The 57671-nt window shown below is 36.4% G+C and carries 53 protein-coding genes and 1 riboswitch (1 of these 54 running past the window's edge); of the genes, 12 read left to right on the top strand and 41 right to left on the bottom strand.

Annotation, left to right across the window (positions count from 1 at the left end; translation table 11 throughout):
- Both CBF30_RS00260 and CBF30_RS00255 read right to left on the bottom strand, forming a co-directional pair.
- A protein-coding gene (locus CBF30_RS00260) for a Gfo/Idh/MocA family protein (protein WP_126821619.1) crosses the window boundary here: on the bottom strand, positions 1-918 show its 5' portion. The gene continues 60 nt to the left of window position 1, outside the view; the window shows 918 of its 978 coding nt (coding positions 1-918); it begins with the start codon at positions 916-918; its stop codon lies off the left edge, out of view.
- A gap of 191 nt (positions 919-1109) precedes the next feature.
- Complete coding sequence (locus CBF30_RS00255) at positions 1110-2294, bottom strand: NupC/NupG family nucleoside CNT transporter (RefSeq protein ID WP_126821618.1); 1185 nt, start codon at positions 2292-2294, stop codon at positions 1110-1112.
- A 265-nt stretch (positions 2295-2559) separates the two neighbouring features.
- Here CBF30_RS00255 and CBF30_RS00250 point away from each other — a divergent pair, with 265 nt between their 5' ends.
- The gene (locus CBF30_RS00250; RefSeq protein ID WP_126821617.1) at positions 2560-3294 is read left to right on the top strand and encodes a cyclase family protein; all 735 of its coding nucleotides are present in this window, start codon (positions 2560-2562) and stop codon (positions 3292-3294) included.
- Between the two features lie 74 nt (positions 3295-3368).
- Here CBF30_RS00250 and CBF30_RS00245 read toward each other — a convergent pair whose 3' ends face one another.
- A complete protein-coding gene (locus tag CBF30_RS00245; RefSeq protein ID WP_148112251.1) occupies positions 3369-3731 on the bottom strand; it encodes a hypothetical protein in 363 nt (120 codons plus the stop codon).
- A 309-nt stretch (positions 3732-4040) separates the two neighbouring features.
- Here CBF30_RS00245 and CBF30_RS00240 point away from each other — a divergent pair, with 309 nt between their 5' ends.
- Positions 4041-4697: a Crp/Fnr family transcriptional regulator gene (locus tag CBF30_RS00240; protein WP_126821615.1), complete on the top strand. Its 657-nt coding sequence runs from the start codon at positions 4041-4043 to the stop codon at positions 4695-4697.
- A gap of 179 nt (positions 4698-4876) precedes the next feature.
- On the opposite strand, the gene arcC is transcribed toward CBF30_RS00240, so the two are convergent.
- The 4 genes from arcC to ptcA are packed head-to-tail and all read right to left on the bottom strand — an operon-like array spanning position 4877 to position 9363.
- On the bottom strand, positions 4877-5809 hold the full coding sequence (gene arcC, locus CBF30_RS00235) for a carbamate kinase (RefSeq protein WP_126821614.1): 933 nt from the start codon (positions 5807-5809) through the stop codon (positions 4877-4879).
- A gap of 15 nt (positions 5810-5824) precedes the next feature.
- Complete coding sequence (aguA, locus tag CBF30_RS00230; RefSeq protein ID WP_126821613.1) at positions 5825-6925, bottom strand: agmatine deiminase; 1101 nt, start codon at positions 6923-6925, stop codon at positions 5825-5827.
- A gap of 12 nt (positions 6926-6937) precedes the next feature.
- Positions 6938-8290: an APC family permease gene (locus CBF30_RS00225; RefSeq protein ID WP_126821612.1), complete on the bottom strand. Its 1353-nt coding sequence runs from the start codon at positions 8288-8290 to the stop codon at positions 6938-6940.
- A 50-nt stretch (positions 8291-8340) separates the two neighbouring features.
- On the bottom strand, positions 8341-9363 hold the full coding sequence (gene ptcA / locus CBF30_RS00220; protein ID WP_126821611.1) for a putrescine carbamoyltransferase: 1023 nt from the start codon (positions 9361-9363) through the stop codon (positions 8341-8343).
- A gap of 330 nt (positions 9364-9693) precedes the next feature.
- Between ptcA and CBF30_RS00215 the strand changes: the two genes are divergently transcribed.
- From CBF30_RS00215 to CBF30_RS00205, 3 genes are all read left to right on the top strand, one after another.
- Positions 9694-10668, top strand: coding sequence for a helix-turn-helix domain-containing protein (locus tag CBF30_RS00215; RefSeq protein WP_126821610.1), 975 nt, complete (start codon positions 9694-9696; stop codon positions 10666-10668).
- 83 nt (positions 10669-10751) lie between these two features.
- Positions 10752-10796: riboswitch (PreQ1 riboswitch) on the top strand.
- A 26-nt stretch (positions 10797-10822) separates the two neighbouring features.
- Positions 10823-11818, top strand: a complete 996-nt coding sequence (locus tag CBF30_RS00210; RefSeq protein ID WP_126821609.1) for a nucleoside hydrolase — start codon at positions 10823-10825, stop codon at positions 11816-11818.
- Complete coding sequence (locus tag CBF30_RS00205) at positions 11811-12347, top strand: ECF transporter S component (RefSeq protein WP_126821608.1); 537 nt, start codon at positions 11811-11813, stop codon at positions 12345-12347. The genes CBF30_RS00210 and CBF30_RS00205 overlap by 8 nt, the downstream gene beginning before the upstream one ends.
- Positions 12348-12426: 79 nt before the next feature.
- On the opposite strand, the gene CBF30_RS00200 is transcribed toward CBF30_RS00205, so the two are convergent.
- The 10 genes from CBF30_RS00200 to CBF30_RS00155 all read right to left on the bottom strand — a co-directional run bounded on the left by CBF30_RS00200 (position 12427) and on the right by CBF30_RS00155 (position 22168).
- A complete protein-coding gene (locus CBF30_RS00200) occupies positions 12427-13563 on the bottom strand; it encodes a family 20 glycosylhydrolase (protein ID WP_126821607.1) in 1137 nt (378 codons plus the stop codon).
- 141 nt (positions 13564-13704) lie between these two features.
- Entirely contained in the window at positions 13705-14016 is a 312-nt protein-coding gene (locus CBF30_RS00195; protein WP_126821606.1) for an RNHCP domain-containing protein, read from the bottom strand.
- A gap of 672 nt (positions 14017-14688) precedes the next feature.
- Positions 14689-15747, bottom strand: coding sequence for an NAD(P)/FAD-dependent oxidoreductase (locus CBF30_RS00190; RefSeq protein WP_126821605.1), 1059 nt, complete (start codon positions 15745-15747; stop codon positions 14689-14691).
- A gap of 12 nt (positions 15748-15759) precedes the next feature.
- Positions 15760-16518 (bottom strand): ABC transporter ATP-binding protein, encoded by a 759-nt coding sequence (locus tag CBF30_RS00185; RefSeq protein ID WP_126821604.1) that lies wholly within the window; start codon positions 16516-16518, stop codon positions 15760-15762.
- Positions 16519-16522: 4 nt separating this feature from the next.
- Positions 16523-17623 carry a FecCD family ABC transporter permease gene (locus CBF30_RS00180; RefSeq protein ID WP_126821603.1) on the bottom strand — a complete coding sequence of 367 codons (1101 nt, stop codon included), beginning with the start codon at positions 17621-17623 and terminating at the stop codon, positions 16523-16525.
- A 22-nt stretch (positions 17624-17645) separates the two neighbouring features.
- On the bottom strand, positions 17646-18668 hold the full coding sequence (locus CBF30_RS00175; protein WP_126821602.1) for an ABC transporter substrate-binding protein: 1023 nt from the start codon (positions 18666-18668) through the stop codon (positions 17646-17648).
- 172 nt (positions 18669-18840) lie between these two features.
- Positions 18841-19437 carry a response regulator transcription factor gene (locus CBF30_RS00170; protein WP_126821601.1) on the bottom strand — a complete coding sequence of 199 codons (597 nt, stop codon included), beginning with the start codon at positions 19435-19437 and terminating at the stop codon, positions 18841-18843.
- A complete protein-coding gene (locus CBF30_RS00165; RefSeq protein ID WP_126821600.1) occupies positions 19434-20552 on the bottom strand; it encodes a sensor histidine kinase in 1119 nt (372 codons plus the stop codon). Before CBF30_RS00165 ends, CBF30_RS00170 begins: the two co-directional genes overlap by 4 nt.
- Positions 20545-21300, bottom strand: coding sequence for an ABC transporter permease (locus tag CBF30_RS00160; RefSeq protein WP_126821599.1), 756 nt, complete (start codon positions 21298-21300; stop codon positions 20545-20547). The genes CBF30_RS00165 and CBF30_RS00160 overlap by 8 nt, the downstream gene beginning before the upstream one ends.
- Positions 21293-22168: an ABC transporter ATP-binding protein gene (locus CBF30_RS00155; RefSeq protein WP_126821598.1), complete on the bottom strand. Its 876-nt coding sequence runs from the start codon at positions 22166-22168 to the stop codon at positions 21293-21295. Before CBF30_RS00155 ends, CBF30_RS00160 begins: the two co-directional genes overlap by 8 nt.
- A gap of 198 nt (positions 22169-22366) precedes the next feature.
- On the opposite strand from CBF30_RS00155, the gene guaD reads away from it, so the two are divergent.
- Both guaD and CBF30_RS00145 read left to right on the top strand, forming a co-directional pair.
- A complete protein-coding gene (gene guaD, locus CBF30_RS00150) occupies positions 22367-23737 on the top strand; it encodes a guanine deaminase (protein WP_126821597.1) in 1371 nt (456 codons plus the stop codon).
- Positions 23738-23754: 17 nt separating this feature from the next.
- The gene (locus tag CBF30_RS00145) at positions 23755-25089 is read left to right on the top strand and encodes a uracil-xanthine permease family protein (protein ID WP_126821596.1); all 1335 of its coding nucleotides are present in this window, start codon (positions 23755-23757) and stop codon (positions 25087-25089) included.
- A gap of 39 nt (positions 25090-25128) precedes the next feature.
- On the opposite strand, the gene CBF30_RS00140 is transcribed toward CBF30_RS00145, so the two are convergent.
- The 3 genes from CBF30_RS00140 to CBF30_RS00130 all read right to left on the bottom strand — a co-directional run bounded on the left by CBF30_RS00140 (position 25129) and on the right by CBF30_RS00130 (position 29456).
- Entirely contained in the window at positions 25129-25542 is a 414-nt protein-coding gene (locus tag CBF30_RS00140; RefSeq protein ID WP_126821595.1) for an Ohr family peroxiredoxin, read from the bottom strand.
- 218 nt (positions 25543-25760) lie between these two features.
- Positions 25761-26792, bottom strand: a complete 1032-nt coding sequence (add, locus tag CBF30_RS00135) for an adenosine deaminase (protein ID WP_390221165.1) — start codon at positions 26790-26792, stop codon at positions 25761-25763.
- A gap of 249 nt (positions 26793-27041) precedes the next feature.
- Positions 27042-29456, bottom strand: a complete 2415-nt coding sequence (locus tag CBF30_RS00130; protein ID WP_126821594.1) for an LPXTG cell wall anchor domain-containing protein — start codon at positions 29454-29456, stop codon at positions 27042-27044.
- A gap of 371 nt (positions 29457-29827) precedes the next feature.
- On the opposite strand from CBF30_RS00130, the gene CBF30_RS00125 reads away from it, so the two are divergent.
- The 4 genes from CBF30_RS00125 to CBF30_RS00110 all read left to right on the top strand — a co-directional run bounded on the left by CBF30_RS00125 (position 29828) and on the right by CBF30_RS00110 (position 33917).
- On the top strand, positions 29828-32041 hold the full coding sequence (locus CBF30_RS00125) for a glycosyltransferase family 2 protein (RefSeq protein ID WP_170168894.1): 2214 nt from the start codon (positions 29828-29830) through the stop codon (positions 32039-32041).
- 399 nt (positions 32042-32440) lie between these two features.
- The gene (locus CBF30_RS00120; protein ID WP_170168893.1) at positions 32441-32875 is read left to right on the top strand and encodes a MarR family winged helix-turn-helix transcriptional regulator; all 435 of its coding nucleotides are present in this window, start codon (positions 32441-32443) and stop codon (positions 32873-32875) included.
- 17 nt (positions 32876-32892) lie between these two features.
- The gene (locus tag CBF30_RS00115) at positions 32893-33528 is read left to right on the top strand and encodes a nitroreductase family protein (protein WP_126821591.1); all 636 of its coding nucleotides are present in this window, start codon (positions 32893-32895) and stop codon (positions 33526-33528) included.
- A 23-nt stretch (positions 33529-33551) separates the two neighbouring features.
- Complete coding sequence (locus CBF30_RS00110) at positions 33552-33917, top strand: DUF1304 domain-containing protein (protein WP_126821590.1); 366 nt, start codon at positions 33552-33554, stop codon at positions 33915-33917.
- Positions 33918-33990: 73 nt separating this feature from the next.
- Here the strand turns inward: CBF30_RS00110 and CBF30_RS00105 are convergent, their stop codons facing one another.
- The 5 genes from CBF30_RS00105 to CBF30_RS00085 all read right to left on the bottom strand — a co-directional run bounded on the left by CBF30_RS00105 (position 33991) and on the right by CBF30_RS00085 (position 40820).
- Positions 33991-34332, bottom strand: coding sequence for a hypothetical protein (locus CBF30_RS00105; protein WP_126821589.1), 342 nt, complete (start codon positions 34330-34332; stop codon positions 33991-33993).
- Positions 34333-34441: 109 nt separating this feature from the next.
- On the bottom strand, positions 34442-37396 hold the full coding sequence (locus CBF30_RS00100) for a YhgE/Pip domain-containing protein (protein WP_126821588.1): 2955 nt from the start codon (positions 37394-37396) through the stop codon (positions 34442-34444).
- Positions 37383-37868, bottom strand: a complete 486-nt coding sequence (locus CBF30_RS00095; protein WP_170168892.1) for an Rrf2 family transcriptional regulator — start codon at positions 37866-37868, stop codon at positions 37383-37385. The genes CBF30_RS00100 and CBF30_RS00095 overlap by 14 nt, the downstream gene beginning before the upstream one ends.
- A gap of 179 nt (positions 37869-38047) precedes the next feature.
- A complete protein-coding gene (locus tag CBF30_RS00090; protein ID WP_126821586.1) occupies positions 38048-39412 on the bottom strand; it encodes an amino acid permease in 1365 nt (454 codons plus the stop codon).
- Positions 39413-39428: 16 nt separating this feature from the next.
- The gene (locus CBF30_RS00085; protein WP_126821585.1) at positions 39429-40820 is read right to left on the bottom strand and encodes an amino acid permease; all 1392 of its coding nucleotides are present in this window, start codon (positions 40818-40820) and stop codon (positions 39429-39431) included.
- A gap of 846 nt (positions 40821-41666) precedes the next feature.
- Here CBF30_RS00085 and CBF30_RS00080 point away from each other — a divergent pair.
- Positions 41667-43628 carry a S9 family peptidase gene (locus tag CBF30_RS00080; protein ID WP_126821584.1) on the top strand — a complete coding sequence of 654 codons (1962 nt, stop codon included), beginning with the start codon at positions 41667-41669 and terminating at the stop codon, positions 43626-43628.
- 107 nt (positions 43629-43735) lie between these two features.
- Here the strand turns inward: CBF30_RS00080 and efp are convergent, their stop codons facing one another.
- The 16 genes from efp to CBF30_RS00005 all read right to left on the bottom strand — a co-directional run.
- On the bottom strand, positions 43736-44299 hold the full coding sequence (gene efp, locus CBF30_RS00075; protein WP_126821583.1) for an elongation factor P: 564 nt from the start codon (positions 44297-44299) through the stop codon (positions 43736-43738).
- Between the two features lie 527 nt (positions 44300-44826).
- On the bottom strand, positions 44827-46491 hold the full coding sequence (locus CBF30_RS00070) for a glycoside hydrolase family 13 protein (protein ID WP_126821582.1): 1665 nt from the start codon (positions 46489-46491) through the stop codon (positions 44827-44829).
- A 612-nt stretch (positions 46492-47103) separates the two neighbouring features.
- Complete coding sequence (locus CBF30_RS00065) at positions 47104-48042, bottom strand: metal ABC transporter substrate-binding protein (RefSeq protein ID WP_126823690.1); 939 nt, start codon at positions 48040-48042, stop codon at positions 47104-47106.
- A 9-nt stretch (positions 48043-48051) separates the two neighbouring features.
- The gene (locus tag CBF30_RS00060; RefSeq protein WP_126821581.1) at positions 48052-48882 is read right to left on the bottom strand and encodes a metal ABC transporter permease; all 831 of its coding nucleotides are present in this window, start codon (positions 48880-48882) and stop codon (positions 48052-48054) included.
- The gene (locus CBF30_RS00055) at positions 48879-49604 is read right to left on the bottom strand and encodes a metal ABC transporter ATP-binding protein (RefSeq protein WP_126821580.1); all 726 of its coding nucleotides are present in this window, start codon (positions 49602-49604) and stop codon (positions 48879-48881) included. Before CBF30_RS00055 ends, CBF30_RS00060 begins: the two co-directional genes overlap by 4 nt.
- 128 nt (positions 49605-49732) lie before the next feature.
- Complete coding sequence (locus tag CBF30_RS00050) at positions 49733-50440, bottom strand: EAL domain-containing protein (protein WP_126821579.1); 708 nt, start codon at positions 50438-50440, stop codon at positions 49733-49735.
- A 702-nt stretch (positions 50441-51142) separates the two neighbouring features.
- Complete coding sequence (locus tag CBF30_RS00045) at positions 51143-51445, bottom strand: carboxymuconolactone decarboxylase family protein (RefSeq protein ID WP_126821578.1); 303 nt, start codon at positions 51443-51445, stop codon at positions 51143-51145.
- A 16-nt stretch (positions 51446-51461) separates the two neighbouring features.
- Complete coding sequence (locus CBF30_RS00040) at positions 51462-52085, bottom strand: DNA alkylation repair protein (protein ID WP_126821577.1); 624 nt, start codon at positions 52083-52085, stop codon at positions 51462-51464.
- A gap of 14 nt (positions 52086-52099) precedes the next feature.
- Positions 52100-52648, bottom strand: coding sequence for a PadR family transcriptional regulator (locus tag CBF30_RS00035; RefSeq protein ID WP_126821576.1), 549 nt, complete (start codon positions 52646-52648; stop codon positions 52100-52102).
- A gap of 100 nt (positions 52649-52748) precedes the next feature.
- On the bottom strand, positions 52749-53378 hold the full coding sequence (locus CBF30_RS00030) for a DJ-1/PfpI family protein (protein WP_126821575.1): 630 nt from the start codon (positions 53376-53378) through the stop codon (positions 52749-52751).
- Between the two features lie 52 nt (positions 53379-53430).
- Entirely contained in the window at positions 53431-54366 is a 936-nt protein-coding gene (locus tag CBF30_RS00025) for a helix-turn-helix transcriptional regulator (RefSeq protein ID WP_126821574.1), read from the bottom strand.
- A 30-nt stretch (positions 54367-54396) separates the two neighbouring features.
- Positions 54397-54558, bottom strand: a complete 162-nt coding sequence (locus CBF30_RS11760) for a hypothetical protein (RefSeq protein ID WP_170168891.1) — start codon at positions 54556-54558, stop codon at positions 54397-54399.
- A gap of 87 nt (positions 54559-54645) precedes the next feature.
- A complete protein-coding gene (locus CBF30_RS00020) occupies positions 54646-55101 on the bottom strand; it encodes a DUF441 domain-containing protein (protein WP_126821573.1) in 456 nt (151 codons plus the stop codon).
- A 69-nt stretch (positions 55102-55170) separates the two neighbouring features.
- A complete protein-coding gene (locus CBF30_RS00015) occupies positions 55171-55755 on the bottom strand; it encodes an NAD(P)H-dependent oxidoreductase (protein ID WP_126821572.1) in 585 nt (194 codons plus the stop codon).
- An 81-nt stretch (positions 55756-55836) separates the two neighbouring features.
- Complete coding sequence (locus CBF30_RS00010; protein ID WP_126821571.1) at positions 55837-56685, bottom strand: helix-turn-helix domain-containing protein; 849 nt, start codon at positions 56683-56685, stop codon at positions 55837-55839.
- Between the two features lie 198 nt (positions 56686-56883).
- A partial coding sequence (locus CBF30_RS00005) for an LPXTG cell wall anchor domain-containing protein (RefSeq protein WP_148112250.1) occupies positions 56884-57671 on the bottom strand: 788 nt, incomplete at its 5' end.

Genomic DNA, 57671 nt, shown 5'->3' with positions numbered 1-57671 from the left:
CAGCACATCCAATGTGTAGCTCAAAGAATGCTCATATTCCCCCTGTTCCACTAGTTCCTGCATATCTTTTACTTCATACTCTAACGCACGATGCGTCTCCCCGACTTCAATGATTTCTTTTTTTCCGTTTTTTGTAAAAGTCACACTAGCTGATTCTGCTCGAGGATAGTTTAGCACTTCAACATAGCCCTTTGTACCGGAAATTAACGCTCTTTTAGGTTGCTTGGCTTGCATTGTAAGAGTGATCACTGCCATTTCTTGTTGAAAGTTTTTCATCGTAATGATTGATTGCTCATCAACGCCTGTTTCAAAATAATTCACCATTGTGGCTAGATTCACTGGCTGACTTGACATAAAGTAACGACTAAATGCCAGTGCATAGACCCCTATATCTAGAAGCGCTCCTCCTGCAAGCGATTTATTAAAAAAACGATTTTCAAGATTATATTCTTTATGGCTCCCAAAATTAATTTGAAGCATTTTGACCTGTCCAATCAAGCCTTCCTCTATTTTTTTTTGTAACAACTTAAATAGCGGCATATGATAAATAGTCATAGCTTCCATGACAACAAGCTTCTTCTTTTTCGCAAGATCTGAAACTTCTTTTGCCTGTTTGGCGTTCACAGTTAGAACCTTTTCACAAAGTACATGTTTTCCAGCCTCTAGTGCTTTTTTTATATAAAAATAATGAGAATTATGAGGTGTGGCTATATAGATAATGTCAATTTTAGGATCCTCCATTATTTCTTCTACCGACTCAAAAGCATTTTTGACCCCATTTTCACGGCAAAAATTTTGAGCTTTTTCTAAGGTAGTACTTAACACACCATACACTTCGCCATTGACTTTTTGTATCGCTTGTGTCATTTCTTTAGCAATTGTTCCTGCACCAATCATTGCCCAACAATATTTTTTCATTTTTATCTTCCTTTCATTCCAAACTGGAACAGTGTTATTTAGATAAAATTAGCCGCTATTCACTTCATCTATGCTCTTATTAAAAGTTTACCACTTTCGCTTTTATTGTTCTAGTTTGAGTCATTACAAAAAAGAGAAACCTGCGACATAACTTTTGAGTTATGCCCCTGATTCCTCTTTTCTTAAAACTTCTATCTAAATACGATTCCGACAACTGCAGCCGAAAGCAAGCTGACTAAAGTTGCCCCCCAAAGCAAACGCAAACCAAATTTTGCTACTACTTTCCCTTGCGCCTTATCTAGACCATTCACTGCACCTGAAATAATCCCAATTGAAGAAAAGTTAGCGAAAGATACTAAAAAGACTGAAACAATGGCTGTTGTTTTTGCAGTGAAAGCAAAATGTCCATTATGTAGGGTTGTCATTGCCACAAACTCATTGGATACCATTTTGGTTGCCATAATGCTTCCCGCATCCACTGACTGATCCAATGGAATTCCCATTAAAATGGCAAATGGAGCGAATACATACCCTAACAATTCCTGGAATGAAATCCCCAAGATACTTGTAAAAATCCCATTAATCATTGCAATCAAGGCTACAAATCCAATCAACATCGCAGCGACCGTAATCGCCACGTTAAACCCATCCATAATATACTCTCCAACCATTTCAAAAAACGATTGCTTATGTTCTTCCACCACTTCAAGAATATCTTCTTCCTCATCTAATTCATAAGGATTGATAATAGAAGTAATAATAAACCCACCAAACAAATTCAAGACAATCGCTGTCACGACATATTTAGGCTCTAAGAGTTGCATATAAGCGCCCACGATTGACATCGAAACAGTTGACATTGCCGATGCACACAATGTATAAAGACGTTTTTCAGTCAATGCTCCCAATTGCTTTTTCACTGAGATAAATACTTCTGATTGTCCTAATATAATAGAGGCCACAGCGTTATAGGATTCCAACTTTCCCATACCGTTAATTTTGCTCAAAACAAGGCCTATGTATTTAATAATAAAAGGCAAAATACGAAAATATTGCAAAATACCAATCAAAACCGAAATAAATACAATAGGCATTAGTACACTGATAAAAAAGGTCGTTGCTCCTTTATTTACCAAGCCACCAAATACAAATTCTACTCCTTCATTTGCATAGGACAAAATTTTGCCAAAACCATCTGCAATCCAAGTGATCAGATGATTGCCCACTGTCGTATTCAGCAAAATGTACCCCAAAACAAATTCAACTACTAGCAGTTTTATAACTGGGACAATTTTGATTAATTTTCGATTACTACTCGTAAAATATGCTAGTCCTAAAAAAATAATGATTCCTAAAATCCCCATAACAATACTCATAAATTCCTCCTAAAAATATTTTTCCAAATAAAAATAATTCGAAAAAAGTTTGTAAATTTTCTGTAAATAAATTCTCACTTTGCCCATTCTACCACAAAAAACTTCTGTGTTAAAAATTTTTTCTAGAAAACAGCAAAAATAAGTAATGAAATTTGGCCCTATCTTTTTAAAATTGCCAGATTAAAGAAAACATAAGTGAAAAATTCAGAATTTTCCCGCATTTTGTTTGTTTTTTTGTTAAAATAAATAAAAAGGAGGCATAATAATGGAACTAACAACGATTTTCCAAGAATTGAAGAAACACAGATGGGTTAATCTAAGTCATGGGATTCATGAGAATATCCCACACTTTTCTGCTTTCAAACCGTTAAAAGAGAAAACACTTTTCACACTAGAACAAGATGGCTTCTTTGCCAAGGAGTATACCCTTGCAACTCAGTATGGAACACACATAGATGCACCAATCCATTTTGCAAAACAAAAAAGATACCTGCAAGAGTTAGACCTAAAAGAGCTCTTATTGCCACTTTATGTCATCCATAAAGAAAAAGAAGTTCAAGCTAATCCTGATTACGAAGTGAGCTTACAAGATATTTTAGATTTTGAAGCCACTCACGGAACGCTGCCTGAAGATGCTTTTGTCGCTTTTTCAAGCGGTTGGTCCAAACGCTGGGATAGTAAAGAAAATTTTTATAATCTCGATGCTGATGACAATGCACATACACCAGGCTGGAGTTTGGAAGCCTTAAACTATCTATGTGAAACAAGAAATATTACGGCAATTGGTCATGAAACACTTGATACAGATAGTTCGAAGCAGTTTCGGAAGAACAATGCTTTACTTGCAGAGCTTTATATTTTAAGTCAAGATAAGTATCAAGTAGAAGTATTAAAAAACCTAGACATCCTTCCTGCAACAGGTGCCTATATTTCGATTAGTTTCCCTAATATTTTAGATGCACCTGGGTTTCCTGTTCGCGCGATTGCATATTTACCTTAAACAAAGAGGATTAGCTATCAATCTGCTAATCCTCCTTGTTAATTAAATTTATAGAGTCTCCTACAAGTGTGATGCTAAAAAGAAATATTCATCACTTTATATACATTTTCCATTTTTTGTTTTTTTAGTTCTTTTTGGAAATTTTCACTACTCATATTGGATTTTTCCACTTTTTGACTATCACTTGCACTATAATAGAATGAATGTTTTGCTTGTGGAACTAAAATTCTTGCTACGTATTGATTGTTTTGGTCTTTATATACTTCCAAATCAATATCGTCCAAAGCAATTTTTTTATCTGGATTCAATTGTTTATTAACATCTGCTAAGACTTGATTAGCAATTGTTTGTGCTTTTTCATCTGCTTGCTTTTTGCCACAACCACTAAATAAGCTTACCACACCAACGATCATCATTACCCACATCATTTTTTTCATGATTTCCATCCCACTTTCTCTTGATCCCTACTGCTAATTAAAAGCAGTTACTTTAAAACCATAACTTTTTTAAAAGAGGTGATTTAGAATAAATAAGATAATTAAAAGTATTTATTGTCTCTTTTAGAAAAAACCAAAACTGGCATTCATAGTTTTAAAGTAGCCACATTCATAAATGTTATGAACAAGTGTAGTATAAAAAAAAAAAACATTCCTTACTTCCACGATTGATAGTACCAAATGTTAACAAAATGTTTTATAATTATTAGATACTAACATTCTTACATTGATAACTAAGGAGACCCACTTATGGATACTGAATTTTTGGTTTCATTTTTACAACAAAAAAATACATGTCTAATCGAAAAGAAAAGACATACCTATTTAACCTATCATGGATTAAAAGATCAGTATGTTTATGTATTAAACGAAGGTATTATTAAAACAAGTATCATTTTAAAAGATGGGCGAGAATTTAATATTTCATATATTGCAGAACCAGATATCATTTCACTGTTGCATGATGAGGTTTCACAGTTTACGTCTTCACCTTTTAATGTCCGAATCGAATCAGAAGTGGCAACTTTTTACCGAATTCCCCGTGTCATGTTTTGGGAATCTGTCAATCAAACACCAGAACTACAGACCTATGTCAAAAATTACTATCGTAAAAAACTGTCTGAAAGTCTGTACAGACAAAAAAATATGATTATGAATAATAAAAAAGGAGCTGTCTGTGCTTTTTTATATAGCTTAATTGAAATCTTTGGCAAACCTAGTCCGGATGGTCTTTTGCTTGACTTTTCGATAACCAACGAAGATATTGCCGGATTTTGTGGCATTTCTACACGAAATAGTGTCAACCGCATTATCCATAATCTAAAAGAAGAAAAAGTTATCAAAATTGTCAAACAAAGGATTCTTATTTTAAATCCTGCTTACCTGTATGATTTTATTAATCAATAAAAAAGCCTGAAAACATAACTCAAACGTTACGTTTCAGACTCTTGGTAGCCAAATCAACGCTGAAAACAAAAGCAAGGGCTTCTCAAATAAGCGGATTGTCAAAAAAATGGAAGAAAGATTCTTGCGAAGTTCTTATTTCTCGAAGTTAACTATCACTATCCCCCCCTTATCAACTGACTCTAATCACAAATCACTGTCCCACTTGCACCCGACATTGCAAGTGGGGCTTTTTCAAGTGACGCGATGACTGCTTTTCTTCCTTTTTTACTTTTAGCAAAAGCAAGGGCCGCCTTGACTTTGGGTAGCATACTCCCTGGAGCAAAATGCCCTTCTCTCATATATTTTTCTCCCTGCTGAGCGTTCATTTCTACTATCTCTGTTTGATCCTTTGTACCGTAATTGAGCAATACTCTATCTACAGCAGTTAAAATAAAGAAGTAATCAGCTTCTACTAATTCTGCTAATTTGGCCGACGCAAAGTCTTTATCAATCACTGCTTCAACCCCACAATACGTTTGAGAACTTTTTTTGATAACAGGTATTCCTCCGCCTCCACAAGCAATGACAATAAACTCATTGTCTAGCAAATTGAGTATAGAATCTTTTTCTACAATATCAAGTGGCAGTGGCGAAGCGACATATTTACGAAAGCCTCGACCTGCATCCTCTTTCATCACCAAGTGTTTATCTTTTGCCATCAACCGATGTGCTTGTTCCTTTGAATAAAAATTGCCAATTGGTTTGGACGGAGTGCTAAACGCTTCGTCTGCTGCGTCGACTTCAACCTGAGTGATAACAGTTGCAACATGCCAAGGCATTCCCCTACGATGCAACTCTTCTAAAATTCCTTTTTGCAAATGATACCCGATGTATCCTTGACTCATAGCAGTACATTCAGGAAGAAAATAGGCTGTACTTTCCCCATCTGCTGATGCATTCAGCTTCTTTTCAATATAGCCAACTTGTGGTCCATTTCCATGACTTAAAATAATTTCATGACCTTGACTGATTAAATCTACCAGTGAAGGAACGGCCTCTGCAATTTTTTTCTCTTGTTCTTGTGGCGTATTGCCAAGTGCATTTCCTCCTAAAGCAATCACGATTCGTGCCATTTTACCCCTCTTTTCTTACTCTTTACTTGGTTGTTGTTGCGTAATACAGTGAATGTTTCCTCCACCATAAACGATTTCAACTGTATCCACTCCAATAACGGTTTTTTCTGGGAAAAACCCTTTTATTTGTTCTAATGCGAGTGCATCATTTTCATCCCCGTATTGAGGAACAACCACACCGTCATTAGTGATTAAAAAATTCATATAAGAAGCAATACAGACATCACCCTCTTCACGCGGTTGTGTTCCTTCTACTGAATCAATTGCAAAACTTTTTTGAATCGTAATAGTTTCTTGGGGACAACACAGCTTTTGAACTTTGAGCCTTCGTCCTTTAGCATCGACCATTTGACATAAAGCTTTATAAGACGATTGCGCTACCTCATAAAAAGGACTTTCCTGATCTTCCGTATAGATACACGCCACTTCACCGGGTCTAACAAAACAAGCAACATCATCGATATGTCCATTCGTTTCCTCAGGATCAATGCCCTCAGCTAACCACAGAACCTTTTGACAGTTTAGATACTCACAAAGCTTTGCTTCAATCTCTTTTTTATTCAGCTTAGGATTTCGTCCTTCACTAAGCAAGCACATCTCTGTAGTCAAAACCGTTCCTTCTCCATCTACATGAAAAGAGCCCCCCTCTAAAACAAAGTCTTCGGTACGATAAGAATCAATCGTTTCAAGCTCACAAACTTTTTGGGCAATTAAATCATCCTGATCCCAAGGGAAATATAAACCATCGAACAGTCCTCCCCAAGCGTTGAACGTCCAGTCGCATGCTCTTATCTCACCTGTTTGATTTTTGACAAATGTGGGACCACAATCACGCATCCATGCATCATTATTACTCATTTCCACAACACGAATGTCTGCTTTTAACATCATGCGACAATGGGGATATTGCGCTTTTGAAACCAGCATCGTAACTGGAGTAAACTGGCTAATTGCCTTTGCAACATTGGCAAAAGCAACTTGAGCTGGTTTTGCACCATTGCGCCAGTTATCTGGTCTCTCTGGCCAAATCATCCAAACTTTTTCTTGTTTTGAATACTCAGCGGGCATAAAATACCCATCTTGTTTTGGGGTTGTCTGCATTATTCTTTGGGCCATTTTTATTCCTCCTCAATCTTTTTTTAATAAGATAAATCCTTCGCCAATCAAAACACAAATAATGGTTCCAATCGTAACGGGTAGCTTTTCTTTCAACGTAGCTGTATCAAACTGTAATGGCAACGCGGTAAAAATTAGTGCGATAATCAACATAATCATGGGGACAATGACTAATATCTTTAGCCACCAATCCTTGCCTACAACACGAAACGGTCGATAAACATCTGATTCTTTTTTTCTCAGTGTGTAAAAAGCAGGTAACACCGGTAAATATGATAATAAAAATGTAACCAAGTTTAATGAAAAAAATGACCAGAACAAGTCTTTATTTGGTAACAAAGGCGAAAGAACCACTACTATTGTTGCAACAATTCCATTCATCATGGCCGCTCCAGTGGGCATTTGATTCTTTGCACTTCTTTTTCCAAAAAAACGAGGCATATCGTTATTTTCAGCTGCGTAGCAGGCCGTATTGTTGACCCCCATCGACCATGAAATCATATTTCCAAAAAGAGTAAGTAAAAAGAGGAAAGCCGAAATTTTTATGAATATTCCTGTTTTTGAATGGAGTAATAATTGAAGACTATCAATCAACCCACTGCTTACACTGATATTTTCTGTTGGAATCGCAACGCCAATACCAAAGGCGGAGAAGATGTAGATTCCAGCGATGACAAGTCCTCCAATGATAATCGCTTGTGGAATTTGTTTTTTAGGATTTTCCATTTCCTCAGAGAATGTACAAATCACTTCAAATCCGAGCAAATTAAAAATAATGACTGAGATAAAAGACAAACTTCTTAGGTCAAAAGTTGGTAATAATGTTTTAATCGTATACTCGTTTGCCATGCCCTGGGTAACTGCGACATAAATTCCCAAAATCCCCACAGAAACAGCCAAAAAGATTTTGATTACTGCTGCCCCATTTAAAATCCAAAGATTGTCAGAGATTGGATAAAAGCTAATCCAAATCACAACCCATATAAACAGTAATGACAATAAAAGATTACTAATTGCGCCTCCTGTGTAACCAGTCACAAGTTTAATTAGTTCTGGACACATGACTGCAAGTGAAGCAAGCCACAGTGGGTAATTAATCCAGTAATACCAAGATACTCTAGCACCCCACTTGTGACCGTATGCTTTGGTCACCCAATCATAAATCCCGCCATCACTAGGATAAGTCGTTCCAAGTTCTGAGGATATTAACCCATAAGGAACTAAAAATGTTACAAGTAAAAAAATCCACCAAAAAAACTGAGAAGGACCAATTGCAGCAACTGGCGCTGCCGCCTCTGCTACAAAAACAACACAAATAACGGATAATATCGCACTAAATAAACTGAATTTTTTCTTGCTTTTCATTTTGCAGGCTTCCTTTCTTCAACAAAATGTTTTTGTTGTAACATAAGCCATTATAATGGTTTGTTAAGTAAGACTTCCAAAGCCGCTTTTGCATGTGCTTGCTCTTTTAAAGCCGCCTGATTTTGAACAATACTTTTCTCGTTTAAATAAACAAGCAAACCGCGAATAGAGGTTAACCGGTTTTCAGCTTCGTCAAACACTAGGGAATATTCTGCATCAATCACTTCATTTTCAACTTCTTCCCCTCGACTAGCTGGTAAACAATGCATAAATTTACAATGAGGAGATGCTTTGCTCATCATTTTTTGAGTAACTTGGTATTTCGGATAGAAAATTTTCATCCTCTCTTCCTCAGACAATTCTGCATCATATAGCCCATACCAGACATCTGTATATACAAAATCTGCCTGCTGAAGTGCTTCTTCTTCATCTTCTGTCAGGAGAAATTTTGCACCCGTCTTTTCACAATTTTTGCGTATTTTATTTTGATGCTCTTCCGTTAATTGATAGCCTCTAGGGCCAAATTGAACGAAGTCCATTCCCATTTTGGTTGTTATCAAGGCTAATGAAAAGCATACTTGAGTAGCGTCCCCTACAAAGACTACTTTGCAATCTTCTAATTTTTTATCAACTGGTAGGTGTTCAATCATGGTACACAAGTCTCCCAATTCTTGCGTTGGGTGATTGTAGTCGGACATCCCATTGATAACAGGAATAGAAGAATGTTTTGCCAAGTCTGCCACACTTTGATGGCGATCTACGCGGGCCATCAGTAAATCGACTAATCTAGAAAGAACAGCACTTGTGTCTTCAATTGTTTCATGCCCACCAAGCTGAATTTGACCTGGTGCTAAGTACTGAGCATGACCACCTAGTTGTGTCATAGCTGTTTCAAACGATACTCGTGTCCGTGTTGAGGATTGCTGAAAGATCATCCCCAGTGATTTATTTTTAAGCAATTGAGGATAGTACCCTGATTTGATACACTGTTTAATCTGCAAAGATAGTTGAACAATTTCTAAAAGTTCCTTCTTTGTAAAGTTTTCTGTCGTAATAAAATTGGTTACACTCATTTCTTTTACCTCCATCATATGAATTATTTCATCATCTTAGTCTCCAAGTTTAGATCGTGCCTATCTAAAATAGAGTAAATAATGTTGATAGGCTCATTATAGAAAACGCTTTCTTAGTTTTCTATAAACTTCAAGATGGATTTTTCATCAACTTGCTGTCAAACTCTTAATGAATAGAAAGTTTAGAAAAGTTTAGATGCCTGATTCAGTCCATGTTTATCCCTGAAAAAAGTTTAAAATTGAAGTTTAGTCTTAGAATCATTTCAATTGATTTACCAATTTGTTATGATTAGCTTATAAACTAAAGGTTGATTATTAGGAGCTGATTTTATGGAAGTCTTTGTATTTATCTACAATATTGGTCTTTTATTACTTCTTTGTGTAACCGTTACCATTTGTGGCGTTTGCTTTTTAAAAACCCAAAAAAAAATTTTTTTATTACTACTAAACCTTTTTTTATTCTTTATACTTGATAATATCGTGATTTATATGACCGAGTTTATTCATTGGTTTGCTTCTTCTTATAATCAGAATTTTATGACTGCTCCAACCTTTAAAACCCTCATTTCAGTTGCAACCGTATATCTTTACTATGCAATACTAGCAGAATTTTTGCATACTCCTCTATCCAAACAAATCTATTTTGTCTTGACACTTCTCACACTTTATCTTTTGTGTATCCCCGTACTTTCTTTTGGTGCGCTCAAAGTTTGGTTATACTATTTCCCCATGCAACTATTCTTATTTGTTCTCAGCCTTTTAGGACTAAAAAATCTAAAACAAAAAAAAAGCGAATTTTCCTCCGCTCAAATGAAAAGATGCAAACGAATTTTGCTTATTTCTCTTCTTTTTTCTATTTTTATTACAATTGAAGATTCAATCGTAATCTTCAATATAGATGTTTATAGCAACTTATTAGTTCGAATTCAAAATAGGAATTTTTCAGAAGATTTCCTTTCTATTTTTTATGCTGGTTACAGTCTAATTTATTGCGGACAGTATTGTCTCAACTTTCCAACAAATAATCAAGCAAAAGCAATTGCAAAAGTTGAACCTAATACAGGAGATATAGAAAAAGAATTTATCCACAGCTTTTGTAAGCATTTTGCACTCACACTGCGTGAACAAGAAATTTTCATTCTTTTAGTTGAAAGGAAAAGTAATCAAGAAATAGCGGATGCACTCTACATTTCCATTGGTACAGTCAAAACACACGTACACAATATTTATCAAAAATTATCCATCACCAAACGCTCTCAGCTAAGTGAAGTCATTCGAAACTACCAAACCTTGTCTTCACTATAATCAAATGAGTGTATTTTGTCTTTTTTATTCCTATCAATTGCGCTATACTTTAATTGTGCATTTATACAAATCAAATGGAAACATTTGGACTGGTTCGAGAACTTCCCAGGATAAAAAACCAAGAATCTCACTTTTAACAAAAGGAGGTAGGAGAATGAATGTCAAAAAAAAAGTCATTATTGATTGTGATCCCGGCATTGATGATTGTTTAGCGTTACTTTTAGCACTAAAATCACCTGAATTAGATATACTTGGCATCACAATTGTCTGTGGAAATGTCCCGACAGAACTCGGTGCAAAAAATGCCTTAAAAGTTTTAAAACGAGAAAATCGTTTAGATATTCCTGTTTATTTGGGTGCAAGTAAACCTTTAAAGCGTACCTATATTAGTGCACAGGATACTCATGGACAAGATGGACTGGGAGAAAGCTTTTTGCCAGATGTCCAAGATATTGCTCCACAAACGACAAGTGCCGTTGATTTTTTAAATGAAACATTTAGTAACCAAAAGCACGTCTCAATTATTGCGCTTGGTCCACTGACCAATATCGCACAAGCGTTGCAGGAAAATCCCAATGCTTGGAATAATATTGAGGATTTTGTTTCTATGGGTGGTACATTTAAAAGTCATGGAAACTGCTCACCAGTCGCAGAATATAACTATTGGTGTGACCCCGATGCCGCGTGTTATGTGTTTGAGCATCTAGCCGTTCCGGTAAAAATGGTTGGGCTTGATGTCACAAGAAAAATCGTATTAACACCCAATATTTTAGAATACATGCAACAGCTCGATCCAGAAACTGGCGGGTTCATTGCAAAAATCACACGATTTTATTTTGATTTCCACTGGACACATGAACAAGTCATTGGTTGTGTCATCAATGACCCACTAGCCGTCGCCTATTTTCTTTGTCCAGATTTGTCCAGCGGTTTTCCTGCATATACAACAGTTGCTACGAATGGCGTTGCGATTGGACAAACTATTGTGGATGAAAAAAATATTTGGAACAAAAAAACAAATAGTTTAATCTTAACAAAAGTTGATTCTTTTCTTTTCATGGAAATGTTTTTAAACCGAGTGATGAATGCACAAACTCAAAACACTCAGACTGTGTTAAAACAAATCATGAATGGAGAATTTGATGAATAAAAGAATAAAACCCATCCTCCTTGTATGGGTTGCGCTGGGAATTTCACTCAATTTTATTGGTGGGAATCTCGCTTTAGTCTTACGCTTACCTGTCTATCTAGATACAATTGGAACCATTTTAGTTGGCTCATTGCTAGGTCCGATTGGTGGGCTTGTTACTGGGAGTTTAAGCGGTTTGTTGACAGGAATTACAACAGATCTTTTTTCTTTGTATTATTTGCCTGTTCAAATGGTAATTGGCTTGCTTTCAGGACTATTGCTAAAAAGTGGTCATCCCCTAAGTAAACAAAACATTTGGTGGATTACTTTACTTGTTTCCCTTCCTGGTACAATCTGTGCTACGCTCATTACGTTTTGTTTATTCCACGGAATTACGTCTTCGGGCTCTAGTATTTTTGTGCAGCTATTGACGGGATTTGGTTTCAACCAAGGTTGGGCAATTTTTAGTGTTCAGTTGCTAACAGATTATATAGATCGTTTCATTGCGATTATGCTTGTTTTTTTCCTACAAAAAACAAGCATAAAATAGCTGGAAGAAAGTGGAACCTCTCACTTTCTTCCAGCTGTTTTTTCAATCAAGTTGGTCTCGCTATTAAAATAAAAAATCCTCAGTCTTTACTTGTAACTAATTGAAAATACTGATTAATATATGGTTTTGTCCCTTGCACTATTTTTTCTTCTGAGAGTGGGCTACTTTCTTCACTCCAGATACTAATTGAACTACCAATCAAATAATGACTTGAAGCAATATTATTCTCTTGATACGTCGAATCAGCACCATCCCAATCTTGTAATTGCCAATTTTCTTTAAAGAAATTTAGGCTTTGCTTAGAGGAATAGTTTGGAAGGGTTCTTTTAGACGGTACCAAGTATAAATAGTAGCTATTATAATTGAGTACTTTTATTTTATTTTTTAATAAATCGGGTAAACTTGCCCGCTCTTTTCTTAATTGCCTGACCTCTTTTGGATTTTGTTTATCCCCATCATAACTCCAATAAGTGACTTCAACCGAATGATTTAACTGCTTAATCTCTTCTTTTAGCAGTCCATCGTTCCACAGTCGGAGGATTTTTTTATTTTTTTTAGCCCACTTTGCCATCTGATTGACATAATGAATATACTGTTGGTTGTTAGCGTCTACCGCCACAAATTCATCTCCTCCCATATGAAAATATGGACTTTTGGGAAACTGTTTTACTACTTCTTGATATAAGGATTGAATAAATAAAACATTCTCTTTTTTTATATAATCGATTTGGTTAACTGTATACGCTTGTCTCAGGCTTTCTCGTTTTTTTTCACCATATTTATTTTTGACTAATTGAAGGATTGCTTTTGCATGAGCTGGTGTATCGATTTCTGGAATCAAGTGAACTTGCTTCTTTTTTGCGTAGCTCTCTAACTCTTCTATCTGTTTGTATGATAAAAACTTTCTGTTCGTCTGAACATTCAAATATGCACCATTTTTTGTGCGAATAGCGTGTTTCGTCGTCTGCCCCAAAAGTTTACTCTCTAAGGCATAATTTTCATCATCCGAGAGATGCAATTGTAAAAAGGTGCCCTTGTTTTGATGAATAATGTCAATATATTCTTTGATTGTTGAAACCGAATAATATCGTCTAGCAACATCTAGCGTTAATCCCGATTGTTTTTCACTCGCTAGGGTGACTTTATTTTTAGCAAATAAACAAAGAATACCCAAACAAAAAAAACATATTTTTTTAAAATTTTTCCTCTTCTCCAATTATTTCCTCCACTTCTTACCTTTAAAGATTAGACAAAAAAGAAGTTCACTTTTTCCATATTCCAAAGCTAAAACCTCTCAGTCAAATAGACTCCCTATCAAAAATGCTTACTCCTCTTTAAAAATCTGCTACCATTTTTCTTATAACTGCAAATATTTTATTAAAAAAAAGAGGTCATCTTCTTGTACCGTATCAAAGGCAAGTTTATTCCACTGAAGTTGTTTACATGTTTGGCATTGGTGCAATACTTGATAGCCTTTTTTACTATGCTTCTTTAAGTCTACTGGTTCCATCAAACCAAGACAAGTTGAAGCCCTGTCTCCTGGAAACACGTCAACATGCTTTGAATACAAACAATAGGGACAATGATTTCGATAAGAACCATTTGTTAAGGCCTCGACTTTTTGTTGACAATTTTCACAATAAAATGCATTATTTTCTTTTTTCTGCACCTAATTTCCCTCCACTATTTTTTTAGTAGGAGAAATTAGGGTTCCGTTATTTCTTCTTGTTTTCAAACAAGTGATAGGCTCTTTTTCTTAGGGACTCATTCACCGCCTATAACCAAGCGATTACTACTGTTTCCAACTTCACAATTTTAATTGATCCGAACCTCTCGCAGTTTTTCTTTTTTTGTACTACGCACTGTGGCATGGCCTTCGCCACGCCCCAACAGTCAGTGTAATGAAAAAGACTACTATTCTTAGCCTCGTCCCCTAGGAATGATTAGGTGCAGTGAATCTGTATACATTCGTTACGCTAAATTTTTTTCTAACTATAATTGATTGGACATTTTGTTGCGCACACACTTTTCCACCACCTTTCTAATCGCTGACTCTTTTATTTGTGTGTAACCGCTCTAAATTCATTTTTTGAATCCCTGAATTAAAAACACTTCCAAATTGTCTTTTTTATAGCATAACACTCACTTGTCTCATTTTTCAAATAAAAAAGAGTTAGCACAGCATGGCTTAACTCCAATAATTAATCAGAATTCATAAGATTCTCTAGCATCATTGTTTAAACGATCGCTTATTTAAGCAAGCGTTCTTTTCCTTCATTTATTCGGATACTAAGAGCCTGAAACATAACTTGAATTTATGTTTCAGGCTCTTCTATTTGGCTTATTCAATCTGGTAGTCTTTTTTTATTTTTTTATTTTTTTCCTCAAATAATTGATTATGCGAAGAAACATAACCACGCTCATGTGCCTTCGGACTCACGTATTTTTTAGCAGCATTCACTGCATTGATAGCATCTTGAAAGACTCCAGCAAGTAAATGTACTTTTCCTTGATACTGTGCCAAGTCTCCTGCTACAAAAATACCAGGAACATTCGCCTCGCCTTTGCTCGTCGCTGCGACATAATACTCATCCATCAGCTCTATTCCTAACACGCCTTGTTGCAAAAGAGGATTCTTGCTTTCAAAGCCATGACTGACAACCAATCCCTCAACCTCAACATTGTGTTTCTCATTCGTTTTTCGATTGACCAAATGGACTATTTTGACAAAGTCTCCCTCTGCATCCATCGAAATATCCTCAATTTCTGTTTCAAAGTAACATTCAATTTGATTCTTGATTAATTTCGTAATGGTTGCTTCATGTGCTTTAAGTTCGCTTTGAGATTTTCGGTACACGAGTGTTACCTGAGCACCCAATTCTTGCAAAAATAGCGCCCATTCAAGTGCAGAATCACTCCCACCAGAAATCACTAACCGCTTTCTTTGCCAATCTTGCATGGCTTTCACATGATAATAAACATTTTTTGCTTCAATCGGTTTTCCTGCTTTGAGAATCAATTTTTTTGGGGTCACAATACCGTAGCCTGTAGCTAATAAAATCGTTTTAGTATAGTGTTTTTCTCCACTTTTTGCCTGTAGAATAAATTGATCATCTTCTTTGGTTATCGTCATTATCTGTTGATTTTTTACAACGGTTGGATGGAAAACCTGTGCTTGTTGAATCAAATCTTCCATAATCAATCGTGCTGGTTTTGGCGCAACTCCACCAATGTCCCACACGATTTTATCCTGATAGACATTCATTTTTCCACCTAGATAAGGATGTGCTTCAATTATTTTTGTTTTCATCTCTCTTAATCCACTATAAAAAGCGCTATATAGTCCTGCAGGTCCTGCCCCAATAATAGTGATATCAAAAAGCTCAGTCACATGTCTCATTCCTTTACACTTTTATAAATAGGCAATACTCAAACTTCCCGTAATAGGATTCGTGTAAATCTCACACGGAACCTCGAATAAAGTTTCCATTAACTCTTTAGTCACCAATTCTTCTGGTGCACCACTTGCAAGTACTTCTCCATCTTTTATCGCATACAAAAAGTCACAATAAGTCGCAGCAAGTTCAATATCATGGAGCGCTGCCAATACACCCGTATCTAAGTCTTTCACTATCCGCAGTATTTGAAGCTGATGTTTGATATCCAAATGGTTAGTTGGCTCATCTAAAATAAATAATTTAGGCTCCTGGACGAGCGCTCGAGCCAAAACGACTCGCTGCTTTTCTCCACCGGAAAGTGACAAAAAATTCCGCTCCCGATAAGCGGACAACTCAACCTGAGCTAAAGCTTTTTCAACTAACTCAAAATCTTTCTTCGTGTCGGACTCTAGCATTTTTTTATGTGGTGTTCGCCCCATCATCACCATTTGTTGGACAGTAAAATCAAAACTTATTTCATTAAACTGACTGACAACCGCAAATTTCTTTGCGACATTTTTGATGGAACTCTTCCTGATATCCATATCACCAAAATGGATGGCTCCTGTATCTGGCGGTAGGAGTTTATAAATACTGCGTAGTAACGTAGATTTCCCGCAACCATTTGGTCCAATCAGCCCAACAAATTGCTTTTCTTTGACTTTTATCGAAATATCCTTGACAATTTTTTTTTTCGCAAGCGTAATACTTACCTGATTTACAGATAAATCCATAATTTTAGCCTCCAAACTGATAGCTTTTTTTTGTCAGTATATATAAAAATAATGGGGCACCAATCAGCGAAGTCAAAATTCCAATTGGCAGTTCCACACCCGCTATCATTGTTCTGGCAAGGATATCTGACCAAACAAGAAATAACGATCCGATTATTAAAGAAAAGGGAAGGAGCTTTTGATGATTCGCACCTGTAAACGCTCGTAAAAAATGGGGAATAATTAGTCCAACAAAACCGATTGTGCCACAACTTGCAACCATCAGTCCGGTTAATAACGCTGTCAAAACCATATAAATTTTACGATATAAGTTTAAATCAATCCCCAATGTAGTTGCTGCTTCGTCCCCAAGCAACAACGTATTCAATACACGAAACTGTGATAAAAAAAACACGACTAGTATAAATAATACCCCTGAAAGGAGTGGCAATTGGTGCCAGCTTGTAGCTGCAAGACTCCCCATTGTCCAAAATGCCACGCTTTTCATTCCTTCAGTGTTATTCGAAAAATATATGATGAAGTTAGAGAAAGCACTACATAATGCACTAATAACCATCCCCGAAAGAACAAGTTTGACAGAGGTCATCTTGCCCCCCATTCCTGCTAAGATAAACACAATCAAGGAGGCAACTAACGCACCCGCAAAAGCCCAAAATGCCACGCCAGTCTGTGAAAAAAAGCTGCCACTGCCAAACCCAATTAAAATAGCAAAAGTTGCGCCTAAAGATGCGCCAGAGGAAATCCCTAAAATATAAGGATCTGCTAATGGATTTTGAACAGTTGCTTGCATGATAACGCCACATAAAGATAGCCCTGCGCCAATCAGAAGTGCCATTATTGCTCTTGGAAAGCGAATTTGCCAAATAATTGGAACATACGAACTAGAACCCACATGATCTAAATTTCCAATTGTTCCATTTGAAAGTTTGTAAATTACTATCTGAAACGTTTCTCTTAGAGGAATCGATACTTGCCCTATGGAGATGGAAATTATTAGTGATAAGACTAAAAATAGACCGAGCAAAATAAATAAACCAATCAAAACTTTTTGTGAATGATTAGAAAACCTCTTCTTATGTGTTGCTCCATTTTGCAATGCCTTCATCCCTAGCGAAACTCCCTTTTGCTTAGTTTTTAAATTGTTCTGGATAGATTTCTTTTGCTAATTTCTCGGTGCCTTCTAAAATACGGTATCCATAACTCCAAAATTCATTATAATCGATGAAAAAGACTTGTTGATTTTTTATCGCATTTACAGTTTGTAATGCTTTATTTGAGTAAAGTGCTGTTAAGGTTTGTTGATTATTTGAGCCCCCATCATAATAAGGAATCAATAACACATCTGGGTTCTTTGCCACCAAAGATTCTTTCGTGATTTCACCCGTACTTTTTGCAAAGGCGTTGCTGAGTTTAATCTTACTGAGCGTATCCGTTATATAGGTGTCGTCTGCTCCTGAATAAATCGTTACATTCTCACCGTCTACTCCCCAAATGTATGCGTAGCTCTTTTCTTTTTTAACAGATTCAACCGACTGCTTCAAGCTCTGCTCTTTTTGTTTTAATTCCTTAATCCAAGAAGCAGCTTTTTTTTCTATATTGAATACCTTCCCTAAATCTTTGATGTCTAAATACAGATCTGTATACGTTGCTTTTGGGATAGATGTTCGTTGTACGTATGTTTGAACGCCGGCATCATTCAGGGAGCTGACGGTTCCTACACCCCAGTCCTCATTGGCAAACAGCCCTGCACGCCCAATTACTAAATCAGGTGTTGCTCCTAAAACCAATTCTTTCCCCACATACTCCTTTGACAGTACAGGCAAAGACTCGAACTCTTTTTTTACAGTAGAATCAACTCCACCATAAAGAGCAGCCACACCAACAATTTTACTTTCAAGTCCCAAGTGAAGGAGCATTTCAGCAGTACCTTGAGTATTCGCTACCACTCTGTGGGGACTTGCTTCAAAAGTCACTTCCTTTTTCTGCCATTTCTTAGCACTATCACTTGAAGTGAAATTTTCTATTTTAATTGGATAATGTTCCACGTTATCTTTTGTTGTGGTTGTTTCTTTTGTTGCATTGGCTTTGCAACCTGCAAGTACAAGCAATGAAGCAATCCCTAATATACAAACGCTTTTCCACTTTTTCATTCTCTTTCCCCTTTCTAATATTGAGAATCATTCTCACTTATTCTAAATTAAAAAAGGATTGATTACAATCCTTATTCTTAAATTTGTTTAAAAAAGAACTTGAAACACTCTAATTTGTGTTCCAAGCCTTTATGAGCTATGTTCTTTTACAATTATTTCTACGTACGTTCACTTAAATCCAGCCATTTGTTTTCGCCAAAGAAACGGCTTCTGTGCGATTTTTAACTTCGATTTTATGGAACAAATCTGATAGGTAATTGCGAATGGTACCTTTTGAAAGATGTAATTCCTGAGCAATTTCTTTATTTTCCATCCCACTTTCTAAACATTTAAGCAACAGTCGTTCTCTTTCACTTATTGGAACCAAGTCAGAGAAAAATACGGTCATTAGCTCTGGTGCATAGACTTTCTCTCCAGCATCGACTTTACGAATAGATTCAGCTAGAAAATCACTTGAACTATCTTTGAGTAAATACCCACTCGCTCCTTGTTCCACCGCACGACGGAAGTATCCAGGCTTTGAAAAAGTGGTGAGCATAATAAATTTAGCATGTTGATTCGTAGTTTTTTCTAGGACGTCTAACCCCGTAAGTTCGGGCATCTCAACGTCTAGTAGCACAACATCCACCGAATGATTTTCTAAAAATGAATACGCCTGCGCCCCATTTTTCCCAACACCCACTATCTGAAAGTCTTCTTCTAATGATAATAAGGTTTCTAGTGCTCCTGCTAAAAGCCCTTGGTCTTCTGCAATATAAATACGAATCATTTTATTTCCTCCCATGGAATGACAATCTCCATTTTGTAAGACTTGTGTTCTGTCAGCAAGTTGACTTTGCCCCCAAATAACTTTATTCTCTCTTCCATACCAGTCAGTCCATTTCCTTTTTGAATCGCTTTTTTTACTACCCCGTTATCCGTTACGTTCATTTTAAACTTTCCTTCTTGCTGACAAAAATCAAGAAAACATTCGTTGCCATTACTGTGTCTTAAAAAATTGGTAACAACCTCTCGTATACAAAAAGAAACTTGGTGTTGAACGGCTGAGGGTAGCAGCTCAGCCAATGTCTCATCCTGGGTCATTAAAAATTTCCCTTGCGTCTCCAATAATTGATCACAGCGGATTAGCTCTTCCATGACACGCATATGTCTCATCTCAGTTACAATTTCTCTGACTTCTTTAAGAGTAGCTCTAGAAACTGCCTGAATCTCTTGCAACTCTTGCTTTGAGCGATCAGGAACTTTTTCAAACAATTTTAACGCGAGGTCTGTTTTTAGCGAAATTGCTGAAAGGGAGTGTCCCAAAGAATCGTGTAAGTCTCGCGCAATTTTAATTCTTTCCTCTTGACGAATAACATGTTCTAAACGTTTATTTGACTTGTTTTTTTGTCTTTTCTTACGATTGTTTATATACATCGTTCTCGCAGCGTATGGAGTGAAAAAGACTAAGCAGTAATAGACAAATAGAGAAATTAAATTATCTATTGAAAAAGGGAAAGTTGTAAGAGCGTATTGTACAATGCTCGATAAGATTGTACAGCTATAAAGGCTAATGATGCCTATATTAAATTCCTTTTTCTTCGTCCCACCAAGGACCCATCCACAAACGTTCGCTGGGTAAATAAAAAAGTATGGCATGCTTTCTAAAACAATAAAAAAATAGCAGGAAAGCAGCAATAATGTAGCATATGGTAGCCAATAATAGGCTGTATTGAAATAACTTTTTCGGTACGCTACTAAATAAAGAAAGAATAGTATGAGGTTTCCCCATTTTTCTGCGCTATTTGGCATCATCATCAAACTTAGCAATGGAAAAATTAAAAAAATAGAATACAAAATTGGGAAAATACCCATTTCTTTGGGAAACAACTGAAATTTACGCATGGTTTAACTGTCCTTTTTTCTTTTTAATATACATGTATAGTAGCACAAATCCGACAAAGTAAACAAAAATGATCAAAAAAGATTGGACCGTCGGCGCTTTACTTTTTAATATACTTTGAGTTTGAGTGTTCACGTAATAGGTCGGCAAAAATTTCGCTATCGCTTGAATCATTTTAGGCAAGTATTCTATCGGCCACCACAAGCCACTTACAATTGCCAGTGGAAAAACAAATATGTTTCCTAAAATACTGACCGTTTCTGCTCTTTTAGCGAAACTGATAAGTAACGCAATCGCCATAAAAGGAAGCGTCCCGTACAAAATCCAGCCTCCTAACGATAGCCAAGTCAAAATAGGCGCCTGAACTTTATTGACAACAATTCCCACTATAAAAATCAAGCAAATTAGTAAGCTGTTTAATAGCATTTGCATCCCCAACTTGATTCCTAAGTATCTTTTTGTACTAAAAGGAGTCGTAATCATCAGTTGGGTTACTCCTTTGATCTTATCCGTTACAATCGAACCAGATAAACTATATATGGAAGAAATTAGTACACTATATATGGTCATTGACTGCAGCGTCCGCATATTAAATGCTGGCATCTGCTCCTTCGTAACGCCCATGTTTAGTACTTTGGTAAAAAGCAGGTAAAACCCAATTGGCATACATAAAGAAAAAAAGATAAACGATTTATTACGCAAAAAAGCACGCTTAAATTCCATTTTTAATTGAACTAGTGTTTTATTCATCTGCTTTATCCTCCATCAAATCACGATATACATCCAAAAATGTAGTATGCTGTGTTTCCAAATGTTTAAACTCAACTTTTTTTTCTACTAATTCATAAATCAGTGCATCTAGGTTGGAACTATTTAAAAGAAGCTTATCCTTTTGGACGGTTATTTCTGTGACATTTTTTAATTCTGGTAACTCTCCTTTGTATTTATCTATTGAAATCCAAGATTTTTCATATCTATTTTTTAAACTTTTCAAACTTCCATCATGGGCAATAGTGCCCTCTTTTAAAAAAATCACTCTCCCACACAATGCTTCGACCTCTTCTACATGGTGCGTTGTTAACACGACTGTCGTACCTGCTGCTGAGAGTTTTCGGATATATGCCCATAATTCTTCACGAAGTTGAAAATCCATTCCGACTGTTGGCTCATCCAGTATCAATAATTGCGGTTTTCCAACAATTGCGTAAGCAAAATTTAGTCTTCTCAGTTGCCCTCCAGATAATTCATGACACATCTTTTTAGCATGTTGGCTCAGATGCACCAACTCTAGTAATTCCTCCACCGCGTAATAGTTTGTATAATAGGTTTGAAATAACATGAGCGATTCTTTGACTGTAAGTGAGGGTAAGCAGATGCTTTCTTGAAGAAGGACACCTATTTTTTCTTTTAACTTTGACGTCACTTTTTTTTCATCAAAAAGAAGAATTTCGCCACTATTAGGTTGCAACTCTCCTAAAATCATCCGAATAAGTGTAGACTTTCCTGCCCCATTTTTCCCCAATATTCCGACAATCTCACCTGCATCCACAGAAAAGTCAATCTGATTTAAAATAGTTTGATTCGTAAATTTCTTGCTGACTTGCTTAACTTCAATCATTATTTTCCTCCCGTACTCTTTGTTGATCTTACTATACTGAAATTTTTTTAAAAAAATAAGATGGAAGATGTCATCTCTTTTGTTGACATTTGTCACTAATAAAACACGAACATTAAACACAAAAAATAAAAAAACGTTTGAAATTAGCTTTTTTTTATTCTATAATATGCTAGTACTTTTTAAAAAAGGAGGATAAACATGAACCGCTTACAAATAATTCAAGCAAATGCATTTCATTCACCTAAATATGGAAAAATCGAATTTTTAGAAAATGTCCTTTTCTGTGTAGACGCTAAAGGAGTCATTCAAGACATTATTCACACTGATCATCCAGACTACTTGCAAGTACTTGCCTCAGCTAAAGAAGCTGGAAACTTGCAGACCTATCCTAAAGGTTCTTACTTACTCCCAGGTTTTATTGATTTACACGTTCATGCCCCTCAATGGCCACAAGCAGGTGTTGCGCTAGACCGGCCTTTATATGACTGGCTGAACCAATGTACCTTTCCACTTGAGGCAAAGTATGCTGATTTAAACTTTGCTCGTGAAGTTTACACAGATTTAGTTCATCAGTTGCTCCAAAGAGGCACGACCACTGTATTGTATTTTGGTTCCATCCATTCAGACTCTTGCTTAGAGTTAGCCAAAGCTTGTATCCAACAAGGACAAAGAGGTCTTGTTGGCAAAGTAGTGATGGACGATCCTAAGCAAAATCCTGAATATTACCGAGATAGCTCTACCCAAGAAGCTCTGGCAGAGACAGAGCGGTTTATCTTGAAAATGCTCGAACTAAATCAAAGCGCTCCTCAAGGTGTTTATCCGGTTGTAACCCCCCGCTTTATTCCCAGTTGCACCGATGAAGCACTCAAGGGTTTAGGGGAATTAGCCCAAAAATATGATGTTCATATCCAATCACATTGTAGTGAGAGTGATTGGGAGCATGAACACGTTCATACTCGTTTTGGAAAAACGGATTCTCAAGCCCTACATGATTTTGGGCTTCTTGGTAAAAAATCTGTCATGGCCCACTGTACATTTCTTGGAGAAGACGGAGCAAAGCTTTTTGCACAAACTGGAACAGCCATCGCTCATTGTCCCATCTCTAATGCCTATTTTGGAAATAGTGTCCTACCGACTGCTTCTTTACAAAAACTCGGGGTTGATATCGGTCTTGGAACAGATATTTCTGGCGGGTTCTCACCAAGTCTATATGACAATCTCAAACAAGCTGTCATCTCTTCTAGAATGCTAGAAGACGGCGTTGATTCAACTAAGCCTCCCGAAGAAAGAGGTCTCGCTGATTCCCGTATTTCGATTATAGAAGCTTTTTGGCATGCGACAACAGGCGGTGGGAAAGCTTTGTCTCTGCCTATTGGTCAGTTCAAAAAAGAGTTTGCGTTTGATGCGCAAGTCGTCCAAATTGATTCACAAAATAAACCTTACACTATGCCTGACTTTGGACTTTTCAATTCGGAAGAAGAAATTTTACAAAAAATCTTATATCTTGCCACCCCTCAAATGATTCGTGAAGTTTGGGTTCAAGGGAAAAAAGTTTATACAAACCATTAAAAAAGGAGTTCTCTCACTTGGAAAACAAAAATGCATTAGAAAGAAAAAGCGGTTTAACCATTGGACCTGATGAAGACATTTCATTTGGCCAATCCATTATTTTAGGATTACAACATGTTTTGGCAATGGATGTCTATGTGCCACCTTTTATTATTGCAACAAGTTTGGCGTTATCTAGTTCCCACGCCTCTGGTCTCATTCAAGCTACATTTTTAGGTGCTGGACTTGCAACACTTGTCCAAGTTTTACTCTTTATGAAGCTTCCTGTCTGTCAAGGGCCTTCTTTTGTCCCAATTGGAGCGGTCATTGGGATTTATGTTGGAGCAAATGGGATGGGCTCGGTACTTGGGGCCTGTCTTGTTGGGGCAATCGCTGTCACCTTATTTGGATGTTTAGGTATTTTTCAGTGGATTGTCAAAACCTTTATTCCACCACTCGTCAGCGGGACTATTATTATGATTGTTGGACTTACTCTGCTCCCATCTGCTTTAAATAGTAACATCTATGCCGTAACAAAGGGGGGGCCTTCCCTAGCACAAAATATTATTCTCGCCCTTATCACTGGAGCGGTCTTAATTTTTTGCTCGATGCTTGGAGATTATTTACCAAAATATGGACGCTTCTTTAGAATCAGTTCTGTTATTATTGCCCTCGCTGTCGGTTGTATTGTAGCTTCCTTTATGGGGGTATTGTCACTTGATCAAGTCGCTAAGGCTCCTATATTTAGCTTGCCCTATATTAGTTTTATTCATTATCACTTAACTTTTTCTTGGTCTGCTATTTTCACCATGCTCATTATTTATATCGTGTTACTAGCTGAAACAACTGGTACTTGGTTTGCTGTCAGCTCTGTAATTGAGGAGCCATTATCAGATAAGCAAATCAATCGTGGCGTCATTGGAGAGGGCGTTGGCTGTCTACTTGCCGCATTAGTTGGAACGACCCCGGTAACAGGATACTCAACCAATGCAGGTGTTATCTCTATTACAGGAGTAGCAAGTCGTAAAGTATTTGTCTTTGCAGGCTTTTGGTTCATTGCGCTTTCTTTCATTGGAAAACTTTCAGCTTTGATCAATGCTGTTCCAGCAGCTGTGATTGGTGGAGTGTTTGCTGTTGTTTGTATTATCATCATGTTAAGTGGATTCCGTGTGATTAAAGATCATCAGTTTTCTGAAAGAGAAATGTATGTTGTTGGAGTTCCTCTAATCTTTGCGATGGCGTTGCTCTTTATTCCAGCTAAAGCAACTGCTCAATTGCCACAATTTCTCAAATTTCTTTTTGATTCCCCTATTTCTGTGGGGGCTTTAGTCGCTATCTTAATGAATAAGGTAATTCCGGCAAAAAATAACTAGACAAAAAAAGAGGTAGCTCCATGAGAGCTGCCTCTTTTTTTATTCTCCAGTTTCTGCTTCCAAATGTACAGGAATGTTGCCCTTTACTGCTTTTGAGTATGGACATACAGAATCCGTTATTTTCATCAATTCCAATGTTTTTTCTTTGGATAAACCCTCAATTTTTCCGATTAACGTTACCTCTAAATTGAAATCTAATGCTTTCGCGTCTCCAACCAAAGAGACTTCTGCTCGCATAGAACGTTTTAAATCACCTAGTCCTTCTTTTTGTAAAACAAAGGTCAGTGCACTATTAAAACAAGCAGAAAAACCTGCTGCAAATAGTTGTTCTGGATTGGTATAACCCGCTTTAGGGGTCATCGACGTTTTGACTTCAAAACTTTTGTTTGGGGCATAACTGAGTCCTTCTCGTCCACCTTCATTAATGACTGTATTCGTTGAAATTTTGCTCATATTGTTTCCTCCTTTATTCTTTTTTCTTCTTTTAGTTAACCGCTTTTTTTAAAAAAATGCAATTCTCCTGTTTGTGATTTTTTGAAAGTAGCAAACTCTTATAAATAACCAGTAAGACTGGTACAGGATTCATACGTAATAAAAAAACCTAGTGGATAATTTCCACTAGGTATGCAGGCGAATGGGAGCTTTCTATCATGTCAGTTGGTAATTCCCACCTACTTTTCAGCATAATCCGCCACATATTCCTCTATTTCAGCAAAATATTGGGCCTTTCTTTCATCAGAAATCCAAGCAATTTCAAAGGAATTTTTGGCTAACTGGGCTATCTCTTTTGGAGCAAGAGGATATTTTTGACTAAGAGCCACAAAATCGTCCGAGATATAGCTTTGGAAATAAGCTGGATCGTCTGAATTAAGTGTCACCTTTACTCCCTCTTGCAAAAGCTTTAGCATCTCTTTGCCTTTCATATCCTCCACTACAAAACTGTTTGAAACAGGACAACAAGTCAAACCAATGCCTTTTTCTTTGATATATTCTACTAGTCTAGGATTTTCAACGATATTTGTCCCATGATCTATACGTTCTACCCCAATGTCAAGCAGAGCTTGTTCGATATGCTCAATTGAGTCTTCTTGGTCAATATCGCAATGCATCGTAGTGTGCCACCCAATCTCTTGGGCCTTTTTGAAGACTTTTTTAAATTTAATAGGTGGGTTATCCCTTTCATCAGAATCAAGCCCAACCCCTAAAATCAACTCTTTATATGGAAGAGCAGCGGTTAGCGTTTCCTCTGCTGATTCCGCTGAAAGGTCTCGCAGAAAACACATAACTAAGGCAGACTCAATCCCAAAAAGTGCTTGACTATCTGACACAGCCCTTGCGTATCCCTTAATCACCGTATCAAATGCAACTCCTCTTGTCGTGTGTGCTTGGGGATCAAAGAAAAGTTCCACATATCGAACATTGTGCTCTTTGGCCTTTTTTAAGTAATCTAGCGCTAGTCGGTAAAAGTCTTCTTCTTTTTGTAGGACACTCATCCCACTATAATAAACTTGTAAAAAAGAGGTCAACGAATCAAATTGATAGCTTTTTTTGATTTCTGCTACAGTCTTTTGCTCGAGTACCACTTGATTTTCTTTTGATAAAAGCAATTTCAATTCTGGTTCTAACGTTCCTTCTAAATGAAGATGTAGCTCTGCTTTAGGCATTCCTTTGATAAACTCTTTTGATGAAACTTTTGGTAACAAAACGAACACTCCTTCTTACTATTTAAATAAAATTCATCGCGATGTATCCTTACATTGTAGTTAATTAATTGAAAAAGCATTGGAAAGTTACTGATATTCACTGATTTTAATAAAGAAGAATAGCAACACGTTTCGGAAAAAAAGAGAATCTACAAAAACTTAGAAACAATTTCTGTCCTATTCTTCCTTATTTTCCGAAGCGAAATGCTGCTATCCCTTTTATTTTAATTAACTCCTATTTTCATCCGGTTAGTCATTTACTCGTTTGTGACGGAAAAACCCAACAAAAAGAGCAAAGACGACTACCATTAAAGCTCCGACTACTTTAAACATCTCATTCTTCTTTTCTCCCGTTTGTGGAAGTGCTGCTGTTGTTTTCCCTTTAGTTATACCTTCTGTACTGTTTTTAGTTCTATTTGTAGAGGCAGTCATATCCGTACTAGCTTTTGTCTGTTCAACCAGAGCATATTGAGAGAAGTGATCGGTTTCAAAGACAAAATAATTGCCTACCACTTTCCCTTGTGTATCTACAAGTTTAGCGTTATCTTTTGCGACATAATACACTGCTAATTTATTTTTATTATATCCAGCTGGAATTGGAATGGATACCGTAACCTTGCCAGTTGGTTCAATCGCTGCACCATTACTTGTCAGTGCGATATCAAACAATTCAAATTTTTCGAATTGTTTTTTTAGTTGTAAATAGTTTTCACCAGAATGAATTGCTGTTACTTTTATTGAAAATCCATTTGGTAATACGCCATTAGTATCTTGTACGCTGATTCCGGTATTGTTATCTGTTTGACTCGTTCCAGTATTTTTTTCTTTGGTCGTACTGTTTGTCGTTTCACTCGTACTCGTGCTTGTTGAGCCTGTGGTACTTTCTGTTGTTTCACTTGTGCTCGCGCTTGTTGAGCCTGTGGTACTTTCTGTTGTTTCACTTGTGCTCGTGCTTGTTGAATCTGTGGTACTTTCTGTTGTTTCACTTGTGCTCGCACTTGTTGAACCTGTGGTACTTTCTGTTGTTTCACTTGCGCTCGTACTTGTTGAGCCTGTGGTACTTTCTGTTGTTTCACTTGTGCTCGTCGCAGGAGTTCCACTAGGTACAATCGTATAACCCGTATATGTTTTTAAAGCAGAACTATCTTTACGCAAACGAATATTGAAGGTACCAGCTTCATCTACACGAACCTTAATCGTCTTCGTTGCCGTACCATTTGCATCTGCTGTAATAGAAAATTTATCTGAATACCCTGGTTTTGTTGGCATTGCTTCATCTGCAACTTTTATAAATCCAATTTGTGCTCCTTGTGTATAACTTCCAACAGCAGTTGATGTATACACGCCTACATTGTATCCCGTCACAGTTTCATTGGGAGTTAAGTCTGAAAATTGAATATCGACCGCAACCTCTTGCCCTTGTTTTATCTCTGTTGGGAAGTTGAAGTAGTAGCTAGCAGATTTTACGGGTGCAACGGTCGAGCCATATGCCCCATTAGCAAAAGTTGTAGCATCCCACCACTTATAGCCAGCTTTGGAAGTAGACCAAGGTTCGCTCTGTGACTCTGTCGTTTTTTCTGGGGCTTCATCGTCATTTAATACTGTTTTGCTGGATAATGAAATTCCCTTTTCAGTAAACGTCTTGTAACTTTCTTCTTGGGACAACCAGTTGGTTAAATTGAGTAAAAGCTGTGCATCACTCGCCTCTTTAAATCCGTCATAAGTAGCCTTTTTAGTCCCTGCTTCTTCATTCGCATATTTAGGTGTTGCATCTTCTACTGCCGAAGAATCCCCAATAAATGCGGCCTTTCCTAAGCCTTTTTTCGCAATGGCAACATAAGCTCCTTCTGCAATACCTCCGCCATTGTAAACCCCTTGATCGACTGCATAAGACCATTTATTTGCACTAGTCAAACCAGAAGGTAAGTAGACCAGCCCTTTGGCTACTTCTGGATTTGTAATTGCAATGGTACTACCCGCATGGAGTGCAACATTAGTTACACCATCTAAGATTCCAAACGTATTATCTAATGTTTGAGCCCCTGCATTTTCCAAATTGTCTAACGCATTATATCTAAAGCGGACACCAAAGGTACTTGATAGCCAGTCGCTACTCGTGACTCCCTGCATTGCAGTGGAGTTCTTTTCCTCATCTGTCATTCCTTTTGTTGGTTCGGTATACGCACCTCGTCTGTATCCGTTGAACACCTCAGAAGCGTCCCAACGATTTTTATTTCGATCCGCATTGTAATGATCCGCAATATAAAAGACAGAGCCACCTTGCTCTACGTAATCTGAAATTGCTTGTTGTTCAGAAGTTTTATAAGGAATATTAGCTTCTGGAATAACGAACACATCATACCCTTTCAAATCGTCTAACGTAATAGGCGTTGTTTGACGCAACTCCTTCACATAAAAACCATCTTGAGCGAGTGCATTGGCATAATCTGAAAATCCCCCATCAATTACCCAGTCTGCTGCCCCAGCCGTCTGCGCATGCGTATTATCAAATAATACTTTCTTATTTTTTACCGTACCACTAGCTGGTTGAATCACTGGTGCTGGATCATTGGCAGTTTCTGCCTGTGCCGGCATTGTCTCCATTCCAAGTCCCATACCTAATAATATTGTAGACACTAACATAAGCTTACTTCTTCTTTTCATCCCGTTACCCTCATCCTTTTTTGCCTTTTTTTTCTGCAACACTTCGCCTTTTCTCACATTTTAGCATTGTAAATAGACGAACAATTACAAATCAGATTATACACATTGTTTGTAAAATTAACGTAAATCCCTTTTTATTTTAGGGTAAAACTCCAAATATATCAACTAAAAACTGAACATTCTTTTTTTAAAAAAGAAATTGGTTTTTTTGAACATATTTTTATTCAATTTTGCTTAGCAAACTTTTTTATATTCAAACCTAATTGTTATGTTTTTAAAATTATGATAGGATTATGTTAATTTATTGTTTAATATTAGGATATTTTTTTTTAATCACAAAAAAAGTATTCACACACAAGGGGGGAATATGGTTGTTTTTATATACAATTATCAGTCTTTTTTTATTAATTATTTTTTACTTAGCCGGACAAAAAAGCACTTTATTTAAAAAAGGAACAATTATTTTGTTTTTATTTTTCAACTTAATTTATCTGGGCTGGCGGACTTTTTATACAGTACCTAGCATTAGTATCTTAAGTGTACTTGCTGGAATTTTACTACTACTAACTGAATGGGGAGGCTTTCTTCAATCATTTGTCTTTGGCATTTTATTTTGGACAGATACCAAGCGTAATAAGAAATGGTTGGCCGATTTAGAAATTTTACCTACCGTTGATATTTTTGTTGCTACATACAACGAACCATTAGATTTGTTAAAAAGAATGATTGTTGCGTGCCAACTAATTGATTATCCCGACAAGCATTTGGTCAAAATTTATATCTGTGATGATGGAAATAGGGATGAAGTGAGAGCATTATGCCAAAAATACGGGGTCATTCATGTCACTCGTTCCGACAACAAACATGCAAAAGCTGGAAATCTAAATCATGCTCTCACCGTCTCTAATGGCGAAGTTGTCGTCACATTGGATGCTGACATGATTCCTAGAAAAAACTTTTTGCAAAAAACTATGGGCTACTTTTCAGATGAACGTGTCGGCTTTATTCAAGCACCACAAGCTTTTTTTAACGATGATCCCTTCCAATTTAATTTGTTTGCAGAAGAAAGAATTATTAATGAACAAGATTTTTTCATGAGAAAACTAGAAGAAAAAAAAGACCATTATAATGCCACAATGTATATTGGAAGTAACGCTTTGTTCAAGCGCACCACATTAGACTCAGTAAACGGATTTGCCACTGGAGTTATCACTGAGGATATGGCAACAGGCATGCTAATCCAAGCAAAAGGCTGGGAGACCGTTTTTGTCAATGAAGTTTTAGCTGTTGGCCTCGCTCCAGAAACCTATAAAGATTTAATCAAACAGCGTGATCGTTGGTGCCGTGGCAACATCCAAGTGATGAAAAAATGGAACATTTTTACTTTAAAAGGATTATCTTGGATGCAAAAGTTGTTATATATTGATGGCATCCATTATTGGTTTTTCGGCGTTTATAAAATGATTTTTTTATTTGCTCCACTGCTTTATCTTTTATTTCATATCTATAGTTTGCAAGCTAGTTTTGTAGACTTATTATACTTTTGGCTGCCTGCTTTTTTGTCTTCTCAACTATTCTTCAATCTAGTCTCAGACAAAAAACGCACCGTAATGTGGAGTAATGTTTACGAAATTGCACTCGCTCCTTCAATGGCTTATGCGGCACTTTCTGAACTCTTTTTAAAGAAAAAGAAAAAGTTTCATGTAACACGTAAAGGGGTCCAAACTGATCAACGTTACTTCCTCTTTAAGTCTAGCTTTGTCCACATTTTTTTACTATTATTATCTTTGATTTCACTAGTAAAGATTCTGCTCTTTTGGATTCGACCAGATTTAGTCCAGTTTAATCCAAGTAGTTTATATATTAATATTTTTTGGCTACTCTACAATATTCTTTGCATCTCAATTGCAATTCTTGTCGCAGTAGAACGTCCAAGATATCGTTCTACTGAGCGTTTTCCTGTTCGTAAGCACGGACTTTTAGACAATCTTGCCTCATTTAAAACAGAAGTCAAAGTCCAAGATTTAAACGAGTTTGGTGCACGTCTTAGTACACAAAAATCTAATCTTGTCGACTCATTAGAACATATTCATCTAACCATTGATGGCTATTCATTTTATGGAATCGTCAAGTGGGTCATCGATAAAAATGATTCTGCAGAGCTGGGGATTCAATTCCAAAAAGTTCCTCCAGAAAGTTATTCCTATGTTATTTCAACTGTTTATAGCACACCTCAAAAAGAAAAAGATAACCGTGGCTATGGAAATTCTTCTCTGCTATATACTTTCTTCAACTTCTTATTTAAAACTGAGAAAAAACCCGAAAGTCACAAACGTTTGACTATTCGCGAACGAAGCAAGCTAACTGGTGAATTTTTAAAAGAAGGAACCACTTACCCTTTTTCAGTAATTGATGCCTCTGTTAGTGGCTATCAAATTAAAACAAAAGCCAAACTAGCCGTAGGAGAAATTATCTCTTTACAATTACCCAACTTTGAAAAACCTGTGCAAGTGGAAATTCGTTGGCAAAAAAGAAGAGTTTTTCGCACCTATGCTGGCTCTAAAATATTACGCTCAACCAACTAGCTAAAGGCTATTTTATAAAAAATGCTTTAGTCGCTATAGGAAAACCGTTTTTCAACGTATTCCTACTTTTTAGAGGTCACATTGAGAATAAGCCTGAGACATCACTCAAAAGTGATGTCTCAGGCTTTCTTATTATCCAAATAAACGGTAAAAACAAAAACTACTGCTTCTTGAATCAGCTATAATCAGCAACATTTTAAAAAATATTAGGTTAATTTAGCCTTATTTCTCGAGGTGAAAAACTTCTATCTCTCCGCTCTTTTTTGATGCTTCGTTTCCGACACTGCCATGTTGTGCTACACTTAATAAAACAAAGCAAAATAATTGTAATTTATGAAAAATATGATAATATATGACTTATCAACAATTGACATGTCATATATCAAGGAGATGATCACTTTGAATTCTGACACAACTATGCTTGACTCATTGCTTCTAATAAAAAAAATGACCCCGAAGTTGAATCTGCTATTTGAAAAGGCAACAAATATTAGCTTGATTCGATTTGAAATGCTGTGCTACTTAGACCAAGTGGATCAAGTTTCACAAGTTCAATTAAAAAAAATTATTCCCATTGATCAAGCAGCTATCACGAGGCATTTAAAAATATTAGAAGAAAAAAAATTTGTTGAAAGAAATAGAAATGCAAAAAATCAGCGAGAAATACTGGTAAAGATTACCCCTTTAGGTGAAAGTGTTTTACATGAATGCGATTCTCATAAGCAACTCACACTTAACCAACTCTTTGAAGAGTTTACACGAGATGAAATCTATGCTTTTCATTCTCTTTTACTCAAATTGGAGCACAATCTTTATCCTGACACTGATCGCTAAGAAAAGGAAGCGGAATTATGCAAAAACAGTTGGAAAATAATTTTCAAAAAATCTTTAAAGGACGTCGTTCGATTCGCTCTTATGACCCTAAAATTAAAATTTCAAAAGAGGAAATGCAAAACATATTAGCCGATGCTACCCTTGCCCCCTCTTCTGTAAATATGCAACCTTGGCGCTTCGTTGTCGTCGAAACCCCTGAGGCAAAGGACAAATTGCGGCCACTGATTCGTTTTAATACGACACAAAACGATACTTCATCTGCCATGATTTTGATATTTGGTGATATGCAATGTTACGAATTTGCTGAAGAAATATACAATCAAGCAGTTATTGAAGGTAAAATGCCTGAAGAAGTGAAAGAAAAACAGTTAGGAGCCATCTTGCCACATTATAAAAACCTTACTTCTGATCAAATGAATGATATTGTCAAAATTGATAGCAGCCTTGTTGCTATGCAACTAATGCTAGTCGCAAGGGCTTATGGCTACGATACCAATCCAATTGGAGGTTTTGAAGCGGACAAGTTAGCAGAAACCTTTGATTTAGATCCAACACGCTATGTTCCGGTGATGATTCTTTCAATTGGTGTCGCAGCCGATACAGGATACGAGTCGGTTCGTCTGCCAATTAATAAACTAACTGAATGGAAATAACATGATCTGAAAGGAACGTGAACATGTCTACTTTATCACTAATTCTATGTTTCATTGTGGCACTTGAACATCTCTATATTATGTACCTAGAAACATTCCAAACTGCCTCTAAAAAAACTGCTCAAACTTTTGGTATGTCTCAGGAATTTTTAAGCAACCCGCGCGTTCAAACTTTATTTAAAAATCAAGGAATCTATAACGGTTTGCTTGCAATTAGCCTATTCTATGCCTTGTTTTTTTCTAGTAATTCACTAGAACTGGCTACACTCTTGGTGATTTTTGTTTTATTAGCCGCTCTATATGGTAGCTTCACAAGTAATAAGACAATCCTTATCAAACAAGGAGGACCCGCGATTCTCGCTTTAATAAGCTTATTGTTTCTTCATTAGAACCGATACAAAAACGTGCATGAAACCAAAGTCTATTGCTTTAGTCTCATGCACGTTTTTAGCACACGCTTTTTCACAAATCATATTTCAGCTTAAAATATTTTGGATTTTTTTTGTCATATAAAATCGTAACCCAGTTGCCTTTTGCGAACAACTCTCTATTTTTAGTCTTTGTCCAAATCTTTCTTGTTAAAATGGTTACTTCTCCATTTGAGCTCACTCTTAGTGTCAGTTTGATTTTTCTATAAGAAATTCCCTTTGCAAGTAAACTTTCATTGGTCCAAGTATTGCTTGAAAAAAAGCACTCTACAATTTGAGCATTTGTTTCACCCCATGTAATGCTCTGCTTTTTTTTCGTGAAATACTGGATTAGCAAAACAATTACAAGTAACAAACTAATTAGCATCCATTGCATTTCGTTTTCCCCTCCAGCGTTTTGATTGAAAGTAGCTCTATTTTATTTATCTTGTAAAAAATACGAAACTCGTATAACACAGAGTTTCGTATTTTTTGTGCATCGTTGTTTACAATTCAAATTTCATTTCTCTAACTTCTGGACTTTTCCGCTTTCTATGATAGAAGAGAATCATGAGTCCGTTAAAGAGGACTGTCAAAATCAAGAGAATTGCTAAATCAGAAGCAATGGAGCCTCCAATTGACAAGGTTGTTCTTAGTGCATGGATTCCATAAGTCATTGGTAAATATGGATTAATCACTTGGAAAAACTTACTTGATAAAGCAATTGGATACGTGCCTGCTGAACCCGCTAATTGCAAGATCATAAAGATCAACATTAAGAATGCGCCAGGCTTATTAAAGACTAAGTTAAAGAATGTAATCATACTCATATACGTAATAGATTCGATAATCAATACTAGTAACGTTTTACCTGGATCTAACGCACTTAATCCATCAATAGCTACAAGGGCACCAAACATTACGATTGCTTGTAAAACTGCCACAATCCCTAAAATAGACATCTTGCTTGCCCACCATGCAATACCAGAAGTCGGCTTTTTCTTAGGTGTAAAGGCATCAAACATCATATTTAATGTTAAACATGCGACAAAAAGTGCCACAGACATCATATATGGAGCCATTCCGGTTCCGTTATTTGGAACTTTTGCCGTCTCTTTATGAACAGTTTTAACAGGAGTCGCCATCATGGAATACGTATCTCCATTACTTTTCACATCATTTAACTTGGTAGCCGCTTGACTTAAGCTAGAGTGTAAAGTGTTGGTTCCATCATTCACTTGACCAATCGCATTCAAAAGTTTATTGGATCCTGTTGCAAGTTGTGTTGAACCACTAGATATTTGAGTTGCGCCACTTGCGAGTTGATTACTTCCAGAAACAAGTGTTGGGCTGTTATTTGTCAGTTGGCTAGTCCCATCTACAAGTGAAGAAGTTCCCGACTTAAGCGCACCAATACCAGAAGTAAGGGTTGGAATCTTGCTATCAAGAGACTGCAATCCTTGGGCAACCTGACTGGCACCACTATTTAACTCAGTAGATTTTGAAGCCAATGTGTTGGCTCCAGTAGCAGCTTGTTGTACCCCTTGATTCACTTGCTCTGCACCAGCGACAAGGGCTGGAACACCCGCTGATTGGTTCGTAGCAACTGTCGATACTGCATCCGTTATTTCTTGCATGCCTTGATTTAATGCTTTTGAATTGTCACTTACTTTGCTTGCACCAGCTGAAAGCTGTGCAACAGCGCCAGTGTACTGCGTAATTCCAGTGTTTAATGCTGCAACCCCTTGACTGAGTTTCGTCAGTTGTGCTTCCATAGAAGCTGCAAAAGCTGTAACTTGAGTATTAAGTGCACTGGCCCCACCTGCGAGTTGTGCACTGCTTACTTTCAACTGAGCTACACTGTTTTGAAGCGTAGAAAATTGTGCCATTAAAGCTTCCAGTTTGGTTAAAAGCGCAGAAACTTGGGTTAATTCTCCGCTCGTACTATCATTTGTTGCTTTAATTTCACTTGCTTTGTTTGTTACATTTGTGGTGCTCGTATCGCTTGCTGAATTTTGTACCGCACTGAGCAAGGCTTGCTTTTGTTCTTCTGGCAAACTTTGATAAGTTGAATCATTTTGAAGTGCTGCAACTGCTGACGCTTTTGCACTATTTTTAGTTACTTCAGTATCACTTTGCGCAGCGTTTTGCAATTCACTCGTTTTACTTGAGATTGTTGCAGTATTTTGGCCGACCTTTGTTAAATGATCTTTCAATTCTGTGATAGAAACAGAACTAGCATCTATCGCAGCTTTTAACTTGGTCATACCATCATCTAAAGCAGTTAGCCCACTAGATAATTGGGTGGTTCCATCTTTCAAAGAGGAGACACCTGCAATCAATTTCGCTTTATTCGCTATAATCCCATTTGCGCCGTTGATGCCTTCATCTAATTGACTGGCCCCATCTGTCAATTTACCACTTGTTGAATTTAGTGCTGCTAAGCCTGTTGCAACTTGATCGACTCCGTTTGTATAGTTTTTTACGTTGGGGGTTAACTTTTCTGCTAGACTCGTATTTAACTCATTCATTCCATTTTGTAAACTGCCCAAACCATTAGCTAAAGTGGCTGTTCCTAATGCTAATTTACCACTCAAGCCTTCATTTAGTGTATTGACACCTGAGGTATATTGCGTCACTCCACCAGAAAGTGTTTGAGAGCCTGTTGCTAATTGCCCGACACCACTTGCAAGAGCTGGCGTAGAATTTTGAAGTGTGGCTACGCCTTCATCAAGCTTTGTACTACCCGATTGAACCTGTGCTACACCGGCTACATATTTTTCCAAGCCAACATTTAATGTACTGGCACCATCTGCAAATTTGAGTGAACTAGCAGACAAAGTGTTTAGCCCAGTTGAGAGCGTGTTTTGTCCATCTCCAAGTTGTTTTGTCCCATTTGCCAATTTCTTAGTTCCATCTGCCGCACTGCTCATACCTTTGCCCACAGTTTTTAACTGGGCAAACATGCTTTTCGCATAAATCTTGGTCACCTGAGAAGAAACTTTAGCTTTCAACTCTTTCGCTGCTGACTCTGAAAACTTAGAAGCAATAAAACTATGTCCAGCGCTGGTTTCGTATTTAAGTTTCATCTCTTTTGGTTTTTCTTCTAATAGAGTTGTCGCATTTTTTGAGAATTCTTTTGGAATCGTAAGCACCATATAATACGTACCATCTTTAAGTCCCGCTGCTGCTTTTTTTGCTGTTGTAAAATGGAAATCCAATGAATCAGAGCTCTTCATATTTTTTTCCATATCTTTCCCAACCGTTAACGTTTTGCCTTCATAATGAACAGATTGATCCTGATTCACAACTGCTACAGGCAACTCAGACATTTTGCCATATGGGTCCCATAGCGAGCTTAAAAAGATTACGTTATATAATGTTGGAACCAACATGATTGCAAAAAGAACAACCAGCATAAATTTATTTTTAAATAAATGTTTCCATTCATTTTTTATCATCTTTTATCACTTCCCTTATATTTTTCCAAACAACGGTTCCCTGCTCATAATCATGTCTCGGGAGTAATTCCGAAAGATAATAGCCTTCTAACTTGGTTAAGAATAACTGCTCGGCTTCGGAAACCACCTGTAACACTTCTTTTTCAGCATGAACAATAATATTTTCATAGGAAAAGACCTTATGCGCTAAATGAGCCGGTTGTAATATACTCTCTTTTCCCTCAATCGCATAATAAACATCCAGCATGCTGATTTTTTCGATGCTTCTAGCTAGTTTAAATCCGCCTTCTTTTCCTGCTTCTGATTTGATTAGATTGGCTACTACCAACTGTCGCAATATTTTTTTGGAGTAAGAGTCGGAAACTTCTAAACGTTCACTAATAATCGAACTTTTAACGGGTCGATGCTCTTTTTCAAGCGTTAGCATAATCAAGATGCATACTGCTTGCTCCAAACTTCTTTTCAGCTTCATCTTTTCCCTCCTCTTAAAGACATTTCTTATCCGTGGATATGTTTTATCTATAGATATCATACATCAACCTTTTAAAATTGCAACTATTTCCTTTCATTTTCTTGAATATTTTCAGAAATATAAAAAGCCGCTTATAAATAAGCAGCTTTTTGCCAGTATCCTCTTTTGAAATTTTAATTTTACCTCTGCCTTTTCGCTTTCGCCTCAGCCAAGTAATAATATCCTACAATCACAATATAGATAAGCAAGGTTAGTAACGTAACGATAACATTCGTGGAAAACAAAATTCCAAAGAAAATTAAGATTAAAGAAATTAAGGAAAAATAAGAGGTGTACGGGTAAAAATTCACATGATAAGCAGTTGGATTAAATGCAACTTTACGACTGCGAATATGCCCATAGCAAAGTAAAAACCAAATAATTAAAATGGTATAGCTGATTGATCCCATCAAGTAATTAAACAAGGTATTTCCTACAAAGAAAGTCAGCAAAACACCCGCAAAAAGAGAGAAAGAACAAATAATAACTGATACATATGGTACTGCATGTTTATTTAATTTCATTAAATTTTGAGAAATCTTAGTCTTTTTCCGACTTCTTTTTCCTTGCATATAAAGCAATCGAGAAGAAGAATAAATTCCAGAATTAATAGAAGAAATTAATGCGAGCACGATGACAAAATTAACAATATCTGCTGCATATGGAATGTGTAATAAATTAAAAACTTGAACAAATGGGCTCACTTTCCCATCTAAAGAATTCCAAGGAAATAGCGTCACAATAATGAAGAAAGGAATAATATAAAAAGAAATAATCCGAACCATAATTCCCTTTACTGCTTTTGGAATTGCTAATTGGGGATTCTCCACTTCTCCGATTGTAATCCCAATCAGTTCAGAACCCGCAAAGGAATAGATAACAATTAACATAGAGCTCAAGAAGCCAAATATTCCCTTTGGGAAAAATCCGCCATTATCTGTTAAATTATGAAAAGCGTGCTCAGTTTGCATTACATTTTTACTGATTAAAAACACTCCTGCTAAAATAAAGAAAATGATTACTGAAATTTTCAAGATTGCTAACCAGTACTCGGTCTCTGCAAATAATTTTACTGATAAAAGATTGATACCAGAAATGACGACAGAAATGCATAATATAATCAGCCAAGATGGAACATGGGGAAACCATAATTGAATAAAAGTCGCTGCTGCGATGGCTTCTGCGGTAATGTCTAAAAACCACATCATAAAATATGCCCAATCAATTAAGTAAGCTGAAAAACGGCCTGTAATTGGCTGAAGGAGTTCTGAAAAGCCACTTACTCCTGGGTTGTTGGCCGTCATCTCAGCCATACCTTGCATAATAAAGAGTAAAATAAACCCTCCCACTAGGTAGGATAAAATGACCGCTGGTCCGGCAGTTTGGACAGCGTCACTACTCCCTTTAAATAAGCCAGCACCAATTGCTCCTCCAAGTGCTAGCATGGTGATATGACGACTTTTTAGCGTACGCTGTAAGCCATTTTTTGTTGAACTACTACTCATGAAACTCTGTTCCCCTTTAATCGTTAAATTTATTTTGATGCTTTTTATTTTTCTTTTCTAACACAAAATACAAAATAGTAATGCCTACCAAAAAGACACAGCCGATTAATAATGAAAGGCGAGTACTCGGATTAATAAACATAAAAACAAGGATAATCGCTAAAAATATAATCGTAGCATAATTAGTAATAGGCGCAAAGGGCATTTTAAAGGGATGGTGGGGCATTTCCTTGCGATGCTTTTTCCTAAACTGAATTTGACTAATCAAAATGACAAACCACGGAATCATTCCAGGTAAAACACTAGAACTGTAAACATAAACAAATAAATGCTCGGAACCATGAATAATTTTTGGCAGTACAACATTTAAAATTATGCCCAATAAAATCCCAAATGAAACAGATAAAACAGGATAAAAAGGTGCCCCATGTCGTGAAAGTTTTAAAAACGATTTAGGCATTTTTCCCTTTTGTGCCAGTGCAAAAACCATTCGGCTAGCACTAAAAATTCCCGAGTTGCAGCCAGAAAGTGCTGCAGTCATCACCACAAAATTGATCAAACCCGCTGCAAAACTAATGCCTATTTTAGAAAATGTTTGGACAAATGGGGAGCCGATTGCACCTAATTCATTCCACGGATAGATACTAACAATCACAAAAATAGCCCCTATGTAAAAGATTAAAATCCGTCCAATAGTTGATTGAACCGCTTTGACAACAGTTGTTTGCGGATCTTTTGCTTCTCCTGCTGTAATTCCGATTAGTTCGACCCCTTGATACGAGGCAATTACAATCGGCAAGGCAAAGAAGAAGCCTTTAGCTCCTCCAGTGAAAAAGCCTCCGTGTTTCCATAAGTTACTAACTCCAACTGGATGTCCATGGTTGCCAAAACCAAACAAAATAACCCCTAATCCAGCAATGATCATCAGCACAATGGTTACAACTTTAATCATTGCAAACCAAAATTCTAACTCTCCAAATATTCTGACAGATATCAGGTTAGCAAAACAAAGCGTTACGACTACAACCAATCCAGGTATCCAAGTTGGAAGCTGTGGCCACCAATATTGCGTATATTGTCCGACTGCAATGACCTCACTCATTCCAACTACAATAAATTGGAAAATGTTACTCCAAGCTGTTAGGTAGCCTGCAAGTGGGTGAATATATTCTGCCCCGTAATTGGCAAATGAACCGGTTGAGGGCTCTAAATAAAGCATCTCACCTAACGCACGCATGATAAAATATAAAAAAAATCCCGCAATCGCATAAGCTAACATTACCGAAGGCCCGGTCCATGCTATCGTGGCAGCAGACCCCATAAACAAGCCCACACCAATCGTGCCACCAAGAGCAATCATCTGCATCTGCCTAGAACCTAACCTACGTTTTAAATCCGTTTTTTCCATCAAACATTTCCTTTCCTTACTCGTAATTGTCAATTATTTTCATTAAAATTTACAAAATAAATTAAAAATAGCATACACACAGTATCCCACAGATATGTCATATGAGTCAATATTCAAAATTATGCAATTATATTCTATTTTCTAATAATTCTATCGTTTTCCCTCCGCTTTTCAGATTAGAATTCTTACTCTCAGAATTAGTGATTCGGCTCAAACCAATCCTTCCTACTTTGCAAGATGACTTATTTTTTTGACTATCTTGAATATATGGAAACTAGAAAAAAGTGGCTGTCTCCTTTTCCACTATTTTTTAACAACTTTTTTTCGTTTAAATCATACGGATTGTAAGCTTGTGCTCCAAGGAAACTACTTCTACAAGAGGCAATCATCGCTGGTAAAGGTTTTAAAAATAGGTTTTTTCTTTTTAAATTTCAAGGCTTCATGCCTATCCGTTGTATTTCAAAAAGACTAGTTGTTATGATTAGTTCTTTCTGTTTTCTTTTGTATTGTTTTTCAAATTTCTCCTATTTTTTACGCTTTTGTTCGACCATCCTTCCTAACGTTTTTGGAACTCGAAAGAGGCTTTAGCTATGCTTTTAGTTTAAGAAGCTCCTTATCTTTTATACATTATTTATCCATTCAATCACTGATTTTAGCAATCAAATCTCAGGGAACGATTCAGTCACTGAGTCATTTTTGCTTGCTTCAATTTTTTTCTTTATTTTATTTTCGAATCCCCTCTTTCTGCTTTATAAATCAAGAAAATCTGCTTGAAACAGCTACAAATCAAGTTATATGGTATACTTAGTACGAGATATAGACTTTAAAATGAAGGAGAAATGCTCATTGAAAACACTTAGTATCGAAAACTTATTTGACTTAAAAAATGTCGCACAACCAGTTCTAACAGAAAAAGAGGTTTTCTATGTAGAAAGTAGTATAAATAAAGAAGAAAATCATTATCAAACAAATATTTTTAGTTTTGACTTTGAAAGTCAGCTTCGTAAGAGTTGGGGCGATTCTGGTCAACAAAATACAACTATTGCACTTTCTCCCGATAAAAAATGGCTCAGCTATTTGTCTTCCAATAATAAGGATAAAAAAATGCAAGTCATGATTATGCCACTATCGGGTGGAGCTGCCACTCAATTGACACATGAAAAATCAGGTGTTAGCAATTATTTATGGTCAGACACAAGTTTTGAAATTTTTTATCAGGTGAGTCAAACAAAAGAAGACACAGAGAAAAAAGTGGCAGATGCTGCAGAATTCCCTAAAACGACTTCATTTACCAAACTTACACATAAACTTGATGGATTAGGTTTTATTCCAGAAGATGAGCGCTATACGCTCAAAAAAGTGGATATTCTAAGCCACGAAACAGAGGAATTTTTACAAATGACTGAAGATTGCCAGTTGGCTTACATCTTTAGAAATAAAAAAAATTTGTTAGTCATTGACCAACTTGATGAAGAGGACGAATGGACTTATGGCCAAACGGTCTATCTCTTCGATTTAGCTTCTAAAACAAAAAAATCGCTTACCGCTTCTATTCCAATGGGGAGCTTTACTTTCCATGAAATGTCAGCAGACGAACGCTATGCGCTTCTTTCGGGGAACGATTTCAAGTATCAATTTGTTACGCAAACCAAACTATATCTTTTTGATTTTCAAACAGAAACCCTCACTTGTTTAACCGATGAGCTAGACTTAGAGGTGGGCGATTTGATTATTGGTGATTTCCAACAACAAGTCCATCCTGTTGAGCCAATGTGGCTGAATAACCAAGAGTACCTATTCCCTGTAACATTGCACGGAAAATTGCAATTGTATAAGGGAAACCTAAAAAAAGAAATTACCTGTCTCTTTGATCAAGAAGTTCATTTGACTGGGGCTTCTTTGGATGAAGCGCGCTATCAACTAGCTGTTACTTACTCCACTACGACTACGCCGAGTATATTAGCCACACTTGATTTAAAAACTGGTGAGCTACAAGATTTATATGATCCAAATAAATCTTTCTTAAAAACCCATCAATTAAGTACACCAGAGCGCTTTTGGTACAAGGGAGCAGATGATTGGGATATTCAAGGCTGGTATCTTGCTCCCCTCTCTAATCAAAAAAAACACGCTGCGATTCTTTATGTTCATGGAGGTCCTCAAGTTTGTTACGGGGAGAGCTTTTTCCATGAGATGCAGGTCCACGCTGCAAATGGGTATGGGGTGATTTTATTAAATCCACGTGGTGGAAATGGGTATGGTCAAGAATTTGTTCGTTCTATTCTGGGTGATTACGGCAACAAGGATTATATTGATCTAATGCTAGGTGTCGATGAGGTTTTGGCGAAACATCCTGAGATTGATTCTGGACAGCTATATGTAGCTGGTGGTAGCTACGGTGGTTTTATGACCAACTGGATTGTCGGGCATACCGATCGTTTTCAAGCAGCCGTTACCCAACGGTCTATTTCTAACTGGATTAGTTTTTATGGTACGAGTGATATCGGACCATTTTTCACAAAATTCCAGTTACAACATGACTTAGACGAATTAGATGCTTTGTGGAGAATGTCACCTCTCGCATATGCCCAAAATGCAAAAACCCCTTTATTAATATTACATGGACAAGCAGATTTGCGTTGTCCGCAAGAACAAGGGGAACAATTCTTTGTCGCTATGAAGAAAAATCAAATAGATACCAAAATGATTCTCTTCCCTCAATCTAGCCACGGCCTCTCTCGCAATGGATTGCCAAGCTTACGTGTGGAAAGACTCAAAAGTATTGTCGATTGGTTTGATGTACACTAATTCTTTGACATTACTTGTATTCCCTTTTTCATTCATTACTTTATTAAAAGAAAAAGCATGAGACAAAGTAAACTTTGCCTCATGCTTTTTTTTAACTATTTGTGCTACTACTTAGCTGCACGTTTTAAATAGGTTCCTTCTTGTGTATTGATTTCTAACGATTCGCCTTCTTCAATAAAGTCAGGTACGTTTACTACTAGACCAGTTTCCATTTTCGCAGGTTTTCCAGAACCAGTAACTGTTGCGCCTTTAATAGAGGGTTGTGTTTCGACAACTTTTAATACTACAGTTGTGGGTAACGTGATTCCAATCACTTCACTACCATAAAATTGGATTTTCACTTCCATATTTTCTAAAATGTATTTTAGTTCTTCTTCAATAATAGAAGTTGGAATTTCATATTGCTCGTATGTTTCTAAGTCCATAAAATTCGCAATATCATCTTGACTGTATAAATATTGAACTGCTTTACTTTCAATATGTGCTTTTTTTACTTTTTCTTCTGGACGCATTGTAGTTTCAGTACTTGAACCTGAGCGAACATCTCTCAGTTTCATACGCATAACCGTATTTCCTTTTCCAGGTTTGTGGTGACTCGCTTCTAATACCTTAATTAATTTTCCGTCTTGTTCAAACGTCATACCTGCTTTAAGATCACTTGCTGCAATCATTTTTATGCCTCTCCTTTATAAAAAAACTCTTTCTTATCTATTGTAGCAAATTTTATGAGGTTATTCTAGAAAATATTTTTCTTACAGTAAAAAGAGTACCCTAGCTGTCCTATTATTTTAATTTTTATAAAAAATCGTATTTCCCTTTTTCATTTATTTATTTTTTCCACCCAACCAAGCTAATGCCTGATTTAATGGCGTCTATTATTATTAATGCTTTGAAAGAAATCCTGCTTCACTTTTTACGCTATGCTCTATTGGGACAAGTGGAACGAATACTCCCTAAACATCCCATCACTTTAGATACTGGATACTTCCTGTTGTCAGTCCACTTTTATCAGCAATCAAGTACATAATAAAAGTAAAGCACGACATAGCTGTTGGGCTATACGTGATTGATCTTTGCCTTCTCAGCTATGTCCAATTGAAAAAATAACTACTATTCTCAAAAAAAAACAACACAAAAATCATGTTGTTTTTTACTTATTTTTATAAAATGGGTGTATCACAATTAAAAACAAATTGAATTACATTAAATAAACTTTACTTTCATATGGCCTTAACGTTACTCCCTTATCCTCGCTATAATTACCAATTAAATATTTTGTGGTATTGTTTTGACCATAATCACGGATCAATGTTTGACTGGTAAAGTTGCTCATTACTAACAATGTTTGATCTTCATGATGACGATAATACGCATAGACTTGCTCATCATTTAAATCGATTTCTTCAAATGTTCCACGTCTAATGATTTCATATTCACGTCGAAGCGTAATCAAATTTTGATAATAATAGAAAATAGAATGATGATTGTTCAATTCAGATTCAACATTAATTTCCTTGTAATTAGGATTTACTGCATACCAAGGGGTCCCTTTAGAGAATCCTGCATTGATTTTCGAGTTCCACTGCATAGGGGTTCGGGCATTGTCTCGGGATAAGTTAGCCAAGTATTTCAGCATTGTTTGGCCATCAATGACACGATTTTGTTCCACTAATTCATGATAAGCATTTACTGAGTCAAGATCTTCATACTGATCAAGTTTGGTATGATGCGCGTTGGTCATACCAAGTTCTTCTCCTTGGTAAATATAAGGGGTACCTTGCATCATATGTAATGTAGTTCCTAACATTTTAGCCGCTCGAACTCGGTATATGGGATCATCGTTGCCAAACCGTGATACAGCCCTTGGCTGATCATGATTGTTCCAATAAAGACTATTCCATCCTTTGCCATCAAGAGCCTTTTGCCATTTGTTTAGAGCAAGCTTTAATTCAGAAAGTTTAACTGGTTCATCATTCCACTTATCAAGGAGAAGATTAGGATTGGGACTTAGTGAAACATGTTCAAATTGAAAGACCATATTAAGTTCATGGTTCTCTGGTCCTGTATATTCGATTGCATCTTCCGGTGTGACCCCAGGCATTTCCCCCACTGTCATCACGTCATAATGAGAAAGTACTTCTTCATTCATCTGTTTTAAAAACTCGTTTAGTCTAGGACCGTCGGTAATACACGACATCGTTGCTCCCAGAGTAGCAACTCCTTGAATATCTGGTAACCCTTGTGGTTTTGAAATAAAATTAATAACATCCATTCTAAAACCATCTACGCCTTTATCTAACCAAAAGCGCTCAATTTCAAATACTTCTTGCCGAACTTTGGGATTTTCCCAATTAAGATCTGGCTGTTCAGGGGAAAATAAATGCAAATAATACTGCCCCCGTTCTGGCACATATGTCCAAGCAGGTCCCCCAAAAGTAGATCGCCAATTATTAGGTTCACGGCCTTCAACTGGGTTACGCCAAATATAATAATCAGCATAGCGATTATCTTGGGAGCTTTTGCTTTTCTGAAACCATTCATGCTGATCTGAAGTATGGTTAACTACCAAATCCATTAATAATTTCATGTTTTTTTCATGCGTTTTAAATAACAATTTTTCAAAATCTTCCATGGTTCCATAATCAGGATTAATGGCTTTATAATCCGAAATATCATAGCCATTATCTTTATTGGGTGATTGATAAATTGGGTTGAGCCAGATAACGTTGGCACCAAGTGTTTTGATATAATCAAGACGTTCTGTAATTCCTGCCAAGTCTCCTATGCCATCATTGTTACTATCTTGAAAGCTCTTTGGATACACTTGATAGACGACTGAATCTTTAAACCACTCTTTTGACATATAAAAACCTCCAAATACTTTTTATTTGCTAACAACATTTCGTTTGTTACTCCATTTTGACTGAATTCATACGCCCTTTAATACGCCTACTATTAAAAGGTTTGTGACACTTATTTTTCAATTCTATTTAATAGAAAACATTTGTCGTTCCTCTATCCGACCACTACCAGGCAAAAGAGTCTCTCGTCGCAAGTTTTACACGGCCTTTACGTTTTTTACTTTCGATTTGGAATCTCGCAGTAACTAATAGCCACGGTATAGGACAAAAATTCTTCGTAGATCAAGCATAAAATAATCCCTCCAAACAGTCATCGAATTTTGAATTATATATGTTAGTATAATCCACGCATACATTTAAACAAGTACGCACTAAAATGTTACATAACAACTAAAAAGTTCCTAATGCAGTAACTAACGGGTTGGGAGGAGCCTTCCCCTGAAAAAAATTATTCGCTTGATGCTGAGCTATTTCTAATCTTCTATAAAAAAAATAAGAGTGTTGGTCAGCCAACACTCTTATTTTTTAAACATTTATATCCGTTGGGCTTCCTTCATAGGCCCACTAGTTTCCCAAAATCCCCTAAATCCAGGTATGAAATATCACATCAATCGTTATTTAGAAAGACCTTCTGCAATTTGATCTAAATTCCATTTCATCATAGCATAGTAACTATCTCCACGCTCTCCCTTTTTTGCCACAGAATCGGTAAAAATTTTGGCATAAATTGGAATTCCTGTATCTTTTGACACAGATTTCATCGGACGAGCATCTACACTACTCTCAACAAATAAAGCTGATACTTCCGTTGTTCTAAGTTTTTTCACTAAATTCTTGATTTGATCAGGTGTTCCTTCTTCTTCTGTATTAATTTCCCAAATATAAGCAGACGGAATGTTATAGGCCTTTGAAAAGTACTTAAAGCAGCCTTCACTTGTTACAATCATTTTTTTATTGTCTGGAATACTCGCAAACTTGCTCTTTGCTTCTTGATCCAATTTCTCTAATTTTTCAACATAGGTTGTTAGATTCTTTTTGTAATAGTCTTGATTCTTTGGATCTTTCTTAGCTAGTTGCTTTTCAATATTTTTAGCATAGATGATTCCGTTTTCTAAATTAAGCCAAGCATGAGGATCCTCTTTTCCTTTTTCACTTTGGCCTTCTAGATAAATAACCTCGATCCCATCACTGACAGCAAAATAATCTTTATTTTCTTTTTTATTCGCATTTTTTACCATCTTAGTAAACCATGCATTTCCCCCAGTTTCTAAGTTAACGCCATTATAGAAAATCAAATCTGCATTTGTCGTTTTTTTGATATCTTCTGGCAATGGTTCATATTCATGAGGATCTTTTCCAACTGGCACAATACTATGCAAATTAATTTTGTCTTTCGCAATATTTTTAGTTATATCTGCAATAATCGAATTGGTCACAACGACATTGAGCTTCCCATTGTCACTCGCTTTTTTCTGATTTGTACCGCAACCACCTAGAAGTACTGCTAACACTAACACAAAACTAAAAATCAAAACTCGTTGTTTATTTTTCATTTTTTCCACTCACTTCTTCCTTAAAAAATTTTGTTTTGGAGAAATAAAAAACGCTACTAAGAAAAGTACTGCTGAGGTCAAAACAATGCTTGATCCAACTGCTATATTAAAGTTGTAACCGATAAAAAGTCCTAAAAGTGATGCAAATGCACCTAATGTTGATGACAAAAAAATCATTTTTTTCAGACTTGTTGTGAATAAATAGGCTGTTGCTGCCGGTGTGATTAGCATCGCCACAATTAAAATAGTTCCCACACTTTGCATGGCTGTTACTGCGACCAGTGTCAATAATCCCATCAGTAAATAATGATAAAAGCTCACATTCATACCAAAAGCCTTTGCCATTAAAGGATCAAACGAGGTAATCAACAGTTCTTTGAAAAAGATAAAGATTACCAGTAAAACCAAAGCGCCAATCCCAATTGTTAGCCATTTGTCAATATCTTGTACAGCTAGAATATTCCCAAATAAAATATGAAATAAATCTGTAGAACTATTCGCAACTCCTATCAAAATAACTCCGAGTGCCAAAAACGAGCTAAAAGTAATCCCAATCGCGGTATCGCCTTTTATCGTGCTATTATTTTTTATAAAGGTAATGATCACAGAAGCAAATAGCCCAAAGACAATTGCCCCTATAAAAAAGTTTATCCCCAAAATAAACGAAAGTGCTACACCTGGTAATACAGCATGAGAGATTGCGTCACCCATTAACGACATTCCTCTTAAAATAATAAAGCAACCAACTGCACCAGATACAATCCCGATTACAAGAGCCGTTATTAATGCATTCTGTAAAAAATGATACTGCACTAAACCATCAATAAAATTGGCAATCATTCAGTTTCCCCTCCTACATAGATCGTATCACCATATGCAGCAATCAGGTTTTCTTTGTTGAAGACTTCATCTGTTTGGCCAAACGCCACAAGTTGCTTATTTAGTACCATTAGTTGGTCAAAATAGTCTTTAACTTTTCCTAGGTCATGATGCACAATCAAAATAGTTTTTCCTGCCTGTTTCAATTTTTTTAGCAAGTTCATGATAATACTTTCACTCGTAGCATCTATTCCGACAAAAGGTTCATCTAAGAAAATATATTCCGCATTTTGCACCAAACACCTTGCAAGTAATACTCGTTGGAATTGTCCCCCAGATAGCTCTCCAATCTGTCTTTTAGCCAAATCTTTAAGACCTACTTGGTCCAATGCAAAAGCGGCCTGTTCTTTTTCTTTTTTCCCAACACGTCTAAACACACCTAAATTAGGATAGGTTCCAAGCAATACACATTCTTCTACCGTAATCGGAAATGTGTAATCAATCCCACTTTTTTGTTCTACATAAGCAATTTTTTTTAAACTTTTCTTGACATCTGCTCCGTCAATAAGTGTTGTTCCTTGATGTCCCACAATTTCTAGAATTGCTTTTAGCAATGTCGATTTACCCGCCCCATTTGGTCCGATAATGCCAATAATAGCTGGCTTAGAAATTGTAAAACTGATTTTTTCTAGAGCAATTGACCGGTTTGTATAGGCTACTGATATCTCTTTACATTCCATCATCTATTTTCACTTCCATTTCTAATTGATAATCTTTATCACCACTTTTTAAGGTTAACCTAAAAATTATATTTGGTCAAGTTTAAAGTGCAAAAAAAAGAACCTCCTTTTAATTGGAGGTCCTGCTTTTTTTATTTCTCAATCAATCGCCCAATTGGCTCAGGATTGCTGTAGTAAAACCCTTGATGGCACTCAATCATCTGATATCTCTTAGCTTCTTCAATGGTTTCAATTCCTTCTATAACTAATTTTTTGTTATAGGATTTGGCAAGTGCTACCCACATCAGCACAATTTGTTTTTCTAACTCAAGAGGGACATTTTTTTTCCTAAAAGGCAACAGCGTCACCTTAAGCTCATCGATATATTTTTCATAGGTAAGAACGGTATCAATTGAATTATAGCCAGTTCCTACATCATCCAAAGAGATACTAATCCCACATTGATTTACTTGTATAATACACAGTAACAGACTTTTTTTCAGATCATCCACAGTAGTAAACCGCAAAATATTCTGTGAGAACCAACAAGGTGCCTCAATAATTTCAATGGTCAATCTCGAATAATACGGGCGAATTCTATTCAAGTAATGGAAAAATTCTGGAGATAGTAGCTGATTAAGCGATACATTTACAGAAATTCGACAATTCGTAACTTGCATTAACTTTGATATTTCTGAAAATTGCCATTCCATAAATTGATTTAGTTGATGTGTATTACGCTCTATTTGTTTTAACTTAGAAGCTGGAAAACGTCCGTCTTCTCGAAGCAACAGCTCAATCCCTTTATTATCTTGCTTTTCAAACCCTACTTTTTTCTGGAAATAATATTCGAATCCCATCTGTTCACCTTATTTCTTTTCAATAATATTTAATCTAGTATATTGCATGAACCACATTATACCATAAAATAGACAATAGCACTTTCTTTATACACTATAAAACTGATTAGTATTTTGGTGGAAAATGATCATAAAGCTAATAACTGATGTAAGCAACAATCACTTTTTAAAGTACATTTGAGCAAATGAAAAGAAAGAAACTGATTGAACTGGATTCACCAGATAAAATATTTACACTTTCTATTTTCTGTGGACAAAAAAATAAAAAAAGGGAGCTTGCCAAAGTATTTTTTACTGATATTTGCGTTCCAGTATAGATTGCGCAGTACTTTTTCATTTTGGCGGCACGCTTTTAGTCCCAGAAAATTTGAAGCTACATTACTCAAAAATTTATTCCTGTAAATCTTAAAAGGATTATCGGTGCTATGCTTTTTGTATGCAGCTTTTATTTGCTTTGTTCCAAGCAATGCCTTTACATAACAAAAAAATACTGAACTTATTTAAAAATTCAGCACTTTTTTATTTGTTTTATGCTTTTCGTTTCAAAAGAACAATTCCTCTCTCTATGCCCTCATCAAAGAATTGTCTGATGTAGTATTCCGTAAAAGATTCAAACTTGATACCCTAGGAGAACGTACACTATTTTGATTGTTGTAGCAATCGAATTTTTCTGTTTGTGCTCTATTCATATCCTCTTGTACACTATGCTTCATCATAGCTTCTTAACGTTTCTTCTAATGATGCTACTACGGTTAACCCAACTGCAGGAAGGCCAACCAAAACAGCACTTATTATTTCTTCCCTTGTTGCTCCCAATTTTTTAGCAGACTGAACATGGAAGGCAAGACCGTCATGAATTCTAACTGCCGATAACACAGATATGTAGGCTAATTCAGCCGTCTTTTGATCGAGAGAACTCGCATTAGCATGCTTTTTGACCATTTCTATATAGGCTGGACCACTATCTCCTGTTTCTGTAATAAACTGTTTAAAGGATTGATTCATTTACTTTCCCCTTTTCTTATTTTAAAAACCTTGCCGCTAGTTTATATACTTGGTTCACTCTTTTTTCTGTCAGATCCCACCTGCTGAGTTCTTTTTGGATAAGTTCTGGCTGCTTTTTACTAATATCCCTCAACGCATTCCCCACTGACTTCCTTACATACAAACTAGAATCATTTTTAAGAGCGGCCAACAAAGCGACTGCCTCTTGTGGATTTTCTTTAAAGTAAGGACGACTTGTCCAAATACGGAGCCCTTCTGTAACAGCTCTGCGAACATTGGCTTGCTCACTTTCCAACCATTCCTCAATAACTAAAATGCTCTGTTCATAGCCACAATCACTGCAATATTTATCAAATGCCATCGCCAAAATCTCCTGTACTTCCCAATTATCGTTTTGACTAACTTCATTTTTTAAAAATGCCAATGTTTCTGGAGACTGAGCTGCACAGTTGCCCATGATAAAAACCGCTAACTCTTGAACATAATTTTCTTTATGTTCATAAAATACTGCTGCATACCGCAAGCTTTCTTCCAATGAATGAGTCTGACATAAGCTCTTCGCTTCTTGTCGAATATGTTTGAACCCTTTTTTAGAGAGCACTCTGGTCACAATTTCTTGCTGATATTGTTTATTAAGCATGTTGTCTCCTTTTTTTACGATTCATTGCTCTTTTTCTTTTGCTCTTGCTTGTATTCTTGTATAAACTTTTCTAGCCAACGTAACAAACTCTCGCAGACAATCAATTGTTGTTCTATAATGGTTTTGCCAACCAGTGGGAGCCAACTTAATTCTTTAATTTTTTCTTGATAATATTGTTGTGAATTGAAAAAATTCACTCTCAAATCCTCTAGTAATTGTATCGCTTCCTCGTAGTCCACTTTATTTAAATTGGCTATCACGACATTAAAGTCAAATAGAACAGATACTTCCTTTTTGATGTTTTGATGCATCAATTCCATAAAATAGTCTTTACCAGATGGAGTAATTTTGTACCTGATTTTTTCTGCTTTCTTTTTTCCACTCACAGTTTCTTTAGTGAGATAGCCTTTTTCGCATAGTTGAATAGTTTTTTTATAGACCGAAGGAACACTTATTTTCAGCCATTTTGATACCTGATGTTTTACAATGTCTTTTTGTAGTTCATAAGCGCTTTGTTTTTTTTCTGTTAGCATGCCTAATATAATTAAATCAATTGATGACATTCTCCCCCTCCTTTTTACTATAAACTATATTACTATAGTTTATAGTAAAAAGCAAACAAAATGAGGTTCACTTCTTTTTCGTTCATCGTGTTAAAACGAGTCATTGATTCGCTTTTGCAATTTCCTCCATCATTTGCAAATAATACATTACCTCTCCAGAAGAAAAATAATGATACCATGAATTTAATACAGCTTGTGGTAGAACTTCTAATTCCTGCATAATTTCTTTTGCCCACATGAGTGAAGATGCTGAACCTGCTGTAATTAATTTTTTATGGTTAACTACTCGGTCATGACGGTATAGAGTTGCTCCTGTATAGCGCTTAGAAAAATATTGCAAATATTCTAAAGAATTGCTCGTATGCAAAAATTGATTGAGCAGACCTATTTCAGAAAGGGCCAAGGTTGCCCCACAGATTGCCCCAACTATTTTCCCCTCATTTAAGTAGCTTTCTACCTTTTTTAAAATAGCTTGATGTTTTTCACTCGTCCAATCTTGTGCACCTGGAAGTAGCAATGCTGCACAAGCATCATCTTCCATGTCCTCAATCGTACATTCTGGGATAATCTTCATTCCCCCAATAGTTGTGATAGCAGCTTTTGTTGCCGATACAAACTGAATTTGGTATTGTTGTCCTTTTAATTCATCCGCAACACTCATTGCTGATAGTACCCAGCCTAATTCCCAATCTGACATTGTATCCAATACATAAATATAAATTTTTTTCATTCTGTTTCCTCCATTCACATTTAGAATAAGAATAGCAAAAAAACGGTGACAACTATCTGTCACCGTTTGGGTAGTTCTTTTTTAAGGTTTCTTCTAAATGTCGCTGTACTTTTTCCGAAAAAGAGGCAGGTTCGAGAATCTCAATTTTAGGTCCAAATCCTAGCAGCAGAGAAAACTGGACAAAATCATCCTTTCGCAACCAAATCTTACTGGTAATCATTTCTTCCTGTTCTAGAATAATTTCTCCAGAAAAGTATTCTTCAATTAATCCCCGGTAACATTTCAAGTAGCGGATTAGCACCAGCTGTCGTTCTTTTTGAGCCCATTTTTTTTCATAATTTAAAAAAAGAGTGTTAACCTCCTGATGCTGCTGCCACAATCTTTGTGTTTGCTTAACTTCTTGCATACGAACTAATTTGTACATTCGGTAGTCTGATTTTAAATGATTGTAGCCAAAAACATACCATGAATACCATTTATAGCAAAGCTGGAGTGAATCAATTCGGACATTTTTCGTTTGATTTTTTCGATTTGTGTAAATAAATTCAATTTGTTTTTGTTCTCGTATAGCTTCCTTAATCAAGTTAAGCCTAGAAACGACTTCTGGATGTTCACTTAAAACAGACAAATCCAAACGATCCGCTTGCCCTTCTATTTTTTGATTCGTAAAAATGTGTCTAACTTTTTCGTAAGTTTCATCTACTATTTTTGAACCATAAACGCCTCTTAAACTTTCAATAGCTAGCACCACGTACTCAATATTCTCTTGATTCATAATTTTGGAATTAATGTGATACTCACGATGAATCGAGTACCCTCCCTTAGCCCCCACCTCGGCATAAATGGGTACCCCAGAAAGACTCAACGTATCAATATCCCGTAAAATGGTTCGTTTAGAAACTTGGAATTGCTGGGCTAACTCATTCGCAGTTACCCGTTCGCGATTTAGCAAATAGAACAAAATATTCAACAAACGTTCAATTTTCACGAGAATTCTCCTTAGAAAAGTGTCTATTTCTTATTTATGTTTCGTGTATTGTTTCAATGACTTTTGATTTTTTGCATAAGTTTTTTGACTGTCTGAGTGACCAAAAGCAGAAACTTTGGATTGCTTTTGCTTTTTTTTAAGAAGTAATTCTCTTAATTGCTTTTTCTGTTGATTTTCTTTCTCTGTACTCATTTTTTTCCTCCTTACTACTCTTTTTTTTACCACTTTTTTTATTGGATTCCTTTATCACAAAAGAAGAAAGGTACTCTCTTTTATCTATTATTTTATCAATGCAAATAGTTGTAAAATACAATAAGTAATCCCAGAAGCAATGACTGGTCCAGCAGCAATTCCTTTTAGAAACACTACCCCTAGTATGGTGCCAAAAACAAGCGCAACTGTAATCTGCGGATCGGTTGCAATTAAGCCCACACCTTTTGACGACAGCACCGCAACTAAGCCACCACAAAAAATTGCGACCCATCCGACTGGTGATTTAAACGTTTCAAGTAAGTCTTTGAGCCCGATTTCCCCAGTCGCAATCGGAATGAGAATAGTGATAGTAATAATCGTAACCCCAAAATTAATTCCTCTGGTATGGATCCAAGTAAATAGGTCTTTAGAAAACGGAACAATCTTTAATAGCAACACAAATGCCGTAGCGAAAAGTAAGCTCTGATTTTTTGCTAGAAAAGCAATCAACAAAATAATCAATAAAAATAACCAACTCCCCATGTACTCCCCTCCTTATTTCATACACATTATCATAACATGTTTGACCTAGAGAATCGAGAACAAGCAGGCTTAACCATTTCTCTCAGCCATTTTTGTAGCTGTATTTTTGATTTGTTCTAAAAATTTCAATCTTTTTTGAATCGTGCTTCCTTTTATATGAGGCAACACATCTTGTCTAATTGGACTCACTCCACACGACTTCAATATTTGATTCTTAAGCACGCGCCCATAATCTTGCTGCAAAAAACGGCCATAGAAAAATGGGGCATCATATGAAGTGATGATCCACGCTGATTTATTTTTAAGATAGCCTTTCATCAACATCCCCTCAAAACCATATGCAAAGCCTTTAGTAAATACACGATCAATAAATCCTTTTAAAATAGCAGGCATTCCGCTCCACCAAATTGGAAAAATAAAGATTAAGTGATTGGCCCAAAGAATTTTTTCACGATACTCCTTGGTCTCCTCGTCATATTGTAATTCGCGGCGCTTATGTTCTTTGTCAAAATAAAGCGTTGGATTGAACGCTTCTTGATACAAGTCAATTACTTCAAAAGGCTCGTTCTTGCCTAACCCCTCCTTCACACTTTCTAAAATAGCAGACGTATATCCTTGGTTATGAGGATAGGCATAAATAATCAGATGTTTCATTTTTTACATCGTCCTTTCTTTTCTCTTTATGTTTACTATAATTTAAAAAGAAAATCTTGACGAATCAGTATACTGATATTATCAAGTCCAGTCACTAAAAAAACTTTTTTCTGAAAAAACCGCACGAAAACTATCCGAAACTTGTTGTGCCTTTTGACTTTCTCTTATATTATTCATTGCTGCATAGACCTGTGCTTTTAAAGCATACATATTGCCTAACAAATAATGTGAGTTATGCGCCACCGCAAATTCAGTACCCAATTCAAGCCAGCGGATGCTATCTTCTAATTCTTTTTGATACCAAAAAGAAACAGCTCGTAGAAAATATAGGATTTGCTGATTTTCTTCATAAGGAATTTTATCTAATGCATGAAAGGCTTTTTCAAAATAGACATGGCATTTCTGTGGTTGCCCGTATTTAAGATAGGTCAGAGCTAGAGAGGCATAGCATTGTCTCGTGAGCGTTGAGGCATAAAACTTAGGTTGGTCGATAATCTGTAGCAAAGCCATGCGAAAACTTTTTTCAGCCACCAATTCCCCTTTGTTTAATTGATATTCACAGCAACCTAGATAATAGTAATACGCTTGTACTTGTTCTTGTGTTTGGACTTCTTCTATTGTAGTTTCTTGCAGTAAGAACTGATACAACTTTTGATATTCTTTAGCATTACATAGCTTTTCTAAATATTTATTCGTTTGATCTGTTGAACTGATGTTATAATAATCACTTAATGACAGGTCTTCAATTGAGATAGAAAGACGTGCTGCTAATTGTTGAGCCAAACTTATATTGGGCAAATACGATCCATTTTCAATTGCCGAGATCATAGATTGTGCACAAATCCCTTGGCTAAGTTCTTTTTGTGTCATTCGTTTTTGCTGGCGCAAATAGCGTAAGTTTTCTCCAAACTTTATCTGTTGCTTGCTCATGTTATTTTCCTCTCTTATTCTAACTACTAGACAGATTTTATTTCTTTATAAAAGCCAATTTCATATTATAGACAAGCGCTATATAAATTGTTTTTTATAGCATACCAATCATTTTGAAAAAAGACAAAAAGAATAACAAAGAACGTGAAAAAAGCCATTGCATGACCTTTTTCACGTTCTTTGATTTGTTCTAACTTTTTAGTTTTTCTTTCTTAGCTTGCTAAAGATTGCAGCTACACCAAGTAAAATTGTTGCGCCAATCCCTGTATTGATTACTGTACGTTGTTCTCCAGTCTGTGGCAATTGACTACTTGTTGTTTTGCTGGATCCTTTTCCAGCATGTTTTGCTGTAGTGCTAGTTGTAGTGGCTTGACTTTGATTCGATGAACCTTGCCCTGCTACTGCTGCGTCCTTATTCTTAATCGTAATAATAATTTGTTTCGTAGTTGTATTACCGTCTTTATCAGTCGTCGTATACGTTACGGTGTACTCGCCTGGCTGATCACTTGGAATCTCAGTCAATTCTTTCCCTGACTGATCGACAATTTTTGCCACTTTGACTTCCGTCGTTCCGTCTTCTTTATCGGTGCCTTTGACGTCTTTTAGTGGGTCAATCTTATCCCCGACTTTATACGTTTGATCTTGCGCTTCGATGACCGGTTTGTCGTTACTGTTTACAACGATTTTTGCGTCTTTCGTGGTTGTGTTGCCATCTTTATCAGTCGTTGTATACGTTACCGTATATTCGCCCGCTTGATCATTTGGAATCTCAGTCAATTCTTTCCCTGACTGATCGATAATTTTTGCCACTTTGACTTCCGTCGTTCCGTCTTCTTTATCGGTGCCTTTGACATCTTTTAGTGGGTCAATCTTATCCCCAACTTTATACGTTTGATCTTGCGCTTCGATAACCGGTTTGTCGTTACTGTTTACGACAATCTTCGCATCTTTCGTAGTTGTGTTGCCATCTTTATCAGTCGTTGTAT

Source organism: Vagococcus entomophilus (assembly GCF_003987595.1).
Taxonomy (GTDB): domain Bacteria; phylum Bacillota; class Bacilli; order Lactobacillales; family Vagococcaceae; genus Vagococcus_E; species Vagococcus_E entomophilus.
This window is presented reverse-complemented; position numbering and strand designations above follow the sequence as displayed.

Excerpts from the sequence above, each read along its gene's own strand:
- CBF30_RS00255 (WP_126821618.1), bottom strand. The coding sequence starts at position 2,294 with ATGAGTATTGTTATGGGGATTTTAGGAATCATTATTTTTTTAGGACTA.
- CBF30_RS00250 (WP_126821617.1), top strand. The coding sequence starts at position 2,560 with ATGGAACTAACAACGATTTTCCAAGAATTGAAGAAACACAGATGGGTT.
- CBF30_RS00245 (WP_148112251.1), bottom strand. The coding sequence starts at position 3,731 with ATGAAAAAAATGATGTGGGTAATGATGATCGTTGGTGTGGTAAGCTTA.
- CBF30_RS00240 (WP_126821615.1), top strand. The coding sequence starts at position 4,041 with ATGGATACTGAATTTTTGGTTTCATTTTTACAACAAAAAAATACATGT.
- arcC (WP_126821614.1), bottom strand. The coding sequence starts at position 5,809 with ATGGCACGAATCGTGATTGCTTTAGGAGGAAATGCACTTGGCAATACG.
- aguA (WP_126821613.1), bottom strand. The coding sequence starts at position 6,925 with ATGGCCCAAAGAATAATGCAGACAACCCCAAAACAAGATGGGTATTTT.
- CBF30_RS00225 (WP_126821612.1), bottom strand. The coding sequence starts at position 8,290 with ATGAAAAGCAAGAAAAAATTCAGTTTATTTAGTGCGATATTATCCGTT.
- ptcA (WP_126821611.1), bottom strand. The coding sequence starts at position 9,363 with ATGAGTGTAACCAATTTTATTACGACAGAAAACTTTACAAAGAAGGAA.
- CBF30_RS00215 (WP_126821610.1), top strand. The coding sequence starts at position 9,694 with ATGGAAGTCTTTGTATTTATCTACAATATTGGTCTTTTATTACTTCTT.
- CBF30_RS00210 (WP_126821609.1), top strand. The coding sequence starts at position 10,823 with ATGAATGTCAAAAAAAAAGTCATTATTGATTGTGATCCCGGCATTGAT.
- CBF30_RS00205 (WP_126821608.1), top strand. The coding sequence starts at position 11,811 with ATGAATAAAAGAATAAAACCCATCCTCCTTGTATGGGTTGCGCTGGGA.
- CBF30_RS00190 (WP_126821605.1), bottom strand. The coding sequence starts at position 15,747 with ATGAGACATGTGACTGAGCTTTTTGATATCACTATTATTGGGGCAGGA.
- CBF30_RS00185 (WP_126821604.1), bottom strand. The coding sequence starts at position 16,518 with ATGGATTTATCTGTAAATCAGGTAAGTATTACGCTTGCGAAAAAAAAA.
- CBF30_RS00180 (WP_126821603.1), bottom strand. The coding sequence starts at position 17,623 with ATGAAGGCATTGCAAAATGGAGCAACACATAAGAAGAGGTTTTCTAAT.
- CBF30_RS00175 (WP_126821602.1), bottom strand. The coding sequence starts at position 18,668 with ATGAAAAAGTGGAAAAGCGTTTGTATATTAGGGATTGCTTCATTGCTT.
- CBF30_RS00170 (WP_126821601.1), bottom strand. The coding sequence starts at position 19,437 with ATGATTCGTATTTATATTGCAGAAGACCAAGGGCTTTTAGCAGGAGCA.
- CBF30_RS00165 (WP_126821600.1), bottom strand. The coding sequence starts at position 20,552 with ATGCGTAAATTTCAGTTGTTTCCCAAAGAAATGGGTATTTTCCCAATT.
- CBF30_RS00160 (WP_126821599.1), bottom strand. The coding sequence starts at position 21,300 with ATGAATAAAACACTAGTTCAATTAAAAATGGAATTTAAGCGTGCTTTT.
- CBF30_RS00155 (WP_126821598.1), bottom strand. The coding sequence starts at position 22,168 with ATGATTGAAGTTAAGCAAGTCAGCAAGAAATTTACGAATCAAACTATT.
- guaD (WP_126821597.1), top strand. The coding sequence starts at position 22,367 with ATGAACCGCTTACAAATAATTCAAGCAAATGCATTTCATTCACCTAAA.
- CBF30_RS00140 (WP_126821595.1), bottom strand. The coding sequence starts at position 25,542 with ATGAGCAAAATTTCAACGAATACAGTCATTAATGAAGGTGGACGAGAA.
- CBF30_RS00130 (WP_126821594.1), bottom strand. The coding sequence starts at position 29,456 with ATGAAAAGAAGAAGTAAGCTTATGTTAGTGTCTACAATATTATTAGGT.
- CBF30_RS00115 (WP_126821591.1), top strand. The coding sequence starts at position 32,893 with ATGCAAAAACAGTTGGAAAATAATTTTCAAAAAATCTTTAAAGGACGT.
- CBF30_RS00110 (WP_126821590.1), top strand. The coding sequence starts at position 33,552 with ATGTCTACTTTATCACTAATTCTATGTTTCATTGTGGCACTTGAACAT.
- CBF30_RS00105 (WP_126821589.1), bottom strand. The coding sequence starts at position 34,332 with ATGCAATGGATGCTAATTAGTTTGTTACTTGTAATTGTTTTGCTAATC.
- CBF30_RS00100 (WP_126821588.1), bottom strand. The coding sequence starts at position 37,396 with ATGATAAAAAATGAATGGAAACATTTATTTAAAAATAAATTTATGCTG.
- CBF30_RS00095 (WP_170168892.1), bottom strand. The coding sequence starts at position 37,868 with ATGAAGCTGAAAAGAAGTTTGGAGCAAGCAGTATGCATCTTGATTATG.
- CBF30_RS00090 (WP_126821586.1), bottom strand. The coding sequence starts at position 39,412 with ATGAGTAGTAGTTCAACAAAAAATGGCTTACAGCGTACGCTAAAAAGT.
- CBF30_RS00085 (WP_126821585.1), bottom strand. The coding sequence starts at position 40,820 with ATGGAAAAAACGGATTTAAAACGTAGGTTAGGTTCTAGGCAGATGCAG.
- efp (WP_126821583.1), bottom strand. The coding sequence starts at position 44,299 with ATGATTGCAGCAAGTGATCTTAAAGCAGGTATGACGTTTGAACAAGAC.
- CBF30_RS00070 (WP_126821582.1), bottom strand. The coding sequence starts at position 46,491 with ATGTCAAAAGAGTGGTTTAAAGATTCAGTCGTCTATCAAGTGTATCCA.
- CBF30_RS00065 (WP_126823690.1), bottom strand. The coding sequence starts at position 48,042 with ATGAAAAATAAACAACGAGTTTTGATTTTTAGTTTTGTGTTAGTGTTA.
- CBF30_RS00060 (WP_126821581.1), bottom strand. The coding sequence starts at position 48,882 with ATGATTGCCAATTTTATTGATGGTTTAGTGCAGTATCATTTTTTACAG.
- CBF30_RS00055 (WP_126821580.1), bottom strand. The coding sequence starts at position 49,604 with ATGATGGAATGTAAAGAGATATCAGTAGCCTATACAAACCGGTCAATT.
- CBF30_RS00050 (WP_126821579.1), bottom strand. The coding sequence starts at position 50,440 with ATGGGATTCGAATATTATTTCCAGAAAAAAGTAGGGTTTGAAAAGCAA.
- CBF30_RS00045 (WP_126821578.1), bottom strand. The coding sequence starts at position 51,445 with ATGAATCAATCCTTTAAACAGTTTATTACAGAAACAGGAGATAGTGGT.
- CBF30_RS00040 (WP_126821577.1), bottom strand. The coding sequence starts at position 52,085 with ATGCTTAATAAACAATATCAGCAAGAAATTGTGACCAGAGTGCTCTCT.
- CBF30_RS00035 (WP_126821576.1), bottom strand. The coding sequence starts at position 52,648 with ATGTCATCAATTGATTTAATTATATTAGGCATGCTAACAGAAAAAAAA.
- CBF30_RS00030 (WP_126821575.1), bottom strand. The coding sequence starts at position 53,378 with ATGAAAAAAATTTATATTTATGTATTGGATACAATGTCAGATTGGGAA.
- CBF30_RS11760 (WP_170168891.1), bottom strand. The coding sequence starts at position 54,558 with ATGAGTACAGAGAAAGAAAATCAACAGAAAAAGCAATTAAGAGAATTA.
- CBF30_RS00020 (WP_126821573.1), bottom strand. The coding sequence starts at position 55,101 with ATGGGGAGTTGGTTATTTTTATTGATTATTTTGTTGATTGCTTTTCTA.
- CBF30_RS00015 (WP_126821572.1), bottom strand. The coding sequence starts at position 55,755 with ATGAAACATCTGATTATTTATGCCTATCCTCATAACCAAGGATATACG.
- CBF30_RS00010 (WP_126821571.1), bottom strand. The coding sequence starts at position 56,685 with ATGAGCAAGCAACAGATAAAGTTTGGAGAAAACTTACGCTATTTGCGC.